Annotated in this window: 53 protein-coding genes (1 of these 53 cut by a window edge); 21 read left to right on the top strand and 32 right to left on the bottom strand. The window is 63.4% G+C overall.

Translation table 11 applies throughout. The features are described 5' to 3' along the window. The 4 genes in view from AAHE99_RS22260 to AAHE99_RS22245 are tightly spaced (at most 11 nt apart) and all read right to left on the bottom strand, a layout consistent with a single transcriptional unit that may run on beyond the window. On the bottom strand, positions 1-286 hold the 5' portion of the coding sequence (locus tag AAHE99_RS22260) for a PilW family protein (RefSeq protein WP_342119545.1). The gene continues 839 nt to the left of window position 1, outside the view; 286 of the gene's 1,125 nt are visible here — the first part of the coding sequence; the start codon lies at positions 284-286; the stop codon falls past the left edge of the window. Positions 287-296: 10 nt separating this feature from the next. Further along, positions 297-665, bottom strand: coding sequence for a type IV pilus modification PilV family protein (locus AAHE99_RS22255; RefSeq protein ID WP_342119544.1), 369 nt, complete (start codon positions 663-665; stop codon positions 297-299). Between the two features lie 11 nt (positions 666-676). Next, entirely contained in the window at positions 677-1,246 is a 570-nt protein-coding gene (locus AAHE99_RS22250; protein ID WP_342119543.1) for a GspH/FimT family pseudopilin, read from the bottom strand. Then, a complete protein-coding gene (locus tag AAHE99_RS22245; protein WP_342119542.1) occupies positions 1,247-1,687 on the bottom strand; it encodes a type IV pilin protein in 441 nt (146 codons plus the stop codon). It abuts the gene before it with no gap. A gap of 178 nt (positions 1,688-1,865) precedes the next feature. Between AAHE99_RS22245 and mutS the strand changes: the two genes are divergently transcribed. Together mutS and AAHE99_RS22235 are read left to right on the top strand one after the other, a co-directional pair. Beyond that, entirely contained in the window at positions 1,866-4,538 is a 2,673-nt protein-coding gene (gene mutS, locus AAHE99_RS22240; protein ID WP_342119541.1) for a DNA mismatch repair protein MutS, read from the top strand. After that, on the top strand, positions 4,535-5,506 hold the full coding sequence (locus AAHE99_RS22235) for a hypothetical protein (RefSeq protein WP_342119540.1): 972 nt from the start codon (positions 4,535-4,537) through the stop codon (positions 5,504-5,506). Before mutS ends, AAHE99_RS22235 begins: the two co-directional genes overlap by 4 nt. 10 nt (positions 5,507-5,516) lie before the next feature. Here AAHE99_RS22235 and AAHE99_RS22230 read toward each other — a convergent pair whose 3' ends face one another. Next, positions 5,517-7,148: a methyl-accepting chemotaxis protein gene (locus tag AAHE99_RS22230; protein ID WP_342119539.1), complete on the bottom strand. Its 1,632-nt coding sequence runs from the start codon at positions 7,146-7,148 to the stop codon at positions 5,517-5,519. Positions 7,149-7,247: 99 nt separating this feature from the next. Beyond that, positions 7,248-7,790, bottom strand: a complete 543-nt coding sequence (locus tag AAHE99_RS22225; protein ID WP_342119538.1) for an FKBP-type peptidyl-prolyl cis-trans isomerase — start codon at positions 7,788-7,790, stop codon at positions 7,248-7,250. A 57-nt stretch (positions 7,791-7,847) separates the two neighbouring features. Here AAHE99_RS22225 and AAHE99_RS22220 point away from each other — a divergent pair, with 57 nt between their 5' ends. The 3 genes from AAHE99_RS22220 to AAHE99_RS22210 all read left to right on the top strand — a co-directional run bounded on the left by AAHE99_RS22220 (position 7,848) and on the right by AAHE99_RS22210 (position 10,013). Further along, entirely contained in the window at positions 7,848-8,972 is a 1,125-nt protein-coding gene (locus tag AAHE99_RS22220; RefSeq protein ID WP_342119537.1) for a ribosomal protein uL16 3-hydroxylase, read from the top strand. 11 nt (positions 8,973-8,983) lie between these two features. After that, on the top strand, positions 8,984-9,454 hold the full coding sequence (locus AAHE99_RS22215) for a DUF7931 domain-containing protein (protein ID WP_342119536.1): 471 nt from the start codon (positions 8,984-8,986) through the stop codon (positions 9,452-9,454). Between the two features lie 289 nt (positions 9,455-9,743). Then, a complete protein-coding gene (locus tag AAHE99_RS22210) occupies positions 9,744-10,013 on the top strand; it encodes a hypothetical protein (RefSeq protein WP_342119535.1) in 270 nt (89 codons plus the stop codon). 169 nt (positions 10,014-10,182) lie between these two features. Here the strand turns inward: AAHE99_RS22210 and bamC are convergent, their stop codons facing one another. The 9 genes from bamC to AAHE99_RS22165 all read right to left on the bottom strand — a co-directional run bounded on the left by bamC (position 10,183) and on the right by AAHE99_RS22165 (position 18,094). After that, entirely contained in the window at positions 10,183-11,334 is a 1,152-nt protein-coding gene (gene bamC / locus AAHE99_RS22205) for an outer membrane protein assembly factor BamC (RefSeq protein WP_342119534.1), read from the bottom strand. Positions 11,335-11,347: 13 nt separating this feature from the next. Continuing rightward, positions 11,348-12,226 carry a 4-hydroxy-tetrahydrodipicolinate synthase gene (gene dapA, locus AAHE99_RS22200; protein WP_342119533.1) on the bottom strand — a complete coding sequence of 293 codons (879 nt, stop codon included), beginning with the start codon at positions 12,224-12,226 and terminating at the stop codon, positions 11,348-11,350. Between the two features lie 74 nt (positions 12,227-12,300). Further along, positions 12,301-12,870 carry a class I SAM-dependent methyltransferase gene (locus tag AAHE99_RS22195; protein WP_342119532.1) on the bottom strand — a complete coding sequence of 190 codons (570 nt, stop codon included), beginning with the start codon at positions 12,868-12,870 and terminating at the stop codon, positions 12,301-12,303. Continuing rightward, positions 12,863-14,065 (bottom strand): tryptophan--tRNA ligase, encoded by a 1,203-nt coding sequence (locus AAHE99_RS22190; protein WP_342119531.1) that lies wholly within the window; start codon positions 14,063-14,065, stop codon positions 12,863-12,865. The genes AAHE99_RS22195 and AAHE99_RS22190 overlap by 8 nt, the downstream gene beginning before the upstream one ends. A gap of 4 nt (positions 14,066-14,069) precedes the next feature. Further along, entirely contained in the window at positions 14,070-14,732 is a 663-nt protein-coding gene (locus AAHE99_RS22185) for a site-2 protease family protein (RefSeq protein ID WP_342119530.1), read from the bottom strand. 43 nt (positions 14,733-14,775) lie between these two features. Continuing rightward, a complete protein-coding gene (locus AAHE99_RS22180) occupies positions 14,776-15,399 on the bottom strand; it encodes an L-threonylcarbamoyladenylate synthase (RefSeq protein ID WP_342119529.1) in 624 nt (207 codons plus the stop codon). Positions 15,400-15,402: 3 nt separating this feature from the next. Continuing rightward, on the bottom strand, positions 15,403-16,272 hold the full coding sequence (htpX, locus tag AAHE99_RS22175; RefSeq protein WP_342119528.1) for a protease HtpX: 870 nt from the start codon (positions 16,270-16,272) through the stop codon (positions 15,403-15,405). Between the two features lie 70 nt (positions 16,273-16,342). Then, positions 16,343-17,176 (bottom strand): 3',5'-nucleoside bisphosphate phosphatase, encoded by an 834-nt coding sequence (locus tag AAHE99_RS22170; protein WP_342119527.1) that lies wholly within the window; start codon positions 17,174-17,176, stop codon positions 16,343-16,345. A gap of 42 nt (positions 17,177-17,218) precedes the next feature. Beyond that, the gene (locus AAHE99_RS22165; protein WP_342119526.1) at positions 17,219-18,094 is read right to left on the bottom strand and encodes an alpha/beta fold hydrolase; all 876 of its coding nucleotides are present in this window, start codon (positions 18,092-18,094) and stop codon (positions 17,219-17,221) included. A gap of 104 nt (positions 18,095-18,198) precedes the next feature. Between AAHE99_RS22165 and AAHE99_RS22160 the strand changes: the two genes are divergently transcribed. From AAHE99_RS22160 to AAHE99_RS22150, 3 genes are all read left to right on the top strand, one after another. Further along, on the top strand, positions 18,199-18,723 hold the full coding sequence (locus tag AAHE99_RS22160; protein ID WP_342119525.1) for a gamma carbonic anhydrase family protein: 525 nt from the start codon (positions 18,199-18,201) through the stop codon (positions 18,721-18,723). A 3-nt stretch (positions 18,724-18,726) separates the two neighbouring features. Then, a complete protein-coding gene (gene hslO / locus AAHE99_RS22155; RefSeq protein WP_342119524.1) occupies positions 18,727-19,674 on the top strand; it encodes an Hsp33 family molecular chaperone HslO in 948 nt (315 codons plus the stop codon). A 75-nt stretch (positions 19,675-19,749) separates the two neighbouring features. After that, a complete protein-coding gene (locus tag AAHE99_RS22150) occupies positions 19,750-21,564 on the top strand; it encodes a DUF885 domain-containing protein (protein ID WP_342119523.1) in 1,815 nt (604 codons plus the stop codon). An 89-nt stretch (positions 21,565-21,653) separates the two neighbouring features. On the opposite strand, the gene ftsB is transcribed toward AAHE99_RS22150, so the two are convergent. The 4 genes from ftsB to AAHE99_RS22130 all read right to left on the bottom strand — a co-directional run bounded on the left by ftsB (position 21,654) and on the right by AAHE99_RS22130 (position 25,889). Further along, positions 21,654-21,941, bottom strand: coding sequence for a cell division protein FtsB (ftsB, locus tag AAHE99_RS22145; RefSeq protein ID WP_342119522.1), 288 nt, complete (start codon positions 21,939-21,941; stop codon positions 21,654-21,656). A gap of 48 nt (positions 21,942-21,989) precedes the next feature. Next, positions 21,990-23,273: a phosphopyruvate hydratase gene (gene eno, locus AAHE99_RS22140; RefSeq protein WP_130310935.1), complete on the bottom strand. Its 1,284-nt coding sequence runs from the start codon at positions 23,271-23,273 to the stop codon at positions 21,990-21,992. 103 nt (positions 23,274-23,376) lie between these two features. Continuing rightward, complete coding sequence (kdsA, locus tag AAHE99_RS22135; RefSeq protein ID WP_342119521.1) at positions 23,377-24,231, bottom strand: 3-deoxy-8-phosphooctulonate synthase; 855 nt, start codon at positions 24,229-24,231, stop codon at positions 23,377-23,379. Further along, the gene (locus AAHE99_RS22130; protein WP_342119520.1) at positions 24,228-25,889 is read right to left on the bottom strand and encodes a CTP synthase; all 1,662 of its coding nucleotides are present in this window, start codon (positions 25,887-25,889) and stop codon (positions 24,228-24,230) included. Before AAHE99_RS22130 ends, kdsA begins: the two co-directional genes overlap by 4 nt. Positions 25,890-26,025: 136 nt before the next feature. Here AAHE99_RS22130 and AAHE99_RS22125 point away from each other — a divergent pair, with 136 nt between their 5' ends. Then, on the top strand, positions 26,026-26,460 hold the full coding sequence (locus AAHE99_RS22125) for a PRC-barrel domain-containing protein (RefSeq protein WP_342119519.1): 435 nt from the start codon (positions 26,026-26,028) through the stop codon (positions 26,458-26,460). Here the strand turns inward: AAHE99_RS22125 and AAHE99_RS22120 are convergent. Next, positions 26,457-26,924 carry a GNAT family N-acetyltransferase gene (locus AAHE99_RS22120; RefSeq protein WP_342119518.1) on the bottom strand — a complete coding sequence of 156 codons (468 nt, stop codon included), beginning with the start codon at positions 26,922-26,924 and terminating at the stop codon, positions 26,457-26,459. The genes AAHE99_RS22125 and AAHE99_RS22120 overlap by 4 nt on opposite strands. 103 nt (positions 26,925-27,027) lie before the next feature. After that, positions 27,028-30,291, bottom strand: coding sequence for an error-prone DNA polymerase (locus AAHE99_RS22115; RefSeq protein ID WP_342119517.1), 3,264 nt, complete (start codon positions 30,289-30,291; stop codon positions 27,028-27,030). Positions 30,292-30,362: 71 nt separating this feature from the next. On the opposite strand from AAHE99_RS22115, the gene AAHE99_RS22110 reads away from it, so the two are divergent. The 3 genes from AAHE99_RS22110 (at position 30,363) to AAHE99_RS22100 (ending at position 33,965) form a co-directional block, all read left to right on the top strand. Next, positions 30,363-31,148, top strand: a complete 786-nt coding sequence (locus tag AAHE99_RS22110; RefSeq protein WP_342119516.1) for a PhzF family phenazine biosynthesis protein — start codon at positions 30,363-30,365, stop codon at positions 31,146-31,148. Positions 31,149-31,192: 44 nt separating this feature from the next. Continuing rightward, the gene (locus AAHE99_RS22105) at positions 31,193-33,562 is read left to right on the top strand and encodes a TonB-dependent receptor plug domain-containing protein (protein ID WP_342119515.1); all 2,370 of its coding nucleotides are present in this window, start codon (positions 31,193-31,195) and stop codon (positions 33,560-33,562) included. A gap of 211 nt (positions 33,563-33,773) precedes the next feature. Beyond that, on the top strand, positions 33,774-33,965 hold the full coding sequence (locus AAHE99_RS22100) for a hypothetical protein (protein WP_342119514.1): 192 nt from the start codon (positions 33,774-33,776) through the stop codon (positions 33,963-33,965). Here AAHE99_RS22100 and coaD read toward each other — a convergent pair. From coaD to AAHE99_RS22075, 5 genes are all read right to left on the bottom strand, one after another. After that, positions 33,962-35,089 (bottom strand): pantetheine-phosphate adenylyltransferase, encoded by a 1,128-nt coding sequence (gene coaD / locus AAHE99_RS22095; RefSeq protein WP_342119513.1) that lies wholly within the window; start codon positions 35,087-35,089, stop codon positions 33,962-33,964. The genes AAHE99_RS22100 and coaD overlap by 4 nt on opposite strands. A gap of 29 nt (positions 35,090-35,118) precedes the next feature. Continuing rightward, positions 35,119-36,453: an ATP-binding protein gene (locus tag AAHE99_RS22090; RefSeq protein WP_342119548.1), complete on the bottom strand. Its 1,335-nt coding sequence runs from the start codon at positions 36,451-36,453 to the stop codon at positions 35,119-35,121. Further along, positions 36,453-37,112 (bottom strand): response regulator transcription factor, encoded by a 660-nt coding sequence (locus AAHE99_RS22085; RefSeq protein ID WP_342119512.1) that lies wholly within the window; start codon positions 37,110-37,112, stop codon positions 36,453-36,455. The genes AAHE99_RS22090 and AAHE99_RS22085 overlap by 1 nt, the downstream gene beginning before the upstream one ends. 24 nt (positions 37,113-37,136) lie before the next feature. Then, on the bottom strand, positions 37,137-38,615 hold the full coding sequence (locus AAHE99_RS22080; protein ID WP_342119511.1) for a DegQ family serine endoprotease: 1,479 nt from the start codon (positions 38,613-38,615) through the stop codon (positions 37,137-37,139). Between the two features lie 119 nt (positions 38,616-38,734). Continuing rightward, the gene (locus AAHE99_RS22075; protein WP_342119510.1) at positions 38,735-39,190 is read right to left on the bottom strand and encodes an Hsp20 family protein; all 456 of its coding nucleotides are present in this window, start codon (positions 39,188-39,190) and stop codon (positions 38,735-38,737) included. 180 nt (positions 39,191-39,370) lie between these two features. On the opposite strand from AAHE99_RS22075, the gene AAHE99_RS22070 reads away from it, so the two are divergent. Further along, the gene (locus tag AAHE99_RS22070; protein ID WP_342119509.1) at positions 39,371-41,263 is read left to right on the top strand and encodes a M61 family metallopeptidase; all 1,893 of its coding nucleotides are present in this window, start codon (positions 39,371-39,373) and stop codon (positions 41,261-41,263) included. A 64-nt stretch (positions 41,264-41,327) separates the two neighbouring features. Continuing rightward, a complete protein-coding gene (locus tag AAHE99_RS22065; RefSeq protein ID WP_342119508.1) occupies positions 41,328-41,933 on the top strand; it encodes a glutathione S-transferase family protein in 606 nt (201 codons plus the stop codon). Here the strand turns inward: AAHE99_RS22065 and AAHE99_RS22060 are convergent. Next, complete coding sequence (locus tag AAHE99_RS22060) at positions 41,923-42,684, bottom strand: alpha/beta hydrolase family protein (RefSeq protein ID WP_342119507.1); 762 nt, start codon at positions 42,682-42,684, stop codon at positions 41,923-41,925. The two genes, AAHE99_RS22065 and AAHE99_RS22060, sit on opposite strands and share 11 nt — an antisense overlap. 48 nt (positions 42,685-42,732) lie before the next feature. Next, entirely contained in the window at positions 42,733-45,177 is a 2,445-nt protein-coding gene (locus tag AAHE99_RS22055; protein WP_342119506.1) for an EAL domain-containing protein, read from the bottom strand. Positions 45,178-45,383: 206 nt separating this feature from the next. Between AAHE99_RS22055 and AAHE99_RS22050 the strand changes: the two genes are divergently transcribed. Then, positions 45,384-45,839 (top strand): Ohr family peroxiredoxin, encoded by a 456-nt coding sequence (locus tag AAHE99_RS22050; protein ID WP_342119505.1) that lies wholly within the window; start codon positions 45,384-45,386, stop codon positions 45,837-45,839. A gap of 87 nt (positions 45,840-45,926) precedes the next feature. Beyond that, on the top strand, positions 45,927-46,367 hold the full coding sequence (locus AAHE99_RS22045; RefSeq protein WP_342119504.1) for a MarR family winged helix-turn-helix transcriptional regulator: 441 nt from the start codon (positions 45,927-45,929) through the stop codon (positions 46,365-46,367). On the opposite strand, the gene AAHE99_RS22040 is transcribed toward AAHE99_RS22045, so the two are convergent. After that, complete coding sequence (locus AAHE99_RS22040) at positions 46,368-47,264, bottom strand: LysR family transcriptional regulator (protein WP_342119503.1); 897 nt, start codon at positions 47,262-47,264, stop codon at positions 46,368-46,370. Positions 47,265-47,397: 133 nt separating this feature from the next. On the opposite strand from AAHE99_RS22040, the gene AAHE99_RS22035 reads away from it, so the two are divergent. Next, positions 47,398-48,168 carry an SDR family oxidoreductase gene (locus AAHE99_RS22035; protein WP_342119502.1) on the top strand — a complete coding sequence of 257 codons (771 nt, stop codon included), beginning with the start codon at positions 47,398-47,400 and terminating at the stop codon, positions 48,166-48,168. Between the two features lie 17 nt (positions 48,169-48,185). Here the strand turns inward: AAHE99_RS22035 and AAHE99_RS22030 are convergent, their stop codons facing one another. Then, positions 48,186-49,652 carry a Y-family DNA polymerase gene (locus tag AAHE99_RS22030; protein ID WP_342119501.1) on the bottom strand — a complete coding sequence of 489 codons (1,467 nt, stop codon included), beginning with the start codon at positions 49,650-49,652 and terminating at the stop codon, positions 48,186-48,188. After that, positions 49,582-50,268 carry a translesion DNA synthesis-associated protein ImuA gene (imuA, locus tag AAHE99_RS22025; protein WP_342119500.1) on the bottom strand — a complete coding sequence of 229 codons (687 nt, stop codon included), beginning with the start codon at positions 50,266-50,268 and terminating at the stop codon, positions 49,582-49,584. The genes AAHE99_RS22030 and imuA overlap by 71 nt, the downstream gene beginning before the upstream one ends. 159 nt (positions 50,269-50,427) lie before the next feature. Between imuA and AAHE99_RS22020 the strand changes: the two genes are divergently transcribed. The 4 genes from AAHE99_RS22020 (at position 50,428) to AAHE99_RS22005 (ending at position 54,388) form a co-directional block, all read left to right on the top strand. Continuing rightward, positions 50,428-51,654: a putative Na+/H+ antiporter gene (locus AAHE99_RS22020; protein WP_342119499.1), complete on the top strand. Its 1,227-nt coding sequence runs from the start codon at positions 50,428-50,430 to the stop codon at positions 51,652-51,654. Between the two features lie 68 nt (positions 51,655-51,722). Further along, positions 51,723-52,223 (top strand): PRC-barrel domain-containing protein, encoded by a 501-nt coding sequence (locus AAHE99_RS22015; RefSeq protein ID WP_342119498.1) that lies wholly within the window; start codon positions 51,723-51,725, stop codon positions 52,221-52,223. An 86-nt stretch (positions 52,224-52,309) separates the two neighbouring features. Beyond that, positions 52,310-53,371 carry a DJ-1/PfpI family protein gene (locus AAHE99_RS22010; RefSeq protein WP_342119497.1) on the top strand — a complete coding sequence of 354 codons (1,062 nt, stop codon included), beginning with the start codon at positions 52,310-52,312 and terminating at the stop codon, positions 53,369-53,371. A 9-nt stretch (positions 53,372-53,380) separates the two neighbouring features. After that, positions 53,381-54,388, top strand: a complete 1,008-nt coding sequence (locus AAHE99_RS22005; RefSeq protein ID WP_342119496.1) for a GlxA family transcriptional regulator — start codon at positions 53,381-53,383, stop codon at positions 54,386-54,388. Here the strand turns inward: AAHE99_RS22005 and AAHE99_RS22000 are convergent. After that, the coding region (locus AAHE99_RS22000; RefSeq protein WP_342119495.1) for a DUF3418 domain-containing protein at positions 54,348-55,213 on the bottom strand (866 nt) is incomplete at its 5' end. The genes AAHE99_RS22005 and AAHE99_RS22000 overlap by 41 nt on opposite strands.

The raw sequence follows: 55,213 nt of genomic DNA, 5'->3' as shown, positions 1-55,213 counted from the left end.
CCGCGCCGCCGCCGCACGCTGCGTTGCGGCCGTCGCAATACGTGAACAGCCGCTCGCAGCCGGAAAAGCCGTTCATCTCCATGCCCCACCCTGCCATCTTGGTATCGCGCTCCAGCATGTACAGCGCGATGGCGCCGGCGGTCTGGGCGTCGGCGCCGCCGGTGGTGGTGCGCTTGCGCGCTTCGGCATTGGTGAAGAACTGCAGCACGACCAGCATGGACAGCATGCCGATCACCAGGCCGACCATGATTTCGACCAGGCTGAATCCTCGTTGTGTATGTCGCATGAAAAATTCCTCAGGCATTGATCTCGGCCACCGCCTGGTAGCTGCGGCGCCGCGTTTCGCCGGGCGCGGTCCAGCTGAGCGTGATGGTTACCTTGTGGCCGTCGACGGCGACGCTGCGCTTGCCGTTTGGCAGGCCAGCAAAATTCACCTCGTCCTCCACAAATACTTCCAGGTTGGAGCGCTGCGTCCACATCTGGCCCAGCAACTGGTTGGCGGCAAAACTCGCTTCGATACGGTATTTGGATTCGGTCACCTGGCGCGTCGCCGCCACCTGCATCCAGGCGAATGCCAGCACGCCGGCCGAGAAAATCACGATAGCGATCAAACCTTCAAGCAACGCGAATCCATCCTGTTTGCCAGGAATTTTTTTTCGAACCATGGGAATGCTCCTTAACCGCAGCCTTGGGGATTGGCGGGGAATGTCAACGCCGGGTCGCACATGCGGATTTGCCCGCCGCTGCCGACGGTCAGCACGTAGCGGCGCGCCTGTGAAAGCTTGGCGTTGGTGATGTCGATCCGGTTGATCTCAGTGCCGCCTCCGGCCAGCGGCGCGCGGCCCAGGCCGTCGAAGTCAACGCTGGCCAACAGGTTGCTGCCGGCGCTGATCGCGGTGCCATACTGGCCGATGGCCCGGCCGACGCCGACGCGCGCATTGCCGCCGCCCTCCGTCGCCAGGCGGCTCTGGATGGTGGCAGGGCAAGTCGCAGTGACGGCGACGCAGCCCACTTCCCACGCGACCTTGCCGGTGCTGTCGGTCAGCCTGAAGCGCACCAGCGTATTGCGGCGCAGCGACTCCATGCGCGCCAGCTGCAGCCCGTTCATCACCGACTCCGCCGCCGTACGGTTCTGCGCATCCTGCAGCCAGCGCGTAAAGGACGGCATGGCAGTCGCCAGCAGGAACACCATAATGCTGATGCCGACCATCAGCTCGATCAACGTCGCACCGCGCTGGGTGTGCATTTAGCAGCCCCCGCCTTTCTTGGTGACCCAGCAGGTAGCCGGCACGCTGCCCCAGTTGGACGGCAGCGCGGTGGTTTTCTTCTCGTTGTTCTGGTTGATCGTATAGGTAAAGCCGGTCATCTTGCCCTTGCCGACCGCGCTCAGGGTAAAGGTCTCGGCGCCCGGGATGTCGCAGCTGAACGTGAACTCGTTGCTGGTCGGCGGCGCCACCGGCGCGCCGTTATTGCAGGCGTCCGTGTACTTCCGGTTATCCTGGAAGTACTGCTCCATCTTCAGGCGCATTTCAGCCAGGGTCGCGATGGCCGGCGGAATATGGCCGCGGATCACGTGGTCCCGGTACATGGGGATGCCAACCGCTGCCAGGATGGCGATGATGGCCACGGTAACCATCAGTTCAATCAGGGTGAAACCACGGCCGCGGCACTGGGATATCTGCCTCACAAGACTTCCTTTAATAATGATATTTCTATTGCCTAAAATTAATTTGACAGAAGTTTAACCCATTTATGCAACTTATCTCGAGCAATGTTGCCTAAACGCATCATTAAGGCATTCGGCCCGCGTGGGGTAAAATGCAAGGTTTATGCGCGCGTGGCGCGCTGCCTCACCGAATGAACCGATGACCACCCTGCCTGCCGAAATCAATCCCGACGCCGTCAAGAACAGCCCGGCCGAAAAAGTCACCCCGATGATGCAGCAGTACCTGCGCATCAAAGCCGATTACCCGAACATGCTGGTGTTCTACCGCATGGGCGATTTCTACGAATTGTTCTTCGATGACGCGGAGAAGGCCTCCCGCGTGCTGGGCATTACCCTCACCGCGCGCGGCAGCCAGAACGGCGTGCCGATCAAGATGGCCGGCGTGCCGTTCCACTCGCTGGATGGCTACCTGGCCAAGCTGGTCAAGGTGGGCGAGTCCTGCGCCATCGCCGAGCAGATCGGCGACCCGGCCCTGTCCAAGGGACCGGTCGAACGCAAGGTGGTGCGCGTGGTCACCCCGGGCACCCTGACCGATTCCGACCTGCTGCCGGAAAAATCGGAACGCCCGCTGCTGGCCATGACCATGATTAACAACCGCAAGCACATCACTTGCGGCCTGGCCTGGCTGTCGCTGGCTTCCGGCGCGCTGCGCCTGATGGAGTTTTCCGGCGACCAGCGCAGCGTCAACCTGCGCCTGCAGCAGGAGCTGGAGCGCATCGCGCCGGCTGAAATCCTGCGCGGCGACGACGCCGACATGTTCGAGGAAATCACGCTGTGCCACGTGAACAATGTGCCGGCCTGGCATTTCGACGTGGTGCACGGGCACAAGGCGCTGCTCGACCAGTTGGCGGTGGCCACCCTGACCGGCTTCGGTGCGGAAGGCCTGGGCGCGGCGTTCGGCGCGGCCGGTGCCCTGCTGCGCTATGCACAGAATACCCAGGGCCGCGGCCTGCAGCACGTCAAGAGCCTGAGCTGCGAAACGGAAAACGAGTACATCGGCCTGGACGCCGCCACCCGCCGCAACCTGGAGCTGACGGAAACCATCCGCGGCCAGGAGTCGCCAACCCTGTTCTCGCTGCTGGACCACTGCCGCACCGCCATGGGTTCGCGCCTGCTGCGCCACTGGCTGCACCACGCCAAGCGCGACCAGTCGGTGGCCCGCGCGCGCCACGACGCCATCGCCGCGCTGATGCAGCACGACACCACCGGCTCGCTGGCTTACCATTTGGCCGAAGTGCCGGATATCGAACGCATCACCACCCGCGTGGCCCTGCTGTCGGCCCGTCCGCGCGACCTGTCGGCGCTGCGCGACGGCCTGCAGCAGTTGCCCAAACTGCAGCACGCCATGCTGCGCGCCCTGGGCCACGACAATGCCGAGGGCCTGCTGGCCAGGCTGCACCACGGCCTGAACTCGCCGCAGGAATGCGTCGACCTGCTGGTGCGCGCCATCATGCCGGAACCGGCCACCATGGTGCGCGACGGCGGCGTGATCGCACGCGGCTTCGATGCCGAACTGGATGAACTGCGCGGCCTGTCGGAGAACGCCGGCCAGTTCCTGGTCGACTTGGAAACCCGCGAGCGCGAGCGCACCGGCATCGCCAACCTGCGCGTCGAATACAACCGCGTACACGGCTTCTACATCGAAGTCACCAATGGCCAGGCCGACAAGGTGCCGGACGACTACCGCCGCCGCCAGACCCTGAAGAACTGCGAACGCTACATCACCCCTGAGCTGAAGGCCTTCGAAGACAAGGCCCTGTCGGCGCAGGACCGCGCCCTGGCGCGCGAGAAGATGCTGTACGACGAGCTGCTGGGCGCGCTGGCCCCCTTCATCGGCACGCTGCAGTCGATCGCCCAGGCGCTGGCCCAGGTCGACACCCTGTGCGCGCTGGCCGAACACGCACTGCGCAACAACTGGTGCGCGCCGAACCTGGTGGCCGAGCCTTGCATCAATATCGTGGAAGGCCGCCACCCGGTGGTGGAAAACCAGATCGAGCGCTTCATCGCCAACGACTGCAAATTCATGGCCGAACGCCGCCTGCTGCTGATCACCGGCCCGAACATGGGCGGTAAATCGACCTTCATGCGCCAGGTTGCCCTGATTACGCTGCTGGCCTACGTGGGCAGCTATGTGCCGGCCGCCAGCGCCACCATCGGCCCGATCGACCGCGTGTTCACCCGTATCGGCGCCACCGACGACCTGGCCGGCGGCCGTTCCACCTTCATGGTGGAGATGACCGAAGCGGCCACCATCCTGAACGGCGCCACCGAGCATTCGCTGGTGCTGATGGATGAAATCGGCCGTGGCACTTCCACCTTCGACGGCCTGGCGCTGGCGTGGGCGATTGCGCGCCACCTGATCGAATCGAGCCGCAGCTTCACCCTGTTCGCGACCCACTACTTCGAGCTGACCCAGCTGCCGGAAGCGCATCCAACCGCCGCCAACGTGCACCTGTCGGCCGTGGAGCATAAAGATTCCATCGTGTTCCTGCACGCGGTGCAGAACGGCCCGGCCTCGCAAAGCTACGGCTTGCAGGTGGCCCAGCTGGCCGGCGTGCCTCAGCAGGTGATCAAGGCTGCGCGCAAGCACCTGGCGCGCCTGGAAGCGCAGGCGCTGGATGCAACGCCACAGCTCGACCTGTTTGCGGCACCAACGGCCGACGCCAATGACGACGAGGCCGCAGCGCCAGCCGCGGCCGACCCGCGCGCCGAGGAACTGCTGGCCGCGCTGGACGACATCGATCCGGACGCCATGACCCCGCGCGAAGCGCTGGACCGCCTGTACCAGCTGAAGCGCCTGGCCCAGGCATGATCCGCCCGGCCGCCCTGCTGGTTGCAGCCGTGCTGGCCGTCGGGCTGGGCGCGGCGCCCCATGTGCACGCCCGCCACGAAAAGGCGGCGCGCAAGGGCGAGTTCAGTTTCGCCCTGCTGGGCCACAGCTTCCGCAATGGCAATGCCAAATCCGAAGGCGACGATGGTCCCGACGCCGAATTCCGCCGCTTGCTGGCAGAAGCCGGCCAGGCCGAACCGGCGTTCGTCATCGCCACCGGCATCAAGGGCGCGGGCGAAGCGTGCAGCGACCGCCTGTACACCGAGCGCCGCGAATTGATGGACAGCGCCGCACGTCCCCTGGTGCTGCTGCCGGCCGGCAGCGACTGGGCCGACTGCCGCAATACCAACGGCAAATCGAATGCCATCGAACGCCTGAACCGCATCCGCGAGCTGTTCTTCGCCGAACCGGACGCGCTGGGCAAGGGCAAGCTGCCCCTGAACCGCCAGTCCGCCATCGCCAAATTCCGCGACTACGCCGAAAACGCCTATTGGGAGCACGAGAACATCCTGTTCGTCACCATTAACGTCCCGGCGAAGAACAACCACTACCTGACCGAGGCAGGCCGCAACAGCGAATACGAAGACCGCATGGTGGCCAACCGCGCCTGGCTGCAGCGCGCCTTCCTGCTGGCGAAGCGCAAGAAGCTGCCCGGCATGGTGCTGGTGATGGAAGGCGATATCGGCGCCCACGTCGAACAGGGCTTCTTCGCCCGCCTGTCGCAGAAGAAGGACGGCTTTACCGAAATCCGCCGGCTGGTGCGCAGCCTGGCCGACAAATACCCCGGCCAGCTGCTGCTGGTCGACAGCCGCAAGCAGGACAAGGCTGCCACGGCCATTGAATGGAACAAGAACGTCGGCCACCTGGCGTTGGGCGCCGAACTGGCGACGCTGCGCGTGATCCCCGGCAGCGGCGCCTTGTTCACGCTGGGCACCGCCGACAAGGACTGAGCGATAGGCGCTAGCCGGCCAGGCGCTGCCGGTCCCCCGCCGCGGCCTCCTGCGCCGCCGGCCGTTGGCTGTGGCGACCCAGTGCCAGCACATCGCCGGCACGGCGCGGCAGGTGGAATACGCCGACCGCCTGCGCCAGCTGCACCGCCTGCAGGTTCAAGCTATCAGCTGCGGCAGCCGCCTCCTCCACCAGGGCCGCGTTCTGCTGCGTGCCTTCGTCCATCTGCCCGATCGCCTGGTTGACCTGCTCGATGCCGCTGCTTTGCTCGCGGCTCGCCAGCTCGATCTCGCTCATGATGCTCGACACCCGCTGCACCGACGCGATGATCTCCTCCATGGTCTGCCCGGCTTCGCCTACCAGCTTGCCGCCGCGCTCGACCTGCTGCACCGAATCGTCGATCAACGTCTTGATATCCTTGGCCGCCGCCGCCGAACGCTGCGCCAGGTTGCGCACCTCGGAAGCCACCACCGCAAAACCGCGCCCCTGCTCGCCCGCCCGCGCCGCCTCCACCGCCGCATTCAGCGCCAGGATATTGGTCTGGAACGCAATGCTGTCGATCATGCCGATGATGTCGACGATCTTGCGCGCCGAAGCGCTGATATCGCCCATGGTCGCCCCCACGCTGGCTACCACGCTGCCGCCGCGCGAGGCAACCTCGCTGGTGCCGGCCACCAGGCGGTTGGCCTGCTGGGCGCTGTCGGCATTCTGCTTCACGGTGGACGAAAATTCTTCCATGCTGGACGCCGTCTCCTCCAGGCTGGAAGCTTGCGCTTCCGTACGGCCCGACAGGTGCTGGTTGCCGGCCGCGATATCGCGCGTGGCCGCATTCATCGCGTCCACATTGCCGCGCACGTCGCCGATCATCGCCACCAGGTTGACGTTCATCTGCTGCAAGGCGCGCAGCAGCTGGCCCATATCGTCGCCGCGCTCCGCACTGATAGTACCGGTCAGGTCGCCGCCCGCCAGGGCGCGCGCGGCGCGCGTCGCCTCCTGCAGCGGCGCCACGATGGCGCCATGCAGCAGCCAGATTCCCGCCACGGTGGAAACGATGCCTGCGCCCGCACCAAGCAGCGGGTTGATGTCGCCCAGGCCCATCGCGGCAAACAAGGCGCAGGTTACAGCGCCCATCGTCATCAGGCGCGTATGCAGGGACATGTTCCGCAGCGCCAGCAGCTTGCCGATCCAGCCGGTGCGTGCCACCTGGCCCTGGCGGATCGCGATGCCCTTGGCTTCTCCGGAATTGATGGACCGATACAGGCGGTCGGCCGCTTCGATCTGCGCGCGACTCGGCTTGCTGCGGATCGACATGTAGCCGGTGACGCGGCCGTATTCCATGACCGGCGTGACGTTGGCCACCACCCAGTAGAAGTCGCCGTTCTTGCGGCGGTTCTTCACCATGCCGGTCCACGGCAGGCCGGCCTTCAGGCACTGCCAAAGGTCTGCAAAGGCTTGCGGCGGCATGTCGGGATGGCGCACCAGGTTGTGCGGCGCGCCGATCAGCTCGTCTTCTGTGAAGCCGCTGACCTCGATGAAATAGGGGTTGATATAGGTGATCTTACCCTTCAGGTCTGTTTTGGAGACGATGGGACGGCCATCCTCCATTTCAAACTCGATGCTGGTGACAGGTAAATTCTTGCGCATATCATATTCCCTCAAGGAAATGGCATTGCACAAGTATTGGGCAGCCCATATAAAAAAGCACCCCCCTTCGAGAGGGGGGTGCCTTATTTGAAACTTTGCTTAATGCAGCGGCTGGCTGCGGAAGTGGTCGCCTTCCTCGCCTTCATCATCTTCGTCGTGATGATGGTGGCCGTGCGGGCCATGCACGTGTTCGTGGGCGATTTCTTCTTCGGTTGCGGCGCGCACTTCAACCACCTTCAGTTCGAAGCGCAGGGCCATGCCGGCCAGCGGGTGGTTGCCGTCCAGGACCACTTTGTCTTCCGCGATTTCGGTCACGGTGAAGATCATGGCGTCGTCATCGTCGCCGCCTTCTGGCAGGCCTTCGAACTGCATGCCGATTTCCAGCGGCTCCGGCAGGCGGGCACGCTCTTCCACTTTCAGCAGGTTCGGGTCGTAATCGCCAAAGGCGTCTTCCGGTTCGATCTGGATGGTGGTGGCGTAGCCGGTTTCCTTGCCATCCAGCTCTTCTTCAATCTTCGGCAGGGTGTTCTCGTAGCCACCGTGCAGGTAAACCATCGGCTGGCGACCGTCTTCGATCAGATTGTTTTGCGCGTCGGACAGTTTGTACTCCACCGTCACAACGGTATTCTTGGCGATCTTCATTGAGCTTCCTTTCATTTCTAAGCTGGTGCGATTATACCGCGCGCTATAATCGCACCCATGAAAAAACTCACACTCCTGGGCGATATCACGCCCGCAGAATTCCTGCGCGATTACTGGCACAAGAAGCCTCTTTTGATCCGTCAGGCCGTGCCCGGCTTCAAGCCGCTGCTGCCATTCGAGAAACTGGCCGAACTAGCCACCAAGGACTACGTGGAAAGCCGCCTGGTTACCAAGACCGATGGCAACTGGGACATGCAGCACGGCCCGCTGAAATCGCTGCCGGCGCGCAGCGAGCGCGAGTGGACCATGCTGGTGCAGGGCGTCAACCTGCAGGATGAAAAGGCCGACGAGCTGCTACGCCAGTTCCGCTTCCTGCCGGACGCGCGCCTGGACGACCTGATGGTCAGCTTCGCCACCGATGGCGGCGGCGTCGGCCCCCATTTCGACTCGTACGACGTGTTCCTGCTGCAAGCCGAGGGCCAGCGCCGCTGGAAGATCAGCGCGCAGAAAGACCTGACCCTGATCGAAGGCCTGCCGCTCAAGATCCTGAAGAAATTCAAGGCTACCGAAGAATTCGTGCTGGAACCGGGCGATATGCTCTACCTGCCGCCGCACTACGCCCACGATGGCGAAGCGATCGGCGATTGCCAGACTTATTCGATCGGCTTCCGTTCACCGTCCTACCAGGAACTGGGCGAAGCCTTCCTGCAATTCATGGCCGATTCCATCGACCTGCCGGGCCGCTATGCCGATCCGGACCTGGAACCGACCAATAAGCCGGCCGAAATCCCGAAAGCCATGCTGTCGAAACTGGCCGACGAATTGAATAAGGTCAGCTTTACAGAGGACGATTTCGCCATTTTCCTGGGCGAATACCTGTCCGAGCCAAAGCATAATGTCTTCTTCCAGCCGCTGGAAAAGCCGCTGACCGCCGGCAAATTCCAGCAGCAGGCCGAAAAGAAAGGCGTTACCCTGTCGCGCAAGACGCAGATGCTTTATCGCGGCAAGAATGTCTTTATCAATGGCGAATCGTTTGCCATGAACAAGGCCGATAAGGCGGCCCTGGAAACCCTGGCCAATACCCGTGGCCTGGACGGCGCGGCGGTGGCCGGCGCTTCCGAGGACGTGCTGGAAGCCCTGTTCGCCTGGTACACCGACGGCTGGCTGGAACTCAACAAATAAGCGGAGGTAGCATGGAGAAGCAGCCATTTGACAGCCGAAGCCAGTTCCAGGCCCTGCTGCTGGACTGCATCTCCCAAGCCTGCCTGACGCTGCAATGTTTCGATCCCGACTACGCCTGGTGGCAGCTGGGGCATTCCAAGACGGATGCCCTGCTGCGCCACTTCCTGCAGCACAAAGGCCGCCTGCAGCTGGTAGCCCACAGCAACGCCCACCTCGAGCGCCATGACCCGCGCTTCCTCAAGCTGCTGGAGGACTACGGCCACCAGATCGAATGCCGCCTGACCAGCCGCTCCATCCGCACCCTGACCGACTCCTTCTGCGTGGCCGATGGCATCCACATCGTGCGCCGCTTCCACTCGGATCATTTCCGCGGGGAAGCAAATTTTCATGATCCTTCGTCAACCCAAACCAGTTTGGAACGTTATGAGGCTATCTGGGCTGAAACCGTGCCGGGCCTGAAAGCGGGAACGACTGGTTTGTAGGTCAGGAGACTGTAAAATGACGCTGTTCGAGATATGACGGTAATGGCTGAAGTTGCAGGTAGAACGGTACTGTAAAAAAACATTGCGATTCCGCAAAATAGTTGTGTAAACAGTCCCTTTTGCTATTGCGACGCAGCAGAAAACGCTATAATATCCGGTGTGTTTCCGTGTCTGGTCGACCTTTTTCTGAAGGTTGGAAAGGCCGACGAAACGCCGTACGAGCGATAATTACCGGTAATTATTCATCGCAACATTGTTTAATTTTTGTTGAGTTAATTAAGGAAAACAAATGAAAAAATCCCTGCTGATCGCCTCCCTGCTGGCTGTTGCTCTGGCTGCTTGCTCCAAGAAAGAAGAAGCTCCAGCTCCAGTAGCTACCCCAGAAGCGGCTGCTCCAGCTCCTGCTGCTCCAGCTGCTGACGCTGCTGCTCCTGCTGCTGCTCCAGCCGCTGACGCTGCTGCTGCTGCCGCTTCCGCTGCTTCCGCAGCTGCTGACGCTGCTTCCGCTGCTGCTTCGGCTGCTTCGGCTGCTGCTTCCGCTGCTTCCGCTGCTAAGTAATTCCTTCGCAGGGAAAAAGAAACCAGCCTTCGGGCTGGTTTTTTTATTGGGGGTCGTGTCTGTCATTCGGTCAAATTGCGCAGCAATTTGTCCGAATGTCAGACACGACCCCGAATTTCCCTAATAAAAAAGCCGGCATATGCCGGCTTTTTTGCATTAAGGGCTACCCTTATTTCAGCTGCTCATGCAGCAGGTTCAGGATCTTCTCGCCCACCGGAGTGTCTTCCGGCGTGTTCTTGCTGGTCCACACCGATACCTGGGTGCTGTTGACCGAATCCGAACGGACGGAAATATTGAAGCGCTGGGCTTCCTTATCCTTGTCCGAACCGAAGCTGAACAGCTTGCTGAACCAGCCGCGGGTATCCGCTGCGTCGTTCACGAAGCGTACGTAGTACACGCCCTGCACGCGGTCGCGGTCTTCCACCGTGAAGCCGGCGCGGTCCAGCGCCAGGCCGACGCGGCGCCAGGTGCGCTCGAAGCCTTCGTCGGTCTTGATGAACTTGCCTGCGCCCTCGCCCACGATGGTGGCGTGCTGCGCCTGGACCACGGCGTTGTCGACCGAAGTCTTGGCGGTGGCTTCGTCGGCGGCGCCGCCCAGCTTGGTCATCAGCTTGGCCAGGAAGATCGCTTCCAGGTTCGGGTCGCTGTTACGGTGGGTCCACATGGTGGATTCGTTCTGCGCGCCGGTCGCCACTTCCTGGGTGCCGCGGTGGCTGATGTAGATCTCGGTGCCGCCCTTGGCATTGCGCTCGAGACGGGTGCGGTACTTGTCGCGCTCGCCGCTCGAATACAGGCCGTCAAAAACCTTGCCCAGGGTATTGCGGATGAAGTCCTGCGGGATCTTGGCGCGGTTTTCGTTCCACTCGGTTTCCATCACGCCGGCGGTGGAATTGTCCACTGCCAGGGTGAAGCCCGACTCTTCCCAGAACGACTTCAGCTGCGGCCACAGCGCTTCCGGGGTCTGCTGCACCACCAGCCAGCGCTGGTTGCCGGAACGCTCGACCTTCACCGCGCTGTTGCCGGTGCTGGCCACTTCATTGGTGCTGGCGGGTGCCGCGGCAGTACCGCCGCGGGTGGCCTGGTAGCCGGTGGCGGTTGCCACGCCTCGGTCATTGCTTGGCAGCGAGTAGCGGTTGTCCTTCGACAGCTGGGTCAGGTCAGGCGGCACGTCGAGCGTGCTGGCTTTCTTGGCCGATTTGTAGTCCACCTTGGTGTCGCCGATTACCGAGCTCACCATGCCGCAGCCGGTCAGGCTCAGCATCAGGGCGCCAACGACGAGCCCGCGCTGCGGGGTCTTGGAAACGATCTTGCGAATAGTCATGTGAAAAAGAAGATTAGTTCAGCACACCGGATTCACGCAGGGCAGCGCGGACGGTCTCGTGATACTGCTCTGCCAGCGGTACCAGCGGCAGGCGGATGCCGGCAGGCATCTTACCCATTTCCGCCAGGGCCCACTTGACTGGCACCGGATTCGGTTCGATGAACAGATTCTGGTGCAGCGGGAACAGCTGGTTGTTGATGGCAGTGGCCTTGGCGCCGTCGCCGGCCATGGCGGCTGCGCACAGTTCATGCATCAGGCGTGGCGCCACGTTGGCGGTCACGGAGATGTTGCCTTTGCCGCCGGCCATCATCAGGGCGATCGCGGTTGGATCGTCGCCCGAGTAGACAGCGAAGTCGGCCGGCGCGCGGCGCAGCAGGTCGTAGCCGCGCGCGATATTGCCGGTGGCGTCTTTCACGCCGATGATGTTCTTGATCTGGGCCAGGCGCAGGATGGTGTCGTTGCTCATGTCGGCCACGGTACGGCCCGGCACGTTGTACAGGATGACCGGCAGGTCCACCGCTTCGGCGATGGATTTGAAGTGCTGGTACATGCCTTCCTGGGTAGGACGGTTGTAGTAAGGCACCACTTGCAGCGACGCGTCGGCACCGGCGTTCTTGGCAAAGCGGGTCAGTTCAATGGCTTCTGCGGTGGAATTGCCGCCGGAACCGGCGATCACTGGGATGCGGCCGGCCACGCGGTCCACGGCAGCCTTGATCAGCTCGCAGTGCTCGGCCACGCTGACAGTGGCGGATTCGCCGGTGGTGCCGACGATGACGATGGCATCCGTGCCTTCGGCAACATGCCAGTCGAGCAGCGCGTTCAGGCCTGGATAGTCCAGGGAGCCGTCCGCGTGCATCGGGGTTACGATTGCTACAATGCTACCCTTAATCATAGGAAACCAATTGCAAAAAGATTTAAAACGACGATTGTAGAGCATCCCCTGCACCCGTGGTGCATTTTGGACGCTCAAAATGACGGCAACAGCGCCGCCTCCCTTGGAAACTCTTCTTTCACGGCACAAATACGCTGCACCATGGCCGGTTTCGGTGTATTAACGACGCCATCCTCGAATGCGATGACACGCAAACCATGCATTCTAGCCAATTCCAGCAATTCTCCCGGCTGCAGCAGGAAGTTGGGGTTGGACGGCTTGCCGAAGGCGGCATTGCCGTCGGCGAAAGTCTCGTAAATCAGCATGCCGTTCGGCGCCAGGCTGCCCAGCATGTCCGCCAGCAGCGGGCGGTGCAGGTAGTTGGTGACGATGATGCCGGCAAAGCGCGCCGGGCCGAAAGGCCAGCAGGCGCCCTCTTCTTCCAGGTCGATCTGGCTAGTGACGATGCCATCGCCGGCGGTGGCGGCCAGCGCCTCGGCGTCGCGGTCGACGGCGACCACGGCATGCCCCAGCGCGGCCAGCAGGCGCGAATGGCGGCCGCTGCCGCAGGCCAGGTCCAGTACTTCACCGCCCGGCACCAGCGGCGCAAAGCGCTCGACCCACGGCGACGGCGGGGTCGGCAAGTGGGCGACCGGATCAACCATAGCTTAACCCCATTGCTTCGCGCACATCGCGCATGGTTTCCTGCGCCAGCTTGCGCGCTGCTTCATTACCGTCCGCCACGATGGCGCGCACCAGGGACGGATCGTCCAGGTAAGGCTGGGCGCGCTCGTGCATCGGCTCCTGCTCCTTGACGATGGCGTCGATCACCGGCTGCTTGCACTCGATGCAGCCGATGCCGGCCGACTTGCAGCCCTTTTGCACCCACTCCTGGGTCGGCTGGTCGGAATACACCACATGGAACTGCCATACCGGGCAGCGCTCGGGGTCGCCGGCATCGCTGCGGCGCACGCGCGCCGGGTCGGTCGGCATGGTGCGGATCTTCTTGGTGACCACTTCCTTGTCTTCGCGCAAGGCAATCGCGTTGCCGTAGCTCTTGGACATCTTGCGGCCATCCAGTCCCGGCAGGCGCGACGCCTCGGTCAGCTTGGCCTGCGGCTCCACCAGGATCAGCTTGCGCGCCCCTTCCAGGTAGCCGAACAGGCGCTCCCTGTCGATCATGGACAGGTTCTGCGCATCGTCCAGCATGGCCTTGGCCTGCTCCAGCGCAGCGTCGTCGCCCTCCTGCTGGTAGGCGGTGCGCAGCTCGTTGTACAGCTTGGCGCGCTTGCTGCCCAGCTTCTTGACGGCGTCCTGCGCCTTTTCCTCGAAGCCCTTTTCCTTGCCGTACAGGTGGTTAAAGCGGCGCGCGATCTCGCGCATCATCTCCACGTGCGGCACCTGGTCGTCGCCGACCGGCACTTCGCTGGCGCGGTAGATCAGCACGTCGGCCGCCTGCAGCAGCGGGTAGCCGAGGAAGCCGTAAGTGGCCAAATCCTTGTTGGCCAGGTTCTCGATCTGGTCCTTGTAAGTCGGCACGCGCTCCAACCAGCCCAGCGGGGTGGCCATCGACAGCAGCAGGTGCAGCTCGGCGTGCTCCGGCACGCGCGACTGGATGAACAGGGTGGCCTGGGTCGGATCGACGCCGGCCGCCAGCCAGTCCACCAGCATGTCCCAGGTGGACTTTTCGATGATGGACGGGTCGTCGTAGTGTGTGGTCAGGGCGTGCCAGTCGGCCACGAAGAACAGGCAAGGCTGTTCGGCCTGCATCCTGATCCAGTTTTTCAGGGCGCCATGGTAGTGGCCAAGGTGCATGCTGCCCGTCGGGCGCATGCCGGAGACTACGCGGTCAGGGTACATGGCATCAGCTCAGGAAAGGACTAAACGGTAAAACAATCAGGTAGCGCACGAAACCGATCAGCACATGGAGGAAAGACTGGAACGGGCCGGTATTCAGCAGCAGGATCAGGCCGATGAAAATGAAAGGGCCCAGGCGCTCGATGCTGGCGAATTTATACGCCAGGTCGCGCGGCAGCATTGAAGTAACGATGCGGCCGCCATCCAGCGGCGGAATCGGGATCAGGTTGAAGGCGCACATGACGGCATTGGCGGTCAGGCCGGCCTGGCACATGCCCAGCAGGAACGGTTCAGTCACGCCCGCGCCGCGCAGCAACACATAGAACAGCACCCAGCCCAGGCCCATGGCGAAGTTGGCGGCCGGGCCGGCGGCGGCCACGAAACCCATCTGCTTTTTCGGGTTGCGCAGGCGGTTGAAGTCGACCGGCACCGGCTTGGCGTAGCCGAATGGCGGCAGATGCATCAATTGCAGCAACAGCGGCAGCAGGATGGTGCCGAACAGGTCGATGTGCTTGATCGGGTTCGGGGTCAGGCGGCCCAGCTTTTCGGCGGTGTTGTCGCCAAAATAGCGGGCGGCGTAACCGTGGGCAGCCTCATGAAGGGAAATAGCAAACAGGACGGGAATGGCGTAGACCGCGATGGTGCGGACAACCTGGTCAAAATCGTTCATAAATGGGATTCTATCAGAGGGGCAGACCGCCCCTCGGGAGGGTTCAGAGGCCGAGGGCGGCGCAGTCGCCGCAGCCCTTGCGGATCAGTTCGGGTTCAGGTCCGGTCAGGTCCACCACGGTGGTGGGTTCCAGGCTGCAGGCGCCACCGTCGATCACCAGGTCGACCTGCTTGCACAGCCGTTCCAACACCTGGTCGGGGTCGGTCAGCGGCTCTTCGTCGCCCGGCAGGATCAGCGTGGTGCCCAGCAGCGGCTGGCCCAGTTCGGCCATCAGCATTTCGGTGATGGCGTTCTGCGGCACGCGCAGGCCGATGGTCTTGCGCGAAGGATGGGACAGGCGGCGCGGCACTTCGCGCGTCGCCTCCAGGATGAAGGTGTACGGGCCGGGCGTGACCGCCTTCAGCAGGCGGAATTGCTTGTTATCGACCCGGGCGTAGGTGCTGATTTCGCTCAGGTCGCGGCACAGCAGGGTCAGATGGTGCTTTTCATCAATGCCGCGGATGCGGCGCAGCTTCTCCACCGCCGCCTTGTCGTCCAGGTGGCACACCAGGGCATAGCAGGAATCCGTCGGCAGCGCCACAATGCCGCCGCCGTGGATGATTTGCGCCGCCTGCTTGATCAGCCGCAGCTGCGGGTTGTCCGGGTGGACCTGGAAGAATTGGGTCATAAATTAGCGCAGTTGCTGCAAGGCGGCGATACGCTCTTCCAGCGGTGGGTGGCTGGAGAACAGGGCTGCCCAGCCGCTTGGCGAGGTGATGCCGGAAGCGGCCATGCCTTGCGGCAGTTCACCCGGCTGCATGCCGCCCAGGCGCGCCAGGGCGTGCTGCATCGGCACGGTGGAGCCCAGCAGGCGGGCCGAACCCTCATCGGCGCGGAATTCGCGCTGGCGCGAGAACCAGGCCACGATCATCGAGGCTACCAGGCCGAACAGCAGCTCACACACGAATACGGTCACCATATAGCCGATGCCCGGGCCGCTGCGCTCCTCGTTCTTGTTCAGCATATTGTCGACGATGCCGCCGACGATACGGGCCAGGAACACCACGAAGGTATTCACCACGCCCTGGATCAGGGTCAGGGTCACCATGTCGCCGTTGGCAATGTGCGCCACCTCGTGGCCCAGCACCGCCTCGACTTCTTCCTTGTTCATCGACTGCAGCAGGCCGGTGGAGACGGCCACCAGGGCGTCATTCTTGAAGGCGCCGGTGGCGAAGGCGTTGGCGTCGCCCTCGTACACTGCCACTTCAGGACGGCCGATGCCGGCCTTGTCGGCCAGCGCGTGCACGGTGCTGACCAGCCACTGCTCGGTGGAGTTCTGCGGCTGCTCGATCACGCGCGCGCCGGTCGACCACTTGGCCATCGGCTTGGACATCAGCAGCGAAATAATCGAGCCAGTGAAGCCGACCACGGCGGAAAACGCCAGCAGGCCGCCCATGCTGGTGCCGGAACCAGGACGCCCGATGCCCAGCAGGGACAGGACGATGGATACCACCAGCACAACGGCCAGGTTGGTGGCGAGGAACAGGATGATGCGTTTCATAGTATTGGTTCTCCGGACAATTTGCCGAATGATAATCTATGGTCGGCAGTAGGGAAATACAAGTCCCTGGTCAGAACCAGTCGTGCCAAACCGGCGTCACATTGCCCGGCAGCGGCGGCAGGAGGCGGAAATCGACCCGCGCCTCGCCGGGCGCATGGAAATCCGTCCCACGCGAAGCCAGGAAACCATAGCTGTTGGCCAGATTGGCATACTTCGGATACTGGTCCGGCGAGTGCGAGCCGGTCACCACCTCGATCGCCGTGCCGCCCAGCTGCTTGAATTCATCAAACAGCACGCCCTCCTGCATTGGCGTGAACTTATAACGCCCCGGATGCGCGATGACGGCAATGCCGCCCGCGCCCACAATCCAGCCCACCGCATCCTGCAGCGATGCCCAGCGATGCTCGACATAGCCCGGCTTGCCCGGCGACAGGTACTTGCGGAACACTTCCGGCACCGAGCTGCACACGCCCTGCTCCACCAGGAAGCGGGCGAAGTGGGTGCGCGACATCAGCGAGGGGTTGTCGACATAATTCAGCGCGCCCTCGTAAGCGCCCGGAATGCCGGCCAGCTCCAGCTGGCGGCCGATTTCGCGGCCACGGTTGTCGCGCCCCGAGCGGGTATCCTCCAGCCCCTGCACCAGGGCCGGGTTGTTCTCGTCGATCTGCAAACCGACGATATGCACCGTTTCATTGGCCCAGGTGATCGAAATCTCGACGCCGGAGATGAAACGCATGCCCTGCAACTGCGCCGCGGCGCGCGCGGTGGCGACGCCACTCACCTCATCGTGGTCAGTCAGGGCCCAGACATCGACGCCCGCCTTGCGGGCATACTCGGCGACCGCCGCCGGGGGCAGCACACCGTCGGACACATTCGAATGGCAGTGGAGATCTACGTTCAGCATACGAGTTGCAATATTGCGAAGGTTTCATTGTACGCTGAAAGTTCAGGCCAGGAATTCCTCCAGCATTTCGGCCAGCATTTCGGGCTGGTCGTGGTGCAGCATATGGCCTGCATCCGGCATCATTTTCGGTGTGACCTTGGCCAGGTGGCCCAGGCGGCGGTTGATTTCCGCGCGCGCCTCGTCCTTGGGGCCCATCCACAGCCACATATTGGTGTCTTCCGCCTCCACCCACAGCACCGGCGCCGTGATCTTCTTCCAGCAGGCCAGCACTTCCTCCACCCGGTACAGCGACGGGCCGGGGCGCTTGTGCACCGGATCACCCAGGATTTCCCACTGCCCATCCGCGTTCTGCGCCGACCAGTGGCTGGCCAGGAAGGCTGCCTTTTCGTCCGTCAGGCGCGGATTGGTCTTCTGCAGGCGCGCGGCGACCGCGGCCTGGCTGTCGTAAGTGCGCATTTCCGGCTCCACCAGCAGCTCGTCCAGCCACTTGCGCATGCGCGATGGCGCCTGTTCCGGCACGGTGGCCTTCAGGCCAAAGCCTTCCAGGTTGATCAGGCGGCGGATGCGCTCGGGGCGCACGCCGGCGTACAGGCTGACCACATTGCCGCCCATCGAGTGGCCCAGCAGGTTGACTTCGCCCTCCGGCTGGTAATGGCGCAGCATGGCGTCCAGGTCCGCCACATAGTCCGGGAACCAGTAGGTATCCGTGCCATTGCGTTCGGTCAGGCCGAAGCCGCGCCAGTCGGGCGCGATCACATGCCAGTCGCCCTTCAGGCAATCGACCACGAACTGGAAGCTGGCGCCCACGTCCATCCAGCCGTGCACCATGAAGATTTTAGGCGCACCTTCGCGGCCCCAGTGCAGCACGTGGGTACGCTTGCCGCGCACATTGATAAAATCGGAACGGGATGGAGTCATGTCGCCCTGCCTTTTAATAGGTGATCCAAGATAATAGCACGACCGTACTAAAACCTGCTTGACGTACAATAGCGCCACTTCCCTTCCCTCTTACCGGGTCACCCATGACAATTTACCAGCTTGGCGAACACGCGCCAGAGATTGATGCTTCCGCATTCGTGGCGGACAATGCCACTTTGATCGGCAAGGTCACCCTGATGCCCAACAGCTCCGTCTGGTATGGCGCCACCATCCGCGGCGACAACGAGCGCATCACGATTGGTGAAAACAGCAATGTCCAGGAAGGCACGGTGATGCATACCGATATGGGCTACCCGCTGACGGTGGGCCGTGACGTGACCATCGGCCACCAGGCCATGCTGCACGGCTGCACCATTGGCGACGGCTCGCTGATCGGCATCCAGGCGGTGGTGCTGAACGGCGCCAGGATCGGCAAGGGCTGCCTGGTCGGCGCCGGCGCCGTGGTAACCGAGGGTAAGGAATTTCCCGACAACTCGCTGATCATCGGCGCACCGGCCAAAGTGGTGCGCGAACTGACGGCGGAAGACGTGGCGCGCCTGAAAGGCAGCGCCGACAGCTATGTCAAACGTGGCCAGCTGTTCAAGTCGCAACTGAAGAAGATTGGATAAACAATGACGAATACACCCGACACCCTGCAGAAGTTTGTTTTTGAAGACGCCGCCGTACGCGGTGAGCTGGTCGACATGTCCGCCACCTGGCGCGAGATCGTGTCCCGCCACCACTACCCGGTCGCGGTGAAACGCCTGCTGGGCCAGATGGTGTCGGCGGCCGCCCTGCTGTCGGCCAACCTGAAATTCAACGGCTCGCTGGTCATGCAGCTGCACGGCGACGGCCCGGTGCGCCTGCTGGTGGTGGAATGCGATTCCGACCTGCGCATGCGCGCTACGGCCAAGATGAATTCCGAGTTCGCGATTGCGGAAGATGCGGGCCTGCAGGCGCTGGTGAATGCGCATGGCCATGGCCGTTTCGTCATCACCCTGGATCCGGCCGAGAAGGTGCCGGGCCAGCAGCCTTACCAGGGCATCGTCCCGCTGGACGGCGACGACGTGGCGACCGTGATCGAGCACTACATGCTGCGTTCCGAACAGCTGGACACCAAACTGTGGCTGGCGGCCGACGACCAGGTCTCGCGCGGCCTGCTGCTGCAAAAGCTGCCGCTGCATGGCGGTAAGGCTGAAGCAACCGCGCATGCTGCGGAGGTGTCGCAGGAAACCTGGAACCGTGTGGTCATGCTGGGCGATACGCTGAAGGAAGCGGAGATGCTGGAGCACGGCATCGAAGAACTGCAGAAGCGCCTGTTCTGGGAAGAGACCCTGCGCGTGTTCGAGCCGCTGCACCCATCGTTCCACTGCTCCTGCACCCGCGAGAAAGTGGGCAATATGCTGAAGATGCTGGGCCAGCAGGAAGTGGAAGCCGCGCTGGAAGAACAAGGCAAGCTCGGTATCAATTGCGACTTCTGCGGCAAGCACTACGAGTACGACGCCGTCGACTGCGCCCAGCTGTTCGTCACCGACGCCCCCGCCGAAGCCCTGATCCACGGCTCCGAAGCCAAACACTAAAACAACTGCTGACCCCGTGTCCCACCATGGGGTCAGGCACCATGGTGGGACACGGGCTCGGCTTTAGGAGACACCATGCTGCCTACCCGCATTTCGACCGCGCTCCTCGCTGCCAGCTTGCTGGCTAGCCCGTTCGCCCTCCAGCCAGTCTTGGCAGCGCCAGCCGCCAAGCAACAAGTCAGCGCGGCCAGCCGCCAGCTGGCGCAACTGGCCAATGATTTCCACGTGGCCCGCGCGCATTACGACCCGCTGCTGTTCGCCACCGCCAACGGCGACCCGCGCTACAACGACCAGATCGGCATGGCCATCGCACCGGCAGTGCGCGCCAAGCAGTTCGCGACCTACCGCCAGATGCAAAAGCGCCTCGCCAAAATCCCGCGCGCGCAGTTGGCCGGCAACGAGCAGATGACCCACGACTTGCTGGCGTATGAACTGGACGCAGCCCTGTCGCTGGCTCCCTTCCCCGAGCACCTGCTGCCGCTGAACCACTTCGACAACGTACCCAGCACGCTGGCCAACTACGCCGGCGGCACCGGTTCGCAGCCGCTGGGCACCGTAAAGCAATACCAGGATTACCTGAGCCGCGTGCGCCAGCTGGCGCCATGGATCGACCAGGCCGTGGCGAATATGCGCGAAGGCATCAAGCAAGGCATCGTGCAGCCGAAAGCGATCACGCAAATGCTGCTGCCGCAAATGACCGCGCTACGCAGCGCCACGCCGGAAGCCAGCGTCTACTACTCGCCAATCAAGCGCATGCCCGCCGCCTTCAGCGCCGCCGACAAAGAGCGCCTGACGCGCGACTATCGCGCCGCTGTGGAGAAACTCAACCCGGCACTGGAGCGCCTGGTGCAGTTCCTGCAAACCGAATACTTGCCAGCCAGCCGCGAAAGCACAGGCTGGAGCGCCCTGCCAAACGGCGCTGCGTGGTATAAAGCCCGCATCAACGACAGCACCACCCTGCCGCTCACGCCGCAGGAAGTACACAACCTGGGTGTGAAAGAAGTCGCCCGCATCAGCGCCCAGATGCAAACCCTGATGGGCAAGCTCGGATACGACGGCCCGGCGCAAGCCTTCCCGCAATGGGTACGCGACCAGAAGCAGTTCAAGCCGTACACCACGGAAGCCGAGGTGCTGGCCGAATACCGCAAGATCTACGACAACGTGCAGGCCAAGCTGCCAGCCTATTTCAGCCTGGTGCCGAAATCGAAACTGGTGGTCGACCTCGAACCCGAGCTGACCCGCGCCACCGCCTCCGACCACTACACCCCGCCCGCCGCCGACGGTTCGCACCCTGGCGTGTTCTGGGCCGTCGTCAACGACCCAAAAGACTACAGCCGCACCGGCATGGCCAGCCTGCTGCTGCACGAAGGCGTGCCGGGACACCACTTCCACGCAGCACTGCTGAAGGAAATGCCACTGCCCGACTTCCGCATGTTCAGCACCGAAAACCAGAACAACGCCGCCTACACCGAAGGCTGGGCGCTGTACGCGGAAACGCTGGGCAAGGATTTCGGCCTGTATGAAGACCCGGTCTGGTACTACGGCCACCTGAACGCCGAAATGCTGCGCGCCGTACGTCTGGTGGTGGACACCGGCATGCACGCGCTAGGGTGGAGCCGCGAAAAAGCCATCGCCTACATGGTGGAGAAACAGGGGGTATCGGAAGCGCGCGCCAAGAACCAGATCGAGCGCTACATGGTATGGCCGGCGCAAGCCCTGAGCTACAAGGTCGGCTCGCTGAAAATCCTGGAACTGCGCGACAAGGCGCAACGCGAACTGGGCGCCAAGTTCAGCTACCCGGCCTTCCACGCCGTGGTACTGGGCGAAGGCACGCTGCCGTTGCCATTGCTGGAAACGCGCGTCAACGAATGGATCGCGCGCAGTAAGTGAAAAGTCGGGGTCATGTCTGACAATCGGACACGGGCTCAACCGCTAGGCGGTTGAGCCCGTGTCCGATTGTCAGACATGACCCCGACTTTTCACGGCTTGGCCTGGCCCTTGCCAAGCACCTGCACGTAGATTTCGTTCTGCTTGATCATGCTCAGCTCAAAGCGGGCACGTTCTTCGACGGCGCCGGTGCCGTCCTTCAGGTCATTTACCTCGGAAGCCAGCTTGGCGTTGCGCTGGCGCAGGCCTTCGTTCTTTTCCTGTGCGGCGGCGACTTCCTTTTCCAGGTCGGCGACGCGCAGCCAGCCCCCCTTCCCCAGCCAGAGCGGGTATTGGATCAGGACGAGCAACAGGGCAAGAGCTACGGTAATCAGGCGCATTGGGACAAAACTGAACCGGCCGGGGTGTCCCGGCCGGGAAGTACAAAATTACTTCAGATTATAGAACGCATCGCGGCCTGGGTAGGAAGCGATGTCGCCCAGGTCTTCTTCGATACGCAGCAGCTGGTTGTACTTGGCCATGCGGTCGGAGCGGGACATGGAACCGGTCTTGATCTGCAGGGCGTTGGTGCCCACAGCGATATCGGCGATGGTCGAATCTTCGGTTTCGCCGGAACGGTGCGAGATCACGGCGGTGTAGCCGGCGCGCTTGGCCATTTCGATGGCGGCGAAGGTTTCGGTCAGGGTGCCGATCTGGTTGATCTTGATCAGGATCGAGTTGGCGATGTCCTTCTGGATGCCTTCTTTCAGGATCTTGGTGTTGGTGACGAACAGGTCATCGCCTACCAGCTGCACTTTCTTGCCCAGGGCCTGGGTCAGGTGCGCCCAGCCGGCCCAGTCGCCTTCGTGCATCGCGTCTTCGATCGAGATGATCGGGTACTTGTCGCACCAGGTCGACAGCAGGTTGGTGAATTCTTCAGCCGACAGCACCATGCCTTCGCCTTCCAGGTGGTACTTGCCGTCCTTGTAGAACTCGGAAGCTGCGCAATCCAGGCCGATGGCGATCTGGGTGCCTGGCTCGTAGCCGGCTTCTTCGATCGCTTGCATGATCAGCTTGATCGCTTCTTCGTGCGATGCCAGCGAAGGAGCGAAGCCGCCTTCGTCGCCCACGGCGGTGTTCATGCCCTTCTTGTGCAGGATCTTCTTCAGGGTGTGGAACACTTCGGCGCCGTAACGCACGGCTTCCTTGAAGGATGGCGCACCCACTGGGATGATCATGAATTCCTGGATGTCCAGGTTGTTGTCGGCGTGTGCGCCGCCGTTGATGACGTTCATCATCGGCACTGGCATCTGCATCGCGCCGGAGCCGCCGAAGTAGCGGTACAGCGGCAGGCCGGCTTCTTCCGCCGCGGCTTTGGCCACGGCCATCGACACTGCCAGCATGGCGTTGGCGCCCAGGCGCGACTTGTTCTCGGTGCCGTCCAGTTCAATCAGGGTACGGTCCAGGAAAGCCTGTTCATTGGCGTCCAGGCCCATGATGGCTTCCGAGATTTCGGTGTTGATGTTTTCGCAGGCCTTCAGCACGCCTTTGCCGAAGTAGCGTTTGGCGTCGCCGTCGCGCAGCTCGATGGCTTCGCGCGAACCGGTCGATGCGCCGGACGGCACGGCCGCACGGCCCATGACGCCGGATTCCAGCAGGACGTCGCATTCCACGGTCGGATTGCCGCGCGAGTCGATTACTTCACGACCGATGATGTCAACGATTGCACTCATGTGTTTTCTCCAAAGTTAAAGCGAATTCGGGGGCAAAATTGTTGCAAGGATAACAGACAGGGCCAAAAAAAGGCCGCAAATAAAGCGGCCCCAGGTATACGAATCAATTGAAGTCAGATTCGAGGAAACCTGCTTTCTTGGTCACGCGGTCCAGTTCGATCAGAACGGACAGCAGATCTTTCATGCGGCCGAGCGGAACGGCATTTGGGCCATCCGACAGCGCTTGTGCAGGAACCGGGTGGGTTTCCATGAACAGGCCGGCTACACCTACCGCCACGGCAGCGCGCGACAGCACAGGCACCATCTCGCGCATACCGCCCGAGGAGCCGCCCTGGCCGCCCGGCAGCTGCACCGAGTGGGTGGCATCGAACACCACCGGTGCGCCGGTTTCGCGCATGATGGCCAGCGAACGCATGTCCGACACCAGGTTGTTGTAGCCGAAGGAAGCGCCACGTTCGCAGGCCATGAAGTTGTCTTCATTCAGGCCCTTGGCCTTGGCTGCGGCACGCGCCTTGTCGATCACGTTTTTCATTTCGTGCGGCGACAGGAACTGGCCCTTCTTGATATTGACCGGCAGGCCGGATTCGGCGCAGGCGGTAATGAAGTCGGTCTGGCGGCACAGGAAGGCCGGAGTCTGGATCACGTCGACCACGGACGACACGGCGGCGATTTCTTCCACGGTGTGCACGTCGGTCAGCACCGGCACTTCCAGTTCGCGCTTGACGTCGCCCAGGATCTCCAGGCCCTTCTCCATGCCCGGACCGCGGTACGAGGTACCGGAGGTGCGGTTGGCCTTGTCGAAGGACGATTTATAGATGAACGGGATGCCCAGTTCGGCGGTCATTTCCTTCAGCGCGCCGGCGGTATCGAACGCCATCTGGCGCGATTCGATCACGCAGGTGCCTGCGATCAGGAAGAACGGTTTGTCCAGGCCTACTTCAAAACCAGCGAGCTTCATGCTGCATTCTCCAGACGGGAGCCGGCGGCTTTATGCGCCAGGGCTGCCTTGATGAAGGACGTGAACAGCGGATGGCCGTCACGCGGGGTCGATTTGAACTCTGGGTGGTACTGCACGCCCATATACCATGGGTGCGCGTTAGGACCGGTGCGCGGCAGTTCCATGATCTCGCACAGGTTCTCGTTCGGGGTACGGGCTGCCACCACCAGGCCGGCCTCTTCCACGCGTGCCAGGTAATGGTTGTTCGCTTCGTAGCGGTGACGGTGACGCTCGGTCACCACGCTGCCGTAGATCTCGGCGGCCAGGGTGCCCGGCTTCACTTCGCAGGTCTGCGCGCCCAGGCGCATGGTGCCGCCCAGGTCGGAGTTGGCGTCGCGCTTCTCGATCTTGCCGTCTTCGTTCTGCCACTCGTCGATCAGGGCCACCAGCGGCTGCTCGGTATCCGGCTCGAACTCGGTGGAGTTGGCCTTGGTGAAGCCGGCCATGTGGCGCGCGTACTCGATCAGCGCTACCTGCATGCCCAGGCAGATGCCCAGGTAAGGAACCTTCGACTCACGGGCGAACTGCGCCGCCTTGATCTTGCCTTCCACGCCGCGCTTGCCGAAGCCGCCCGGCACCAGGATGGCGTCGAACTTGGCCAGTTCGGCAGTGCCCTTGGTCTCGATCTCTTCCGAGTCGATGTACTCGATGTTGACGCGCGACTCGGTGTGCAGGCCTGCGTGGCGCAGCGCCTCGGTCAGCGACTTGTACGACTCGGTCAGCTCCACGTACTTGCCGACCATGCCGATCGACACTTCCGCTTTCGGGTGTTCCAGGTTGTGGATCAGCTTGGCCCACATGGACAGGTCGGCCGGCGCCGGGTTCAGGTCCAGCGCCTCGCAGATGATCGCGTCCAGGCCCTGGTCGTGCAGCATTTGCGGCACTTTGTAGATGGTGTCCACGTCCCATACCGAAATCACGGCGCGTTCTTCGATGTTCGAGAACAGCGAGATCTTCGCCACTTCGTCTTCCGGGATCTTGCGGTCGGCGCGGCACAGCAGCGCGTTCGGGGAAATACCGATTTCGCGCAGCTTCTGTACCGAGTGCTGGGTAGGCTTGGTCTTCAGTTCGCCGGCCGATGCGATGTAAGGCACCAGGGTCAGGTGAACGAAAGCGGAATTCTTGCGGCCGGCGCGCAGCGACAGCTGGCGGGCGGCTTCCAGGAACGGCAGCGATTCGATATCGCCTACGGTGCCGCCGATTTCGCACAGGGCGACGTCGTAGCCTTCCGCGCCACGGCGGATGTAGTCCTGGATTTCATTGGTGATGTGCGGGATCACCTGCACGGTCTTGCCAAGGTATTCGCCGCGGCGCTCCTTACGGATCACGGATTCGTAAATCTGGCCGGTGGTGAAGTTGTTCACCTTGCGCATGCGGGTGGAGATGAAACGCTCGTAGTGACCCAGGTCCAGGTCGGTTTCGGCGCCATCGTCGGTAACGAAGACTTCACCGTGCTGCATTGGGCTCATGGTGCCTGGGTCCACGTTGATATACGGGTCCAGTTTCAGCATGGTGACTTTGAGACCGCGCGATTCGAGGATCGCGGCGAGGGAGGCGGCGGCAATCCCTTTACCAAGGGACGACACAACGCCACCAGTGACGAAGACAAATTTGGTCATTGCGAGATCGGGCGCCGATAGGCGCGCAGCGGGAAATTGAAATTATAGCTCATTTTGGGCCCAAATGCGTGCGCCAGCGAACAGACCCTGGCCCGGATGGGCCGCAACAATGACATTATTTCAACAGGAGGCCATCATGAGTGTTGATCGCGACGAGTACGGCAATTATGTCGACACCGGCCACCAGGGACCTGGCCCGCGCCTGATGGGCGCCGACACCCTGATTGGCGACCATGTGCACAACCTGCAGAACGAACACCTCGGCACGGTGAAGGAAATCATGCTGGATATGCAGACCGGACATATCGCTTATGTGGTGATGGCTTCGGGAGGCATACTGGGCATCGGCGAAAAACTGTTTGCGGTGCCGTTCGAGGCGCTGTCGCTGGATACCGGCAACCACCGCATGACGCTGAATATCGAGAAGGAGCGCATCGCGCAGGCGCCGGGCTTCGATAAGGACCATTGGCCGGACATGGCCAACCAGACCTGGGCGACCGAACTGCACAACTACTACGGTACCAGCAGCGCCACCAGCGGCCCCAGCCACCTGGACCAAAGCTCGCGCTAAAGATCGAGCCGCATCGGGATAAAGCGCAGCCCATGCATCTCCGCCATCGGGCCGGTCGGTACGAAGCCCAGGTGGCGGTACATGCTTTCCGCGAAGGCGGAGGAGTTGACGGTGAAGCGGCCCGGGTTACCGCGTGCCAGCGCCTCGTCCCGCACCACGTGCCACAGCCGCCTGGCGATGCCCTGCCCGTGCCAGGCCGAGCCCACGTAAAGGCTGAACAGGTGCGTGTTATCGCGCACCGCCGCCACCCCGGCCAACACCTCGCCGTCGTACGCCAAATGGTAGGAATAGTTTTCCGCCTGCAGGTTGCGGCGGATGATGTCCGGCTGCAGCGTAACGAGAAACTCCTCCGCGCCCGCGCCATCCGGCTCTATCGTCAAATAAGGTTGCAGCGACAGGATCAGCGCACTGATCGCCGACGCATCATCGGCCGCCCCGGGCCGCAGCGTGATTTCATTGCTCATCCAGCGATTCTAGCTGGATTTATTCGGAAAATAGAAAGTGACCACCAGAGTCGCTAACGGCAATGCTGCGATCCGCGCCGCTTCGGGTGGCGCGGCGCAAGCCCTAATGGAAATCGCGGCTGCTGGTGGGCAGGCGGCCGAGCATGTGGGAGAGGTCGACCAGGCGGCGGGCGACCAGGTGGCGGACGAGGCCTTCTGCCTGCCACACGCCGTACACGCCGAGCAGCCGCGCGCCCAATACTTCACGGCGGTATTTGTCGACCAGGTCGGGCCAGATGATCACGTTGACGTTGCCGGTTTCGTCTTCCAGCGTGACGAACAAAACACCCTTCGCTGTGCCAGGACGCTGGCGGCCGGAGACGATGCCGGCGCCACGCGCGAGCTGGTTGTTGCTGAAGGTGTTCAGCACTTCCGCCGGGAAGAAGCGTTTGGCCAGCAAGGCCGGGCGTATCAGCGCCAGCGGGTGGCGACCCAGCGTCAGGCCTTGCGCGCGGTAATCGCTGAGGATTTCTTCGCCTTCGGTCGGCGGCACCAGTTGCGGCGTCTCTTCCTCCACTTGCGTCGGGCGCAGCAGGTCTTTGTCCGGCACCGCGCCGGTGGCATCCCACAGCGCCTGGCGGCGGTTGCCGGCCAGGGCCTGCAAGGCATTGCCGCCAGCTAGCACCTGCAAATCGTGGCGCTCCAGGTCAGCCCGCCGCGCCAGATCAGCCACGTCCGCGAAGGGTCGCCGCTGCCGCTGGTCCGTGATGCGCATGGCCGCAGCCTCGCGCATGCCGTTCAGCACCGACATGCCGAGCCGCACCGCCGGCTGGCGCCGCGCCGGCTGCTGCGCCATGGCGGCGAGGAACTCATCCCGCGTCACCTCGCGCCTGAACACCGGATCTTCCTCCGCTGCCTGCCCCGCCGGGGTGGGCGGCGCGGCCGGGGCGGCATCCAGCTCCTCCAGTGACGACTCCCATTCGCTGATCGTTACATCTACTGGCCGCACCTCGATGCCATGCCGCTTGGCGTCCTGCACCAGCTGCGACGCGCTGTAAAATCCCATCGGCAAGCTATTCAGCAAGGCGCACAGGAACGCCGCCGGCTCGTGGCACTTCAGCCAGGAGCTCGCATAGGTCAGCAAAGCAAAACTCGCCGCATGCGACTCGGGGAAGCCATATTCGCCAAAGCCCTGGATCTGCTGGCATATCTGGTTGGCAAAGCCCTCGTCAAAACCATTCCTGGTCATGCCATCGACAATACGCTTCTGGTACTTCTCCAGCCCACCCTTGCGCTTCCACGCCGCCATCGAGCGCCGCAACTGGTCCGCCTCGCCCGGCGTGAAGTCCGCAGCATCGATCACCACCTGCATCACCTGCTCCTGGAAGATCGGCACCCCCAGCGTACGCTCCAGCGCCTTCTCCAGGCCTTTCGGCACGTGCGTCGGCACCTTGCCCATGCGCCGCTGCAAATACGGATGCACCATCCCGCCCTGGATCGGGCCCGGCCGCACAATCGCCACCTCGATCACCAGGTCGTAAAACACGCGCGGCTGCAAGCGCGGCAGCATGCTCATTTGCGCCCGCGATTCAATCTGGAACACACCGATGGTGTCCGCGCGGCAGATCATGTCGTAAGTCGCCTTATCCTCCGAAGGCACGCTGTTCAGCCCAAACCGCAGTTGATGGCGCTGTGAGATCAGGTCAAAAGTGCGCCGCATCGCCGTCAGCATGCCCAGCGCCAGCACGTCCACCTTCAATAGCCCCAGCTCCTCCAGGTCGTCCTTATCCCACTGGATCACGCTGCGGTCCTCCATCGCCGCATTCTCAATCGGCACCAGGCGTGACAGCTTGTCCTGCGAGATGACAAAGCCGCCCACGTGCTGCGACAAGTGACGCGGGAAGCCAAGCATCTGCAGCGCCAGGTGCGCCCACTGGTGCGCCAGCGGCGAATTCGGGTCCATGCCGCATTCCGCAAAGCGCTCCAGCACCTCGCTCTTGCGGTCAAACCAGCGGTGCGACTTGGCGACCTTCTCCACGATCTCCAGGTCCACGCCCAAGGCTTTGCCGCTGTCGCGCAGCGCGCTCTTGGTGCGGTAGCAGATCACCGTGGCCGCCAGCGCCGTACGGTGGCGGCCGTATTTGTGGTAGATGTACTGGATCACTTCCTCGCGCCGCTGGTGCTCGAAGTCGACGTCGATATCGGGCGGCTCCTTGCGCTCGATCGACATGAAGCGCCCCACCACGCTATTGCCGCGCGCCGGATCGACCGAGGTCACGCCCAGGCAATAACAGACCGCCGAATTGGCGGCCGACCCGCGCCCCTGGCACAGGATGTGGATCGAGCGCGCATAGCAGACGATGTCGTACACCGTCAGGAAGAAGTATTCATATTCGAGCGTCTTCACCAGCTCCAGCTCATGCTCGATCTGCGCCCGCACCTGCGGCGGGATGCCGTGCGGGTAGCGCCACTCCGCGCCTTTGTAGGTCTCCTGGCGCAGGAAGCTGGACGGCGTGTGGCCGGGCGGGATCAGCTCGTGCGGATATTCGTAGCGCAGTTCCTCCAGCGAGAACGTGCAACGCTCGGCAATGCGCAAGGTTTCCTCCAGTGCCTGCGCCGGGAAGACATTCGCCAGCCGCAGGCGCGAACGCAGGTGCTGCTCGGCGTTCTGCGCCAGCTCGTAGCCGCATTCGCTGACCGGCTTGCCGAGCCGCACCGCGCTCAGCGTGTCATGCAGCGGCTTGCGCGAGCGCACATGCATGCAGACGTGGCCGGCGGCGGTGACGCGCAGGCCGTGCTGCAGCGCTACTTCCTCGATGGCCGCTTCGTGCGCCTCGTCGAAGGCGCGGCCCAGCAGGGTCAGGCCGATCCAGCTGCGTTCGGGAAAAGTGGCCGCCATCCATGCGGCCTGGCGGTGCAGGCGGTCCACACTGGCCGGGTATTCGGGCAGCAGGAGCAGCAGGCAATCGGGCATGCCGCGCAGGTGGGCGCGCTCGGGCGGCGGGTCGGCGAAGTCGTCCGGATGCAGCTCGTAGTTGCCCTTGCCGGCGCGCATGCGGCCGAGGGTGATCATTTCCGACAGGTTGCCGTAGCCATTGCGGTTGGTCGCCAGCGCCAGCAGCGAGAGCGCCGGGCTGCCATCGGGGTTGGTCAGGTGGAAGTGGGCGCCGATCAGCAGCGGCAAGCCGCTCTCTTTGGCGGCGGCGTGAGCGCGCACTACGCCGGCCAGCGAGCATTCGTCGGTGATGGCCAGGGCGCTATAGCCGAGCTTAATCGCCCGCTCCACCAGTTCTTCGGAGTGCGAGGCGCCGTGCAGGAATGAAAAATTCGTCAGGCAAAACAGCTCCGCGTAGGCGGGCAGGCCTGGACGAGATAACTGTATATTCATACAGTATTTTACACCACCGCCAGCAGGCGGCGCCACTCTCCTGTATCCTGCGCCGGATGGAAATTTACGAATTGAAATGTTTCGGCACCCGGGCGGGCGAAGGCAATACCGCCCTGGTGCTGCTTGGCCATGCCGCCGATGCCGAGGCGCGCCAGGCCTTTGCCAAGGCGGCCAATAAGAGCGCCTGCGTGTTTGTCGATCCCGGCAGCGATGGGGCGGCCTGGACGCTGGATTATTTCTATCCCCACATGCGCTCGCCGCTCTGCCTGCACGCTACCCTGGCCGCTGCCCGTGTGCTGCTGGCCGAGGCGGCCGGCCCGCTGACCGCACGCACGGCAATGCGGGGGCAGGAGCTGGCACTGACGCGCAGCGGCGATGGCGCTTTCGTCGCGCTGTCGCGGCAGGATGCGCCGGTGGTCACGCCGGCAGCCGGGGACGCCGACTTGGACGGGCTGGCGAAGCGCCTGCTTGGCGCGCTGACGCTGGCATCGGCGCCTGCCGTAGCCTCCGTTGGCAGCCCCAAGCTGCTGGTCGAGGTAACGGACAGCGCCGCACTGCACGCCCTGCAGCCGGACTTGGCCGCAATCGCCCGCTGGGGCAAAGCAGCCGGCGTCAGCGGGATCTACGCCTGGTGCCGCCGCCCAGACGGCAGCTTCGAAGGCCGCAACTTCAACCACCTCGACCCGGCGCTGGAAGACAGCGCCACCGGCGTGGCAGCCGGCGCCCTCACCGTCCACCTGGGCCGTTCGCTCGACCTGTACCAAGGCGCCCACCTCGGCCAGCCCTGCCTGCTGCGCACCCAACTGGACGGCAACCGCATCCTGATCGGCGGCGCAGCGGAATTCGTGCATAAGTAAAAGTTACATTAGAATGGAAGACAATTTTTCCATGGAGTAAGAAATTGTCCCGCCATTCGATTCTGCATAAAGCCATCCTGTCGGCGCTGTACGGCGCCGGCGCCCTGTCCTCCCTGCCAGCCTTCGCCCAGACCGCCAACGGCGACATGACCGTGGTGAACGTGGTCGGCTCGCGCCGCGCCACCAGCTCCACCACCGACACCGTGGCCCCGATCGACGTCATCCCGCTGTCGAAAGCCAGCGAGCAAGGCGCCCAGTTCGACCTGGCGCAGGTACTGACCTTCATCTCCCCATCGTTCAACTCGACCCGCCAGACCGGCGCCGACGGTGCCGACCTGGTGGACTCCGCCGCCCTGCGCGGTCTGAGTTCCGACCAGACCCTGGTGCTGGTGAACGGCAAGCGCCGCCACACCTCCGCCCTGGTCAACATCTTCGGCGCGCGCAACCGCGGCGCCACCGGCACCGACATGAACTCCATCCCGGTGATGGCGATCAAGGACGTGCAAGTGCTGCGCGACGGCGCCGCCGCCCAATACGGCTCCGACGCGATTGCCGGCGTGATGGATATCGGCCTGAAAAAGAACGTGGGCTGCGAATCGGCTATCGGCTACGGCCAGTACGGCGCCGGCGACGGCAAGAACTGGCTGGCATCGGCCTACTGCGGCTTCGCCGTGGCTGGCGGCACCGTGGGCATCACCGGCGAATACCTGGACCGCGGCCGCTCCAACCGCGCCGAACCGGGCAACCCGCGCACCATTGGCGACTCCAAGTCCGAAAACCAGACCGTCTACGTGAACGGCGAAATCCCGGCCGGCCCGGGCCGCGTCTACTTCACCGGCGGCGTGCAGCAGCGCGACGCATCGAGCGGCGCCTGGGCGCGCAACGGCGAAGACGACATCCCATCGCGCAATTCCGCCGCCATGTACCCGAACGGCTTCGTCCCGTTCATCGATGGCGACCTGGATGACCGCTACGCCATCGTCGGCTTCAAGCAGAAGATCGGCGAATGGAATGCCGACATCTCGCAAACCTATGGCTACAACCGCCTGAAGTACAACATCAGCAACACCCTGAACGCCTCCATCGCCAACCTCGACCTGCTCAAGGGCGGCAAAGGCGTCAGCAAGAGCGAATTCGATGCGGGCGGCTTCTCCTTCCAGCAATCGACCACCAACTTCGACATGAACCGCTACTTCGAAGGCCTGGTGGGCGATGGCCTGAACGTGGCATTCGGCGCCGAATACCGCGCCGAGAAGTACAAGATCTTCGCCGGCGAACCAGGCTCATACATCGACGCCGACGGCGCTGGCGGCGGCAATGCCGGCAGCCAGGGCTTCCCAGGCTTCCAGCCGGGCGACGTGACCAACGCCAAGCGCCACAGCAGCGCCGCCTACATCGACCTGGAAGCGGACATCAGCAAGAACACCAAGCTGCAGGGCGCCCTGCGCTGGGAAAAGTTCAGCGACTTCGGCTCCACCGTGACCGGCAAGATCGCCGGCAGCTACCGCCTGGCTGATCCAGTGCTGCTGCGCGGCTCCGCCTCGACCGGTTTCCGCGCACCGTCGCTGCAGCAGGCATACTTCTCCTCCACCTACACCGACTTCGTGGGCGGCGTACCGACCGACATTTCGATCACCCCGGCCGTAGGCCCGGTAGGCAAGGTCGCCGGCCTCGATCCGCTGAAGGAAGAGAAATCGCGCAGCTTCACCCTGGGAGCGACCTGGACTCCGAATAGCGACTTGTCGGTGACGGCCGACCTGTACCGCATTAAGATCAAGGACCGCATCGTACTGTCCGGCCTGTTCGACGAATCGAACTACCCTACCCTGGCCGCCAAGCTGGCGACCCTTGGCGTGGGCGGCGCGCAATTCTTCGTCAACTCGGTCGACACCAAAACCCAGGGCCTGGACCTGACCGCCTCACACAAGTCCACCGTGTTTGGCAACAAGCTGACCAGCTTCCTGGCCATGAACTTCAGCAAGACCGAAGTGACCGACATCCACGCCCCGGCCGCACTGAAAGGTTACGAAGACGTGCTGCTGTCCGAACGTGAGCGCCTGTTCCTGGAACAAGGCGGACCGCGCCGCAAGGCAACTTTGGGCTTCGACTACGCCACCGGCCCGCTCGAGACCAGCTTCAAGATCATCCACTTCGGCCCGCAGACCCTGGGCACCTGGAGCGGCACCGCATCCGGCGTAGCGAACCAGAAGTACGAAGCGAAGACCTCGGCCGACCTCGGCTTCACCTACGCGTTCATGAAGAACGCCAAGCTGAGCTTTGGCGCCGCCAACATCTTCGACGTCCACCCGACCCCGCAAGACCCGAACGAAACCGACAACGGCTTCAAGTACGAGTCCGTGCAGTTCGGCCTGAACGGCGTCTCCTACTTCACCCGCCTGCACGTCAAGTTCTAAGCCCACCACGCCCAGCCGAGCCCGTGTCCCACCCTGGGGTCACACCCCAGATGAGACACGGACTCTTCCACACGACACATGAGCCCGTGTCTCACTTAGGGTGTGACCCCAAGGTGGGACACGGGCTCATGCATTGGGATTGATTTAGCGCAAAGTCTCCTCCGTTTTTTTGATGCATGGTGGAATTACTTTCCACTCGGAGGAGGTTGTTATGGCTGCGATGACGATCCACCTGGCAGGTGATGTGATTTCGGCGATCGCCAAATGGGCGCCGATGGAGCATATGTCGGCGGAGGAGTTTATCCTCTGCGCCGTGTCGGAAAAATGCGATAAGGCGAGCGCACTCGAAGAGGCGGAGCGCTTCTGGCAGCAGCTGGCGGCGCCGCTGCCCGTCAACAGTTAAGGCTGCAGCACCGCCAGTTCGGCACTCATATTCGCAATCGCCATGGCGGTGTAGTTGTCGGTGAAGAAGGGGTCGGCGAACAGGGTGCCCGCTTCGGCTTTGCCGCGCAAATGGGCCAGGATCTGGGCGCGCTGGCTGTTGTAGCGCTCCACCGGCACGTGGGCGTATTCGGCGCGGATGCCTTGGGCGTATGCCTGGTACACCTCGGCTTCCTGCCCTAGGATCGCCAGGTCCACCGACAGCATGGTGTCTTTCAACGGGTGCACAATGCTGGCGCCCTGGAAGTGGTCGGTGGCGCGGATCAGGGTTGCTACTTCTTCGGCGCGCACGGCATCCAACTCAAGGGCGCTGCCCAGCCACAGGCGGGCGCTGGCTTCTTCATTCGTGACATCGCCGGCGCCGTGGGCATACACCGCGTCATGGAACCAGAAGGCGGCTTTGACCAAGGTCACGTCAGCCGGCGTGGCGCCGGTATTGGCTGCCCAGGCGCGGATTTCGGCCAGGCCGTGCACCAGGTGGTCGAGGTTGTGATAGTGGCGGTCGGCGCCGCCGTAAGCTGCTTCGCCGGTCAGGCGCTCGAACCATTCGGCCGAGTGCGGGCGTTCGCGCCACAGGCTGTCCCATTCCTTGCGCAGCCAGGCCAGGATCCAGGCCTGGTAAGCCGGTGCGGGGACGAATTTCTTCATCGTCCAGTTCCAGCCCACTGGGCCTTCCAGTGCCTTGACGAAGCTGGAACTCACCGAGCCCAGGTCGCGCGGCGGCATCACGAACAGCGTCTTGGAACCGCCAATCACTTCCACATTGGTTTGCTGGATCAGGTTTTCGTAGTCGAAATCGGCGGTGCTGCGGATGCCGCGAATCAGGTAGTCAACGCCATTGCGCTTGGCTACGCGCGCGGTGTATTCGCTCTTCACGATCTGCACGGAGACGTTGTTCCAGCCACGCTCGGCGCAGCTGGCCAGCACGATGGCCTTGCGTTCCTCAGCGGTGAACTTGGGCGCCTTGGTGGAGTTCTCGGACAGGAAGACCACCACTTCCTCCGCGATCGAACGCGCTTCGCCAATGACCCACATATGGCCGTTGGTGATGGGGTCCAAAGTCCCCGAGAAACCGATCTTCTGCATGCCCTGCTCCGAATGTCGAAAACGACATTCTAGCTCGGCGCAAACTCCACCGTCACTTTCAGGCCGCCAAGGCGTTCGGAGGCGTCCAGCGCCAGCTTGGCGCCATGGCGTTCGGCGATGGCGCGGATGATGGCCAATCCCAGCCCGCTGCCCTGGGCTTCGCTGCCCGGCACGCGGTAGAAGCGGTTGAAGACGCGCTCGCGTTCTTCCGGCGGGATGCCGGGGCCGCTGTCCTCGACCACCAGCCGTGCGCCCGCGCCTGCGGCCGGGGCCAGCACCGACACGTCCACCGTGCCGCCAGCCGGGGTGTATTTCACGGCGTTGTCGACCAGGTTGCGCAAGAGGATCAGCAAAGCATCGCCCTGTCCCTGCACGGTGGCTTCATCGGCCTGTTCCAGGCCCAGGTCGATTTCGCGCGACTGCGCCGAGCCGGCCATGTCGCCGACAGCGCGCTTGGCCAGTTCGGTCAGGCTGACCGGCTCCAGCTTGGCGTCCGCCGCTTCGGTGCGGGCCAGCACCAGTAGCTGCTCGACCAGGCGCGAGGCGCGTTCCACGCCGGCCGACAGGCGGCCAATCGCGACGTCGCGGGCTTCGTTGCAGTCGGCGCGGGCCAGGCTGAGGATTTGCAGCTTGAGCGCGGCCAGCGGTGTACGCAGCTCGTGCGCAGCGTCGGCCACGAAGTTCTGCTGCGCCTCGAAGGCGGTTTCGACGCGCTTGAACAGCAGGTTCAATTCCTGCACCAGCGGACGCACTTCGTCCGGCAGGTCGGCATCGGAAACTTCGGATAAATCGTCGGCCTTGCGCACGGCCAGTTGCCGCTGCACGCGCGCCACCGGCGCCAGCGAGCCGGATACCACCCACCACACCACCAGCATCAGCACCGGCGCCATCAGCGCAATCGGGCCGACAGTACGCAGCGCCAGCGTGCCGGCCATGCGCTTGCGCACGGCCAGGTCCTGCGCGATCTGGATGGTCTGGGTTGCGGTCTGCGCGGAGAACACGCGGTAAGTCGTGCCATTGGCGCGCACGTTGGAGAAGCCCAGCACCGCGCGCTGCGGCAGTTCGGCGCGCGACAGCGAGCGGAACACCTGGATGCCGTCCGGCGTCCACACCTGCACCACCATCTCGTCGTTGCCGGGATCATTGGGGTCGGTGTTGCCGGTGGCGGCCATTGGCGCGTTGGAGCGCAACGACATGGCCATCTGCTGCATGTGGTAGTCGAAGATCTGGTCGGCGTCGTTCAGCGCCGAGCTGTAGGCGATCATGGCCTGCGCCACGGCGGCCATGGTGATCGCCGCCAGCAGGAACCATAGCAGGCGCCCACGCAGCGAGTGCGTGACGTTGACCTTCGGGACCGCCATCATCATTGTTTCGGCACCATGTAGCCGAGGCCGCGCACGTTCTGGATCAAATCCGCACCCAGCTTCTTGCGCAGGCCGTGGATATACACTTCGACCGCGTTGGAATTGACTTCATCCTTCCAGCTGTACAGCTTTTCCTCCAGCTGGGCGCGCGACAGCACGATGCCGGGACGTGCGATCAGCGCTTCCAGCACGGCCCACTCGCGGGCCGACAGGTTGACCGGCTGGCCGTTGGCAATCACTTCGCGCGTTTGCGGATTGATCGACACGCCCTTGTGCTCGAACACCGGCTCGGCGCGGCCGGCGGCGCGCCGCAGCAAGGCGCGGATGCGGGCCAGCAGCTCGTCCAGGTCGTAGGGCTTGAGGACATAGTCATCGGCGCCGGCATCCAGGCCGGCAATGCGCTGTTCGACCGCGTCGCGCGCGGTGGCGACCAGTACCGGGGTCAGTTCCTTGCGGGCGCGCATCGAGCGCAGGACTTCCAGCCCGTCTTTCTTGGGCAGGCCCAGGTCCAGCAGCACCAGGTCGTAGGTCTGGGTCTGCAGGGCCGTGTCGGCCATGGCGCCATCCTTGACCCAGTCGACGGCGTAGTGCTCTGCCCTCAGCAGATCGAGCACTACCTCGCCGATCATCGTGTCATCTTCTACCAGCAGGAGGCGCATTACGTATTACCTTTCTTGTTTTTGTTAGCCGAGGCGCACCGGGATAAAGATGCGGTCCTCGCCGCGCTGGATCAGCAGCGCTACCGATTTAGTGGATTTTGCCACGAGGTCGCGTACTTCGTTCACAGAATTGACGGCGCGGCCGTTCACCGACAGCAAAACGTCGCCCGGCTGCACACCGGCGCTGGCGGCGGCGCCGCCGGCGTCTTCGATCAGCAGGCCGGATGCCAGGCCGGATTCACGGCGCTCCATCGGGTCCAGCTGGCGCAGCGCCAGGCCGAGACGCAGCTTGCTGGCTGCCTCATCGTTCTGCACGGCAGCCACGTTGCGGTCGGCGGCATTACCCAGCTTGCCTTCCAACGTGACGTTTTTGCCCTGGCGCCAGACTTCCAGCGTGACTTTATCACCCGGCATGGCCAGGCCAACCATGGCAGGCAGATCGCCGGAGGCGACGATCTTCTGGCCATTCATCTTGCGGATCACGTCGCCCGCCTTGAGGCCGATCTTGTCGGCCGGGCCGCCGCGCTCCACGTTCGACACCAGCGCGCCTTCCGGCGAATCGAGGTTGAAGGAATCGGCAAAGCCCTGGTTCACTTCCTGCACCATGACACCGAGGCGGGCGTGCACCACTTTGCCGGTCGCGACCACCTGATCGCGGATACGGGTCGCCACGTCGATCGGGATCGAGAACGACAGGCCCTGGTAACCGCCGCTCTGGCTGTAGATCTGCGAGTTGATGCCGATCACCTCGCCCTTGGTGTTGAACAGCGGGCCGCCCGAGTTGCCTGGGTTGATCGCCACGTCGGTCTGGATGAAGGGCACGTTCGAATCGTCCGGCAGCGAGCGGCCTTTGGCGCTCACCACGCCGGCGGTGACGGTGTTTTCCAGGCCGAACGGCGAGCCGATGGCCAGCACCCACTCGCCCACCTTCACGTCGCCGGAACGGCCCAGCGGCACCACCGGCAGGTTCTTGGCGTCGATCTTCAGCACGGCGACGTCGGTTTTCGGGTCGGAGCCCAGCACCTTGGCGCGGAATTCGCGGCGGTCGGTCAGCTTGACGGTCACCTCGCTGGCGTCGCGCACCACGTGCGCATTGGTCAGGATGATGCCGTCGGCGCTGACGATGAAGCCGGAACCGACGCCGTGCGAAGGCACCGGCGCGCCGCCGCGGCCGCGCTGGCCGGGGATCTGGAAGCGGCGGAAGAATTCATAGAAAGGATCGTTTTCAGCATCCGGATCGCCGCGGAACTGCGCCTTGGTGCTGCCGGTGGTGCTGATGTTCACCACGGCCGGACCATTGCGCGAAGCGATCACGCTGAAGTCCGGCAGGGAGATCATCGGCGCGGGCACGGGCGCCGGGGCGCCCTGGGCGGCGTTGGCCGGGGCGCTAATGACGGCTTGCGGGGCGGCGAAGGCCTGGCTCTGCTGGACAGCAATGGCTGCACCGGCACCGACAACGCCGGCGGTAGCCAGGGCAAGGAACATGGTGGTGGTGTTGCGCATGATTCGACTCCTGAAGAAAATGCTTTTCTCAACGGCTCCAATATGCGGGATGAAACTTAGACGCGTCTTAACGCAGAAAAGGCCGGAAATCCGGCCTTTTTCATAGGAGCAAGCGACGCTTACGCAGCGGCTTTTTGTTCCAGTGCGGCGTGGTTGACGACGCCGTCGATGGCGATCTTGCGCGCTTTCAGCGCTTCAGGGATCTCGCGCACCAGTTCAATGGTGAGCATGCCGTTATCGAAGGACGCGCCGGTCACCTTCACATGGTTGGCCAGCTGGAAGCGCTGTTCGAAGTCGCGGGAAGCAATGCCACGGTGCAGGTAAGTCTTTTCCTGGCCGTCTTTCTGCTTGCGGCCGACAACGACGAGGGAGTCGCGCTCGGAGGTGATATCGATTTCGCTACGGTCAAAGCCTGCCAGCGCCATCACGATACGGTACTGGTCTTCGGACACCAGTTCGATATTGTATGGAGGGTAGCTTGGCTGGTCGCCGCGATGCGAGTCATTCAGCATCTGGGCCAGGCGGTCGAAACCGATGGCGGAACGATACAGTGGAGTCAGGTCAAAAGTACGCATTTTCATATCCTTTCAAGGTTAAGCGATATAAGGTCCTGCGGCCCCCATCTGGGCAACCGCTGAATCCGATATAGGAGCCCCCAAGCGGATTTCAAGAGATTTTTTTGACGTTACTTTCCGAAACAATCCGCCCTACCCCGCGTGCTAAACTCGCCCGTCGCACTTTCCACGTTGAAATAAATGAAACTGTTCACCAAATCTGCCATCGCCCTGCTGCTGGGCGCCGCCTTCACTGCCCACGCCGGCCAGCCGATTCCTGCCCCGCAGGACCAGGCCTACCCAGGCACCATCGTGATGAAGGTTGATGCCTCCAACACCGCCCAGAATATCTACCGCATCCAGCAGACCATCCCGGCCAAGCCAGGCAAAATGACCCTGCTGTTCCCGCAATGGGTGACCGCGCAGCACGGCCCGACCGGTGCCCTGAACCAGTTTGCCGGCTTCAAGGTCAGCGCCAATGGCAAGACCCTGTCCTGGCGCCGCGATAACGTGAACGTGTACGCCTTCCATATTGAAGTACCGGCAGGCGCCAAATCGATCGACGTGGAATACCAGCACCTGGCGCCGACCGAAGCCGCACAGGGCCGTACCTCGATCACCCCGGACATGCTGGGCATCCAGTGGCAGTCGATGACCATGTACCCGGCCGGCTATGCCACCCGCCGCATCCCGATCCAGACCACCCTGACCCTGCCGGCCGGATGGCAGTACGGTTCCGCGCTGGAAGAAGCCGAGCGCCAGGGCGACGTGGTGACCTTCAAGACCACCGACGTGGAAACCTTCGTCGACTCGCCGCTGTTCGCCGGCCGTCACTTCAAGCGTTTCGACCTCGACCCGGGCGCCAAGCGCAGCGTGCACCTGAACGTGGTGGCGGATACCGCCGAAGCGCTGGAAGCCAAGCCTGAACACATTGAGCTGCACCGCAACCTGGTCAAGCAAGCCTACAAGCTGTTCGGCTCCCAGCACTTCAAGCATTACGACTTCCTGTTCGCGCTGAGCGAGGAATTCGGCCGCGTGGGCCGCGAGCACCACCAGTCCAGCGAAAACGCGCTGAAGACCGACTACTTCACCGACTGGGCCAAGACCGAATCGGACCGCGGCCTGCTGCCGCACGAATTCACCCACTCCTGGAACGGCAAGTTCCGCCGCCCGAAAGGCCAGGATGTGCTGAACTTCAACCAGCCATTGCAGAACGACCTGCTGTGGGTGTACGAAGGCCAGACCACCTACCACGGCCAGGTGCTGGCCGCGCGCTCGGGCCTGATGAAGTCCTCCAGCATCAAGGACAGCATCGCCGCCACCGCCGCGCGCTACAGCATCATGAAGGGCCGCGACTGGCGCTCGGTGCAGGACACCACTTACGACCCGATCATCAACGCGCGCCGCGCCATCCCATGGTCGAACTACCAGCGCAGCGAAGACTACTACAACGAAGGCTCGCTGATCTGGCTGGACGTGGACACCAAGATCCGTGAACTGTCGGGCGACAAGCGCTCGCTGGACGATTTCGCCGTCAAGTTCTACGGCGTGGAAGACGGCCGCGTGGAAGCCCTGCATTACACCTTCGACGACATCGTCAAAGTGCTGAACGCCGTGCAGCCGCACGACTGGGCCACCTTCCTGCGCACCCGCACCGAGGAACTGGGCCCAGCCCCGCTGGACGGCATCACCCGCGCCGGCTACAAGCTGGTGTTCACTGAGAAGCAAACCGACTACCTGAAGGCGTCGGAAGACCGCAACAAGTCGGCCGACTTCACCTACTCGCTGGGCTTCAACGTAGGCGCCGAAGGCAAGATCGAAGGCATCCAGTGGGAAGGCATCGGTTTCAAGGCCGGCCTGTCGGGCAATACCACCCTGCTGGCAGTGAACGGCCGCGCCTACAAGGCGGAAGCGCTGCGCAAGGCCATCACCGAGGCGAAGACCAGCAAGAAGCCGATCGAACTGCTGGTGAAACGCGGCCAGCAATACCGCACCATCGCGCTGGACTACTACGAAGGCCTGAAGTACCCGCGCCTGGAACGCATCGAAGGCACGCCTGACCGCCTGGAAGCGATCCTCGCTCCACGCCAGTAATCGCCTCTCACTGCGGGCGCGCTACGGTGCGCCCGCTGTCCCCCGCCGGCGCTACAGTGGGCGCATGTATACCGTCTACACCTGGGCCACGCCCAATGGCCGCAAGCCGCTCATCTTGCTGGAGGAACTAGGCTTGCCGTACGAGGTTGAGCCCATCAACCTGCGCGAACACGAGCAGTTCACGCCAGCCTTCCTGGCCATTTCGCCCAATAACAAGATTCCCGCCATTCGCGACGGTGCGCTGACCCTGTTCGAAAGCGGCGCCATTCTGACCTATCTGGCGGAGAAGCACGAGCGCTTCCTGGCGCCGTCAGGACCGCAGCGCTACCGCACCTTGCAATGGCTGTACTGGCAAGTAGCCGGCCTTGGCCCGATGCTGGGACAGCTTGGCTTCTTCGAGAAGCAGGATGCTGCCGTGGCCAAGGAGCACTTCAGCGCCGAAGCGGAACGCTTGCTGAATGTGCTAGACCGTGCACTGGCGGGCAACACCTTTGTCGCGGGCGACCATTTCACTATTGCCGATATCGCCTGCTATCCCTGGACGCAGGCCGCTGCGGGCCACCTCGGCCTGAACCTGGGCGGCAAGCCCGCCGTGCAGCGCTGGCTGGAACAGGTTGGCAGCCGCCCGGCGGTCGAACGGGCCATGGCCTGGCAACCGGCTACTCCCTGAGGTAGCGCGCGCTCCAGGCGGCGATCAGGTTCGCCACGTACACCGCGTCTTCCCGGCTGGTCAGCAGGTGGTCGGCCGTATCGAGTGAAATAAAGCTCTTCGGATGCTTGGCCGCGCTAAAGATTTCCAGCGCATTATTGATACCCACCGTCGTATCGCCCGGTGCATGCATGACCAGCAAAGCCTTGCGCATGCTGGCGATCTTGTTGCGCAAGCTGTTTTCCGCCACATCCTCCAGGAACTGGCGCTTGATGCGGAACGGCCGCCCCGCCAGCTGCACCATCGCCTCGCCGTGCGCGGTAATGGTATCAATCTGCTCGCCGAACAGGTGGGTAACGTGCACCGGATCGCTGGGCGCGGCAATTGTCACCACCGCCTGCGCCTCGGGCACGCTGCCGGCAAAGGCCAGCGTGGCCGCACCACCCAGGCTATGCCCGATCAGGATACGCGGCGCCTGGAACTCGCGCCGCAGGAAGTCGGCGGCGGCGCGCAGGTCCGCCACGTTGGATGAGAAATTAGTATTGGCGAAGTCGCCTTCGCTGGCGCCCAGGCCCGTGAAGTCGAATCGCAGCACCGCAATGCCATGCTCAGTCAGCGCCTGTGCGATGCGGCTCGCCGCAAACACGTCCTTGCCGCAGGTGAAGCAGTGCGCGAACAAGGCATAGGCGCGCGCCGTTTGATCGGGCGCATCGAGGCGCGCCGCCAGCATCTGGCCGTCGGCGCCGGGGAATTCCAGTCGTTGTGCATACATGGGACGCTCCCTTCATTTGCGCCACATCATACGCTGCTTTTGGCAAGCCTACCCGCCCTCGACCAATCGGCCCAGCGCCGCCTGCAATTGCTCACCCATACGCTCCAGGTCAGCCGCCGCATCGTGCAGCGCGCTGGTTTCGCCATGCGTCATGTGTGCCAGGATCTGGCGCGCCAGCTCATGCTGGCCCTGGTGCAGGCGGTAAGCGATTTTCACCAGCTCGCTCGCCTGCGGGCGGTGCAGCGCTTCCTCCAGCCACATGTCGAGCCGGCACTGCTCCTCGATAAAGGATGGCATGGGCTGCGCATCGCTGCGGATGTAGTCGAGCAAAGACCTGATCCAGGCCTGGTGCTCGACGCTTGCCACCAGCAGCTGGGCGCTATTGCGGTCCAGCACCCGGCAGCCCGCCAGCCCTTCCGGCAAGCGCCACTGGGTGGCCCAGGCAATCATCTGCTGCGGCGGCATCGGGCGGGCGATGCCGTAGCCCTGCCCCATCAGGCATCCCATCTGCACCAGCATGCGCGCGTGCTCGATGCTTTCCACACCCTCGGCAATGACTTCGCGCTTGAAGGCGGCGGCCATGCCCAGCACGCCCTCCAGGATCGCCAGGTCGTCCGAGTCGACCAGCATGTCGCGCACGAAGCTCTGGTCGATCTTGATGCGCCGGGCCGGCAGCTGCTTCAGGTACAGCAGCGAGGAATAGCCGGTGCCGAAATCGTCCAGCGCGAAAGGCACGCCCAGTGCGGCGCATTCGGTGATGGTGCGCGAAACGTGGCCGATGTCTTCCAGCGCGCTGGTTTCCAGCACTTCCAGCTTGATGCGCCCCATGCCCACGCGCGGGTTGGCCTGCAGCTTGGCGCGCAAACGCTCGACGAAATCGTGCTCCTGCAGTTTGGGGCTGCTCATGTTGACGCTGATGGCGACGTCCAGGCCTTCGTCCAGCCAGCACTGGTGCTGCCGCAAGGCTTCGTCCAGCACCCAGTTGTCCAGCGAGGCGGCCATCGGATGGCCTTCGATCAGCGGCAGGAATTCGGCCGGCGGCAACAGGCCGCGTTCGGGATGCTGCCAGCGGATCAGCGCCTCCACCGAATTGAGTTCGCCTGTCTGCAAGTGCACGATCGGCTGGTAGTGCAGCACGAACTCGCGGCGGGAAATGGCAAGCGAGATTTCCGCCAGCGGGCCGCTTAGCTGCGCCTCGGACGGCTGCAAGTCTTCACCGAATAGCGCGTAGCGGTTCTTGCCCAGGGTCTTGGCGCGATACATGGCCTGGTCGGCCTGGCGCATCAGCTGGTCGGCATCGATATCGACCGCTTGCGGATAGACCGCCACGCCAATGCTCCCGGTCACGCGCAGGGTCTTGCGTTCGACCACCACCGGTGCCGCTACCGCTTCCAGCAGGCGCACCACCATTGGCATGAAATCGGCGACGTTCTGCAAGTCGTCCAGCACCACCACGAACTCGTCGCCGCCCAGGCGGCACACGGTGTCGCATTCGCGCGTGGCGTGCGTCATGCGCGAGCCCAGCGCCACCAGCAGTTGGTCGCCGTACTCGTGCCCCAGTTCGTCGTTGATGGCCTTGAAGCCGTCCAGGTCCAGGTAGGCCACTACCAGGCGGCTGCCACGGCGGCGCGCCTGCGCCATGCCGTGCTGCAGGCGGTCCGCCAGCAGGCGCCGGTTCGGCAAGCCAGTCAGCGGGTCGTAATGGGCAATGCGGTCCAGGTGCTGCGCCTGCAAGGTTTGCTTGGTGATGTCGGAGAAAATGCCGACGTAGTTGAGCGCCTTGCCGCGCGCGTTGCGGATGCCGGTAATGGTCAGTCGTTCCACATACAGCTCGCCCGATTTGCGGCGGTTCCAGACTTCGCCCTGCCAGAAGTTATCGTTCAGCAGGCGCTCCCACATCCCGTCGTAGAACTCCTTGTTCTGGCGACCGGAACTCAACATGCTTGGGTTGCGGCCGACTGCCTCGGCCCGCGTGTAGCCGGTAATTTTTTCGAAGGCGCCGTTGACATCGATGATGGTGGCGTCGGCGGCGGTGATCATGATGCCCTCGCCCGCGTGCAGGAAAACGCTGGCGGCGAAGCGCAGCTTTTCCTCGTTGCGCTTGCGCTCCGTGACGTCACTCAGCGTGCCCGAGGTGCCGACCACGCTGCCATCCGGCGCCATGGTCAGGCGCGCAAATACTTCCACCCAGCGGAAACTGCGGTCGCGGTGCAGGTAGCGGATCTCGTGGCGGCAGTATTCGCTTTCGCGTTTGATCAGCGGCAAAAAGCGCTGCTGGTTGAGCTTGCGGTCTTCCGGCCACAGGAAGTTGAGGAAGGGCTTGCCCAGGCTGTCCTGCACTTTATGCCCGGTCAACTCCTCCCAGGCCGGGTTGAGGAAAGTCCAGCGGCCGACAGCATCGGTCTGGAACACCACCTCTTTGAGGTTGTCCAGCACGGACTCGGCCAGTTTGGCACGCTCGCCAGGAGTGGGTAGGGATAGTTGATGAGGCATGCGGCGATTATGGCGAAGCGCTCACCGAAAAAACTTGCCCTAGATCAAATTTGGGGCGAATTGCTATCGGAATGAAATAATTCATTGATTCTCATGCGATTAGTTCGGATGCGATTGACTTTGCCTGCAGCAAGCCTATACTGCACACATCGCATACGATTTAAACGGATGCGAGCAACTCAAACCAACCGATATAGGAATGCACCATGAGCAAAATCACCCAAGTCCTGGCTACCGGCAAAACCCGCACCACTGGCACTGACGCCGCCGTTTTCTCGGGCAACCACGAGGGCAAACTGGACATCCACCTGACCGCGCCGGGCAACAACGCAGTCCGCGTGCACCACTTCAACGCGATTGAAGCGCACCCGACCGCCGAGCAGCTGTTTGCCGGCGCCTGGTCGGCGTGCTACAGCGCCGCCGTCGGCCTCACCGCCAAGCAGCTGAAAGTGGCGCTGCCAGCCGACACGACCGTGGAAATCGAAGTCGACCTGGGCCTGGGTGGGCATGAATACTTCATCCAGGCGCGCCTGACCCTGTTCGCGCCAGGCATCGACCGCGAAGTCGCGCTGAAGATCGCCCACGGTGCCGACGCCATCTGCCCGTACTCCAAAGCAACCAAGGGCAATATCGACGTCGTGCTGAACGTGGTAACTGACTGATGTCAGGTGGGAGGCGACGGGTCCAGCACATCCGATTGGATCGCGTCCGCGTGGTATAGTCGGCCCATCGACCTCCCCCTTTTTATCATGAGCAGCGAATCCCCATCCCGGCTGGCAGACTTTCTCTGTTTCGCGATCTACTCGGCCAACCTCACCTTCGGCAAGGCCTACAAGCCGATCCTCGATGAGCTCGGCTTGACGTACACCCAGTTCATTACCTTGGTGGCGCTGCATGAGGAAGGCGGCCAGACCGTCGGCGGCCTGGGCGAGAAGCTGTTCCTGGAATCCAATACCCTGACGCCGATCCTGAAGAAACTCGAAAGCCAGGGCTACGTCACCCGCCAGCGCGACAGCGCCGATGAGCGCCAGGTGCGCGTCAGCCTGACCGAGGCCGGCCACGCGCTGCGCGAAAAGGCTTTCAGCGCCAGCCTCGCCACCGCCTGCGACCTGACGCCCGACGAATTCGCCGCCACGCGCGACGCCGTCCTCAAGCTGCGCAACAACCTTGCAAGGTCGCTCGGGAAATAGCTAGCGATGCGCGGAGAGACGCGCCGCCGCGAAGTCGATAAAGCGACGCACCCGGCTCGGCATGTCCGTCCGCTGGGCATAATACAGATAGAGCCCCATACGCTCGCTTGTGCTGCTGGCTAAGAGCGGTACAAGTGTTCCTGCGCGCAGTTCTGCGGTCGCGTTAATGCTATCGGTTTGACCAATGCCTATGCCATTCAGCACGGCATGCATCTCGGCCTCAGGATCGCTGCAGCAGACAATAAAGTCCATCGACCGATAGGAAATCTCGCCATCGACCTGGAATTCCCAGGGCACAGGCCGCCCGGTTCCAGGCTGCCGATAGCCGATGCACCGATGCCTGGCCAGGTCATCGATGCTTTGCGGGGCGCCGTGCTTTGCCAGGTATTCCGGCGTGGCGCACACCACCAGCCGGATTGGAAACAGCCAGCGCGATACCACCTGAGCGGTTGGAGCGTTGCCGGCCTTGAAGCCGAGGTCGATGCGCTCGCCAACGGTATCGGTACTGCGGTCCTCGAGCACCAGGTCGAAGGTCACACCAGGATGAAGCTGGCTGAACTCCGCCACCAGAGGCATCAAGACCTTCCGCCCTACCGCACCACCGGCACTGATCCGTATCAAGCCCTGGTCGCCCTTAGCCGAATTCCTGACGCGGTTTAACGCGCCAGCAAAGCCCTCCATGCTGGCACGCACGGAGTCGAGCAATAACTGCCCGTCTTCGGTTAGCGTATTTTTCCGCGTCGTCCGGTGGAACAACCGCACGCCGAGATAGTGCTCGAGTTGGCGGACGGTCTTGCTGACCGCTTGCGGCGTGGTGCCCTGGGCGGTAGCTGCCTTGTTAAAGCTGCCGAGTTCAGCTGCCCGGATAAAAGTTGAGATCGCGCGAAGTTCGTCCATACCGCGAAGTCTAGCATTAGCAACTCCAGGTTGTTAGTGAAGTCACCTGGCTGTAACTACCGGGTGTTTCATGCTTTCCCTAAAGTGGTCCATGTCAACCGACACACCAATCAACCACCGAAGGAGATTCAACATGAACACCATCGATAAAGACCTGGCTGGCCGCGTAGCTGTTGTCACTGGCGCATCGAGCGGAATGGGCCGTGCGACCGCCCTGCTGCTGGCGTCCCGTGGGGCGAAAGTCGCGCTGCTCGCCCGCCGCAAGGATGCCCTGGACGCACTCGCTGCAGAGATCCGGCAGCAAGGTGGCGAAGCAATCGCCCTGGTCACCGACGTGACCAACCAGGCATCCGTCGAAGCAAGCGCAGCCGCCGTACGCAAGGAGTTGGGCAATGCGGACCTGGTATTTAACAACGCCGGGTTGATGCTGCCAGGCGCCATCGGCTCCCAGCCACAACATGAATGGGAATCGCAGATCGACCTTAACGTTACCGGCGCCATGCGCGTGATCCAGGCCTTTATCCCGCAAATGGAAGAAGCTGCGGCGCAAGGCAAAGTCGTTGACCTGATCAACACCTCGTCCATCGCAGGCCAGTACGTGTTCGGCTACTTCGCCGTGTATTCCGCCACCAAGGCGTTTGTCAGCCACTTAACGCGCCACCTGCGCGTGGAACTGGGCCCGAAAAACATCCGCGTATCGGTCATCGAACCAGGTATCACGGAGACGGAACTGCAAAGCCACTTCACCTTCCAGGGCGCAATCGACTGGCTGGAGAATGCGTCCAAGTCGATTGACTTCCTCAAAGCCGAAGACATTGCGGCCACCGTCGGCTTCATTGTCTCCATGCCTAAGCACGTGAACATGCAGCAAATCGTCATCATGCCAACCAAAGAAGGCATCTGATGGCATAGCCCCCGCGATCACGCAAACAAGCCCTGCAGATACCAGCGGGTTTCCTCGGTGCCGGGCGTGCGCTCGCGGTAGACCCAGTAGTAGGCGTTGTCCTCGCCCTCCGCGATGAAATAGTCGCGGCTCTGGGTTTCGCTCCACCAGCCGGCTTCGATACGCTCGGCGGTGGAGACCATGCGCAGGCATGAGCCGTAGAAAGGCCGGTGGTCGCGCATCAGCAGCTGGATCGGCTTGGGCAGCATGAATGCCGGGCGCGGCAAGGCGCGTGGCGGCAGTTGCGCGGTCACGTCGGCCGGACGCACTTTCTCGTGCAGCGGCACCCAGCGGTTGGCCACTTCGGGCCGATGGTCGGCCTTGGGGTAGGCTTGCAGCACATTCTCCGCGCCCAGGCGCGCCACCAGCACTTCGAACAGGCGCTGGCGGTCCTGCGGGCTGCCGCCCGGTTCGGGGAACAGGGAGTCGCTGAGCGGGGCCATGGGTTCGACCTCAGGCGCTTCCAGCACCAGGCCGATCACCGGCGCGACCAGCTCGAGCTTGCCCAGGCGTTCCTTCAGCAGGCGGATGATGTGCTCGTCGCGCCAGGTAGCTTCGGCCAGCACCACTTCGACCGGCGTGGGTGGGCAGGCTTCGCGGCCGCGTTCGTGCTCGAGCAGCAGGCGGATGCGCACTACCGCGAACTGGTGGGCACATAGCCAGCCGGTCATCTGCTGCAGCAAGCGAATGGCGCCGGCTAATAGCAGGTCAGCGTTTTCGATGCGGCCGAACAGTTCCAGCTTGGCTTTGAAGCTGTGCGGTGCGGCCAGCCATTCGTGCAGCTCAGGCACCAGGCCCTGCGCGGCATCGAGCATTTCCAGCACTTCACTGCCGCAGCGGCGTTGCAGGCCGGGACGCGGCAGGCGCAGCAAGTCGCCGATGCTGAGGCAACCGATGCCGTCCAGCCAGCGCTGGTGGCGCTGCAGGGGCGTCAGCAGGCCGACCGGCAGGCATTGCAACTCGCGCTGCAGGCTGTCCAGCTTGAGGGTGCGGCCGCCGCCATTGCGCGCCAGCAGCCAGGCGCCGCGTGCGGTCGGCGCCACGCCCAGCACGCCGGTGAAACCGAGTTTTTGCAGGTTGTCCCGCACCAGGCGGCACAGGCGGCGGATGCCGCCGAACAGGCGCAGGCTGGCGCCCACGTCCAGCAGCAGGGCGGCGCCCTCCCCTTGCGCCACTTGCGGCGTGTATTGCAACATGGCCAGGGCCACCGCGTGCAGGGCTTCCTGCTCCTGCTGCGGGGCGCGCTCGTGCATCTGGGCTTCGGGCGCCAGCATCAGGGCGCCGCTACGGCGCATGCCGGGCCGCACGCCCATCTGCTGGGCGAGGCGCGACACGGCCAGCACGCCTTCCTGCTCGATCACGACGCTGCACTGGTCAGCCGACCAGTTCGGACAGAATACTTCGAGCGGCAAGCGGGGCAGGTACAGGGCGATCCACAGACGCATGGCGTTGCAACAAGGTTGGGGTTAATGGGAGGAACAGCGGCGTGTCGCGCTGCGGTCCCCGGCGTTTGATGAATTCGATCGTGATGCCGCCCGGCGCGGGGCGCAGCGCCAGCCGCAGCGGCGCCGGGGAGGAATCCTGGGCGGCGGCGATTGGGCGCATCAGGATGAACAGCGTTTCGCCGCATTGGGCGGCCAAGTGCAGGCGGCGCAGCGCTTCGGTGCGGATGTGCTGCTGCCACAGCAGCACGGCGCCGCAGCTGCCGCTACGCAGGATTTGCTCGGCGGCCCACAGGCTGTCGCCAGCCTTGCCGGTGTTGCGGATCCACAGCAGTTGCTGTTGTGGCAAGTCGAGGCCGAGGGTTTGCGGGTTGTAGGGCGGTTGCACCAGCGCCACAGGCAGCGTCTGGCTGGCCAGCGGGGCTTGCAATAACCGCATCTCGCCGATGCCAGGTTGCTGGAGTAGCAACTCCGTCAGCGCGCCCAAGGGCCAGCCGCCCCCGGGCAGTTGGTGGGAGAAGACGGGGATGCCGGTATCCACGCATGGCGTGGTGCCACGCGTCAGGCGCGAGGCTAGCCAAAGGGCGGGATGTAGGGGTTGGGGGTCGAGGAGCGCCATAGGAGAAATACTGTATATGCATACAGTATAATCCTAGGCACGGTGGGAGAAAACCTCTTTCAGCGTTTGCGCATCCAGCACCGCCTCGCTCCACAAAAACCGGCAAATAATCGCTGCCTGATAGAATCGGCAATATTGCCAACTTTCATCCAACCTGCCATGCAACAGATCGGCGCCGTTCTCTTTGCCCTCGCTTTATTACACACCTTCAGCGCGAAATCGTTCGAACGGCTCGCGCATCGTTTTCCGCGGCATGGCGGCTTGCTGCATCTGCTGGGCGAGGTGGAAGTGGTGTTCGGGTTTTGGGCGATGGTGCTGCTGGTGGTGATGGCGTTTGTGGCCGGGCCGCAGAACGCGATCGCTTATGCGGAGACGCAGCAATACACTGAGCCGCTGTTCGTGTTCGTGGTGATGGTCGTGGCAGCCTCGCGGCCGGTGCTGGATTTCGTGCAGCGGTTGATCGACCTGCTGTCCGGCGGGCGTCCGCTGCTGCAGGCGTGGCTGGGACTCGCACTGGTGCCGCTGGCCGGATCGCTGATCACCGAGCCGGCGGCGATGACGCTGGCGGCGCTGATGCTGGCGCCGCAAATTTTCCGCGAAGGTGTGCCGGAGTGGCGGAAGTACGCGGCACTGGGCGTGCTGTTCGTCAACGTCTCGATTGGCGGCACGCTGACCGCCTACGCCGCGCCGCCGGTGCTGATGGTGGCGGGCACCTGGCAATGGGACTCCGCCTTCATGGCCGCCAATTTCGGTTGGAAAGCTGCGCTGGCGGTACTGGTCAACGCGAGCGCGGTCACCTGGCTGCTGCGCGGGCAATTGCGCAACGGCGGCTCGCCGGCACAGGCGGAACGGGCGCCGGCGCCGTTGTGGACCAGCATGATCCACCTGGCTTTCCTCGCTGCAGTGGTGGTGCTGGCCCATCATCCGGTCTTGTTCCTTGGCCTGTTCCTGTTCTTCCTCGGCTTCACCACCGCGTATCCCAAGCACCAGTCGCCGCTGATCCTGAAGGAAGCCTTGCTGGTCGGCTTCTTCCTGGCCGGGCTGGTTGTGCTGGGCAGCATGCAGCAATGGTGGCTGCAACCGATAGTCGAAGGCTTGCAGCCACTGGCTCTCTTCTTCGGTGCACTCGGCCTGACGGCCATCACCGACAACGCCGCCCTCACCTATCTCGGTTCGCTGATTGACGGCATCACACCGCAAGCCCAATACATGCTGGTGGCAGGCGCCGTTGCCGGCGGTGGCCTGACGGTCATCGCCAACGCGCCCAACCCCGCCGGTGTTGCCTTGCTGCGCAAAGGATTCCGCGATGAATCAATCGGCGCGCTCGGCCTGCTGGCCGGAGCCCTTGCGCCGACTGCCGTTGCGGCACTCGCGTTCTTCTTGTAGCGCGCGCCCCGCTGCTGCTGCTTGCGCTATTCTGGCCTCACCCGTTCACACCAATGAGGAGAGGCAGAATGAGCTATCTAGACCGCGACACACTTGGCATCTATCGTGACCGCGACGATAACGATGGACCAGGCCCACGCCTGATGGGCGCCGATACCCTGATGGGCGAAGACGTCTATAACCGTCAGGAAGAAGACCTGGGCGATATCAAGGAAATCATGCTCGACATGCAGACCGGCCAGATTGCCTATGCTGTGCTGTCGTTCGGCGGCGTGCTGGGCATGGGCGACAAGCTGTTTGCCGTGCCATGGCAGGCATTGCAACTCGACACCGTCAACAAGCGCTTCGTGCTTGATTGCAGCAAGGAGAAACTGGAGAATGCTCCAGGCTTCGACAAGGACCGCTGGCCCGATATGGCCGATCCGGAATTCGGCACCGAGATCCACAACTTTTACGGCACCACCCAGAGCGGCATGCGCACCTCGACCGGTAGCGTGATGGGCTCCGGCACCTGCACCATGCAAAGCGGCTCGAGCGGCAGCTACAGCGGCGACAAGGGCAACTACTAATTGGCAGAAATTGACCGCTTTCTGTCAGCACTGAACTCCACGTAAGACAGACAATCGGCTGGTCATCCACTAGCCGATTGCCTGCCATGCGTACGCTGATTGCCCTCCTGCTGTTTGCCCTTTCTTGCGCCCAAGCGGGCGAACTGCCGACGTACCAGCCGCGTCCCGGCCACGAACGCCCCATCATTGCCGTGATCGGCGACAGCGTGTCGACCGAGATCACCGATTTCCTGATCCCCTACGGCGTCCTGCAGCGGGCCGATGCGGCACAGGTGCTGGCTGTTGCGGTCGAGGGTGCGAGCATTGCCATGAATACGGGCGTACGCGTGCTGCCGGACCTGGATATGGCAGCTTTCGACCAGCGCTATCCGGAAGGCGCCGATTACGTCATCGTACCGGCCATGCGCCGTGCGCAATACGAGCCGATGCTGGCGTGGCTAAAGGCCCAGGCGGCTAAAGGCGCCAGCGTGGTCAGCATCTGCGACGGCGCGCTGGTGGTCGCCAACAGCGGCTTGCTGGACGGCCGGCGCGGCACCGCGCATTGGGCCACCCACGATCACCGAGTGGAGAAGTACCGTGCTACCGAATGGCTGTCCAACGTGCGCTTTGTAGCCGACGGAAAGATGATCTCCAGCGCCGGCATCAGCGCGGCCTTGCCAGTCTCGCTGGCCCTGGTCGAAGCGATCGCCGGACAGCCAAAAGCCGCAGCCGTTGGCGCCAGCCTCGGGGTCAGCGACTGGAGCAGCAAGCACGATAGCGGCAGCTATGCGCCGAAATTCGGCCGCAACCTGAACGTCTGGCTGACCCATTTCACCGACCAGTGGTTCCATTCGCCGCGAGCGGTTGGTTTGCCGGTCTCCGCCGGCTTCGACGAAATCGCCCTGGCCTACACCAGCGACGCTTACACGCGTACCCATCGCAACCGCGTACTGACAGTTGCAGCCGACAACGCGCCGCTGGCCAGCCGCCACGGCCTGAAGCTGCTGCCCGACCGCGTAGTCGGCGGCAGCGAAACGCCGGCTGCCATGCTGCCAGCCGGTGATAGCACGCTGCACCAGGTACTGGCGCGCATCGCCGCGGAATTCGGCGAACGCACAGCCCACCGCATAGCACTGGAATTCGAATACCCGGGCTACCCGGCGCAGTAAAATGGGGGCATGCCGCCGACCCGCCCATGCCGTATCGTCCTTCTCGCCTACCAGGACATGAACCTGCTGGACCTGACCGGTCCATTGCAAGCTTTCGCCAGCGCCACCCGCCGCCATTCCGCCGACGGGTCGCCGCTGTATGAAACCATCGTGGCTTCCGCCGAGGGCGGGCTGGTGGCCAGCAGCGCCGGCCTGGCAGTCATGACGGTGCCGCTCACGGCGCTCGACGGCCTCGATATCGACACCCTGCTGGTAGCGGGCGGCTGCGCCGGCGACACCTACTTCGCCCCGCCCGCGCTGGTGGACTGGATCCGTCTGCGCGCGCCGATGGCAAGGCGCGTGGCATCGGTCTGCACCGGCGCCTTCATGCTGGCTGCCGCCGGCCTGCTCGACGGGCGGCGGGCGGCGACGCACTGGGAATGGGTGGCACGCCTGCGGCGCCTGCACCCGCAAGTGCAGGTAGATGAAGACAAGATATACGTCCGCGACGGCCAGCTATGGTCGTCAGCCGGTGTCAGCGCGGGCATCGACCTGGCGCTGGCCTTGATCGAGGATGATTACGGCCACCGCGTCGCCATCGAAACCGCACGGCAGATGGTGGTGTTCATGAAACGCGCCGGCGGGCAATCGCAGTTCAGCGCTCCGCTCAGCGCCCAAGCGCGTGAAAACGGCCGCTTTGCGGGCTTGCACGCGTGGATGGCGGCCAACCTGGATAACGACCTGCGGGTGGAACGCCTGGCGGAGCAGGCTGGAATGGGCGCACGCACCTTTGCGCGGACTTATGTGGCGCAAACCGGCTGCACTCCGGCCGCCATGGTGGAAACCATGCGGCTGGAGGCGGCGCGGCGGGCGCTCGAAGAGTCGGAACAGCCGATCAAGGCAATTGCGGCGGCGACCGGCCATGGCACGGAGCAGAACCTGCGCCGCGTGTTCCTGCGGCGCCTGGGCACAACACCTGGCGACTACCGCAAGTGCTTTAGCGCTGCATCGACTCCCACACTTTCATCAGGCGCTTGACGGAGACCGGCATCGGTGTCCGCAGCTCTTGCGCGAACAGCGAAACGCGCAGCTCTTCCAGCATCCAGCGGTACTCGACCAGCTTCGGGTCGGTGTTCTTGCCGGCGGACTTGTCGCGCATCAGGCGCTGGTACGGCGCGGCAGCCTGGTTCCATTCGGACATGGCCTTGGTGTCGCGCGCCGCATCGGCACGCAATTTTTCCAGCCGCACATTCATAGCCTTCAGGTAGCGCGGGAAATGAGACAGCTGGGAGAACTCGTTCTCGATCAGGAAGCGCTTGTGCACCAGGGCTTGCAGCTGTTGCTGCATGTCCTGCGCTACCTGCTGGTTGATGCCTTGCAGGCGCTTGGGCAGGCCGTGGTATTCGATCAGCACTTGCGAAACCAGGCGCGCGATCTCGTTCACCAGCAGGACGATACGGGACTTGCCTTCGTCCTTGCGCTTGATGAAGCTCGCTTCGTCCACCGGCAGCGGGTCCTGCAGGCAGGCGATGTCGATGGCCTTGGCGATGATCTGGTCGCGCAGCTCTTCCTGCGTGCCCATGGACATGAACTGCATGCCCATCTGCTGCAGGTTGGGGATCGATTTTTCGACGAACTTGATCTGGTCGCGCATCTGCAGCATGAACAGGCGGCGCAGGCCAATGCGGTGGGTGCGGGCGGCGACGTTGGGGTCGTCGAACACTTCCAGGTCGCAGTGGCTGCCCTTGTCTACCAGCGCAGGGAAGCCGATCAGGCTTAGCTTGCCCTTGGTGATTTCCAGCAGCTCGGGGAGCTCGCCGAATGTCCAGCTGGTGATGTTGGTGTGTTCGGCGGCGGGGCCGT

This window comes from Pseudoduganella sp. OTU4001 (genome assembly GCF_038440195.1).
Classification (GTDB): domain Bacteria; phylum Pseudomonadota; class Gammaproteobacteria; order Burkholderiales; family Burkholderiaceae_D; genus Rugamonas.
The sequence above is the reverse complement of the archived record's forward strand: the minus strand, read 5'-3'. Positions and strand labels throughout refer to the sequence as shown.

What these genes read in the sequence shown, in the direction of transcription:
- mutS (WP_342119541.1), top strand. Translation starts at nt 1,866, where the DNA reads ATGACCACCCTGCCTGCCGAAATCAATCCCGACGCCGTCAAGAACAGC.
- AAHE99_RS22190 (WP_342119531.1), bottom strand. Translation starts at nt 14,065, where the DNA reads ATGTACCCTGACCGCGTAGTCTCCGGCATGCGCCCGACGGGCAGCATG.
- AAHE99_RS22210 (WP_342119535.1), top strand. Translation starts at nt 9,744, where the DNA reads ATGAAAAAATCCCTGCTGATCGCCTCCCTGCTGGCTGTTGCTCTGGCT.
- AAHE99_RS22030 (WP_342119501.1), bottom strand. Translation starts at nt 49,652, where the DNA reads ATGCGTCTGTGGATCGCCCTGTACCTGCCCCGCTTGCCGCTCGAAGTA.
- AAHE99_RS22220 (WP_342119537.1), top strand. Translation starts at nt 7,848, where the DNA reads ATGAAAAAACTCACACTCCTGGGCGATATCACGCCCGCAGAATTCCTG.
- AAHE99_RS22170 (WP_342119527.1), bottom strand. Translation starts at nt 17,176, where the DNA reads ATGCTGAACGTAGATCTCCACTGCCATTCGAATGTGTCCGACGGTGTG.
- AAHE99_RS22125 (WP_342119519.1), top strand. Translation starts at nt 26,026, where the DNA reads ATGAGTGTTGATCGCGACGAGTACGGCAATTATGTCGACACCGGCCAC.
- hslO (WP_342119524.1), top strand. Translation starts at nt 18,727, where the DNA reads ATGACGAATACACCCGACACCCTGCAGAAGTTTGTTTTTGAAGACGCC.
- AAHE99_RS22115 (WP_342119517.1), bottom strand. Translation starts at nt 30,291, where the DNA reads ATGAATATACAGTTATCTCGTCCAGGCCTGCCCGCCTACGCGGAGCTG.
- kdsA (WP_342119521.1), bottom strand. Translation starts at nt 24,231, where the DNA reads ATGAAGCTCGCTGGTTTTGAAGTAGGCCTGGACAAACCGTTCTTCCTG.
- AAHE99_RS22150 (WP_342119523.1), top strand. Translation starts at nt 19,750, where the DNA reads ATGCTGCCTACCCGCATTTCGACCGCGCTCCTCGCTGCCAGCTTGCTG.
- AAHE99_RS22060 (WP_342119507.1), bottom strand. Translation starts at nt 42,684, where the DNA reads ATGTATGCACAACGACTGGAATTCCCCGGCGCCGACGGCCAGATGCTG.
- AAHE99_RS22055 (WP_342119506.1), bottom strand. Translation starts at nt 45,177, where the DNA reads ATGCCTCATCAACTATCCCTACCCACTCCTGGCGAGCGTGCCAAACTG.
- AAHE99_RS22185 (WP_342119530.1), bottom strand. Translation starts at nt 14,732, where the DNA reads ATGAACGATTTTGACCAGGTTGTCCGCACCATCGCGGTCTACGCCATT.
- AAHE99_RS22005 (WP_342119496.1), top strand. Translation starts at nt 53,381, where the DNA reads ATGCCGCCGACCCGCCCATGCCGTATCGTCCTTCTCGCCTACCAGGAC.
- AAHE99_RS22100 (WP_342119514.1), top strand. Translation starts at nt 33,774, where the DNA reads ATGGCTGCGATGACGATCCACCTGGCAGGTGATGTGATTTCGGCGATC.
- AAHE99_RS22040 (WP_342119503.1), bottom strand. Translation starts at nt 47,264, where the DNA reads ATGGACGAACTTCGCGCGATCTCAACTTTTATCCGGGCAGCTGAACTC.
- AAHE99_RS22230 (WP_342119539.1), bottom strand. Translation starts at nt 7,148, where the DNA reads ATGCGCAAGAATTTACCTGTCACCAGCATCGAGTTTGAAATGGAGGAT.
- AAHE99_RS22035 (WP_342119502.1), top strand. Translation starts at nt 47,398, where the DNA reads ATGAACACCATCGATAAAGACCTGGCTGGCCGCGTAGCTGTTGTCACT.
- AAHE99_RS22180 (WP_342119529.1), bottom strand. Translation starts at nt 15,399, where the DNA reads ATGACCCAATTCTTCCAGGTCCACCCGGACAACCCGCAGCTGCGGCTG.
- AAHE99_RS22165 (WP_342119526.1), bottom strand. Translation starts at nt 18,094, where the DNA reads ATGACTCCATCCCGTTCCGATTTTATCAATGTGCGCGGCAAGCGTACC.
- AAHE99_RS22085 (WP_342119512.1), bottom strand. Translation starts at nt 37,112, where the DNA reads ATGCGCCTCCTGCTGGTAGAAGATGACACGATGATCGGCGAGGTAGTG.
- AAHE99_RS22225 (WP_342119538.1), bottom strand. Translation starts at nt 7,790, where the DNA reads ATGAAGATCGCCAAGAATACCGTTGTGACGGTGGAGTACAAACTGTCC.
- AAHE99_RS22070 (WP_342119509.1), top strand. Translation starts at nt 39,371, where the DNA reads ATGAAACTGTTCACCAAATCTGCCATCGCCCTGCTGCTGGGCGCCGCC.
- AAHE99_RS22215 (WP_342119536.1), top strand. Translation starts at nt 8,984, where the DNA reads ATGGAGAAGCAGCCATTTGACAGCCGAAGCCAGTTCCAGGCCCTGCTG.
- AAHE99_RS22195 (WP_342119532.1), bottom strand. Translation starts at nt 12,870, where the DNA reads ATGGTTGATCCGGTCGCCCACTTGCCGACCCCGCCGTCGCCGTGGGTC.
- AAHE99_RS22080 (WP_342119511.1), bottom strand. Translation starts at nt 38,615, where the DNA reads ATGCGCAACACCACCACCATGTTCCTTGCCCTGGCTACCGCCGGCGTT.
- AAHE99_RS22250 (WP_342119543.1), bottom strand. Translation starts at nt 1,246, where the DNA reads ATGCACACCCAGCGCGGTGCGACGTTGATCGAGCTGATGGTCGGCATC.
- AAHE99_RS22075 (WP_342119510.1), bottom strand. Translation starts at nt 39,190, where the DNA reads ATGCGTACTTTTGACCTGACTCCACTGTATCGTTCCGCCATCGGTTTC.
- dapA (WP_342119533.1), bottom strand. Translation starts at nt 12,226, where the DNA reads ATGATTAAGGGTAGCATTGTAGCAATCGTAACCCCGATGCACGCGGAC.
- AAHE99_RS22120 (WP_342119518.1), bottom strand. Translation starts at nt 26,924, where the DNA reads ATGAGCAATGAAATCACGCTGCGGCCCGGGGCGGCCGATGATGCGTCG.
- AAHE99_RS22015 (WP_342119498.1), top strand. Translation starts at nt 51,723, where the DNA reads ATGAGCTATCTAGACCGCGACACACTTGGCATCTATCGTGACCGCGAC.
- AAHE99_RS22160 (WP_342119525.1), top strand. Translation starts at nt 18,199, where the DNA reads ATGACAATTTACCAGCTTGGCGAACACGCGCCAGAGATTGATGCTTCC.
- imuA (WP_342119500.1), bottom strand. Translation starts at nt 50,268, where the DNA reads ATGGCGCTCCTCGACCCCCAACCCCTACATCCCGCCCTTTGGCTAGCC.
- AAHE99_RS22090 (WP_342119548.1), bottom strand. Translation starts at nt 36,453, where the DNA reads ATGATGGCGGTCCCGAAGGTCAACGTCACGCACTCGCTGCGTGGGCGC.
- AAHE99_RS22050 (WP_342119505.1), top strand. Translation starts at nt 45,384, where the DNA reads ATGAGCAAAATCACCCAAGTCCTGGCTACCGGCAAAACCCGCACCACT.
- AAHE99_RS22020 (WP_342119499.1), top strand. Translation starts at nt 50,428, where the DNA reads ATGCAACAGATCGGCGCCGTTCTCTTTGCCCTCGCTTTATTACACACC.
- bamC (WP_342119534.1), bottom strand. Translation starts at nt 11,334, where the DNA reads ATGACTATTCGCAAGATCGTTTCCAAGACCCCGCAGCGCGGGCTCGTC.
- coaD (WP_342119513.1), bottom strand. Translation starts at nt 35,089, where the DNA reads ATGCAGAAGATCGGTTTCTCGGGGACTTTGGACCCCATCACCAACGGC.
- AAHE99_RS22255 (WP_342119544.1), bottom strand. Translation starts at nt 665, where the DNA reads ATGGTTCGAAAAAAAATTCCTGGCAAACAGGATGGATTCGCGTTGCTT.
- AAHE99_RS22010 (WP_342119497.1), top strand. Translation starts at nt 52,310, where the DNA reads ATGCGTACGCTGATTGCCCTCCTGCTGTTTGCCCTTTCTTGCGCCCAA.
- AAHE99_RS22235 (WP_342119540.1), top strand. Translation starts at nt 4,535, where the DNA reads ATGATCCGCCCGGCCGCCCTGCTGGTTGCAGCCGTGCTGGCCGTCGGG.
- eno (WP_130310935.1), bottom strand. Translation starts at nt 23,273, where the DNA reads ATGAGTGCAATCGTTGACATCATCGGTCGTGAAGTAATCGACTCGCGC.
- AAHE99_RS22130 (WP_342119520.1), bottom strand. Translation starts at nt 25,889, where the DNA reads ATGACCAAATTTGTCTTCGTCACTGGTGGCGTTGTGTCGTCCCTTGGT.
- AAHE99_RS22065 (WP_342119508.1), top strand. Translation starts at nt 41,328, where the DNA reads ATGTATACCGTCTACACCTGGGCCACGCCCAATGGCCGCAAGCCGCTC.
- ftsB (WP_342119522.1), bottom strand. Translation starts at nt 21,941, where the DNA reads ATGCGCCTGATTACCGTAGCTCTTGCCCTGTTGCTCGTCCTGATCCAA.
- AAHE99_RS22045 (WP_342119504.1), top strand. Translation starts at nt 45,927, where the DNA reads ATGAGCAGCGAATCCCCATCCCGGCTGGCAGACTTTCTCTGTTTCGCG.
- htpX (WP_342119528.1), bottom strand. Translation starts at nt 16,272, where the DNA reads ATGAAACGCATCATCCTGTTCCTCGCCACCAACCTGGCCGTTGTGCTG.